The sequence below is a fragment of the Leptothoe spongobia TAU-MAC 1115 genome, assembly GCF_018739885.1.
Lineage (GTDB): Bacteria > Cyanobacteriota > Cyanobacteriia > Phormidesmidales > Phormidesmidaceae > Leptothoe > Leptothoe spongobia.
Genome location: NZ_JADOES010000020.1, coordinates 1 through 57,671, shown reverse-complemented (window position 1 = coordinate 57,671; position 57,671 = coordinate 1). Strand labels below are relative to the sequence as shown.

Sequence of the window (57,671 nt, the reverse complement as noted above, 5' to 3'; positions counted from 1 at the left end):
TCTGTGAGATTCGTTCAGCAGCATTAGCAATATACTTTTCAAATAGGGGAGAAAGCGATGTTAAAAAATGATCAACCTTGACTTCAGACTCTCGCTTCGGATTAGTAACTTCGCAAAAAATCCTCAAGGTTAATGGGTGTTGCAAGAAACCTTCAGGTATAACTGCATCTCCGGAAGTAATTTTGTAGTAGCGAAAATATTTTTTGATCGCCTCTTCAGTATTACTACCAAATCCTTCACTTTCAATTTTCCTAATGCCATGAGGAAGGGCTATGTGTGCAAAAGACTCTCTCGTTTCAGTATATGACTCTTGCTGTCCAATGTTTTTTTCTCTTTTTCGTTCTCCAGTCCTTAATGTACAAACAACTAAGACATTAGGAAATCGCTTTACAAGCTCACTCAGTGAAGCTAGTTCAGGTTTCCAATCTTTCGGATTCTCGGCTTCGTTAAGCCCATCAATCAGGACCGGTAGGCGACAGCATGCACGTTTAGCGACTGCATCTACTGCTGCCAGCAAGCCTTCCATACTAGGCGCAGGAAAACCATTGATTACTATCTTTCTTGCGAGATCATCAAGCGATTGTCCTTTGTGAAGATTGCGACCATGGAGAAAAATACCAGCAGGTCGATTCTCTTGAGGAACTGTTAACTGCGCAGCCATCTGAGTCTTGCCACCCCCTGCATCAGCTAGAATCGCGACCAAACCAACTCCAAGGAATTCCTCAGCCTCGTCAAGAAGCTCTTGCGCTATAAACATGTCATCTAGCGCATTAGTAGCATATAGTGCCGCAGAATGATTTGCAGATCGTAAGTGTCTAGGAGTTGAACGAACTTCTAAATCAATTAAAGCTTTGCGTTCTGTTAGTTTCTGCTGGATGATCTCAAGATCGCCAGATGCAAGAATCTCGCGGAAATGAATGAGGGTATCAGCAAATTCTGCACACGCATTCACAAAGGAGCTAATATAAGGTTTCAATCTGGATACAGCATCCCGTTGCTCGTTTGATATTAGATCGGCTGCATTTTTCAATTGCTTGCCTAGTTCAATTAACTGTTCCCATGAGCCTACTTCCCCCAGCATGCGACGAATCTGACGCTCAGCATCAACAGATTGATGAACAGGTTCTATCCATCGTTCTCTAATGGGTTGGATAGCTATTGTGTGAAGTTCTGTCAGGTTATGTGGCGTTAAAATCAGTTCGCCAAAGTAAGTACTCCTAAGACTTAAGCCATCACCACTTAAGTACGTCTCAAGTTCGCCCTTACTCCACAATTGGAGTTTGAATTTTGTTTTAAGAGTGTAATACCAATCCTGGTCTTTCTTGCTAAGTGTATAAGGTGTCCAGAGAATCCAATCTGTGAGATCTGGTAACACATTCTCGGTAGTTCTGAGAGATTCCTTAATATCTCTTCGACTAGTTGCTGTTAGGTCTCCTTTTTGTGTCAGTTTATGCCATTTACATTGCCATCCAAACCAACTGGATGAAGTACTTAGTGGAGAGCCATTACTAAACTCGATGTGAAATTCAACCCCAGGTTGGTTTTTCAACGCTTTAAAATGGCCAAAACGCCCAAAATGCAACCTCATAAGGTTACGACATAGAATTTCAAAGTTACAACTCTTTGAACCTGTTAGTTTGTTAAATTTTGCCCAATCTAAAGATGGCATTTCAATAGCTTGAAAATTTATTTACCTCGCCCATAATCATTATCTGGGTAATTGTGAGCTGAAAAAATCTCAATTTTTGCTCCTTTATCAATCATGAGCTTCATAAAGGCAGAAACATCTGCTTCTTCAGTAGTTAATATGAGTTTATCCTCTTCTACTCGGGTACTTTTATCGTACAAAAATTGTTCAAGTTCTGAAGGGCTAAGAGTATAGATATTTGCATCATTTAAAAGAGCGCGAACTTCATCTCCAAAACGGTTACGGTTTCTACCAACTTCGATTTTATCAACTAGCTTGTCAGCAAGATTGTCAATTATTTCTTTTGTTTGTATCGCAGCATCAGCACTCTTAAATTTCCCAATCATCACTAAATTCATCGAATGCTCAGAGCCATAGCCATACCAAACTTTCATAAATTCACCTCTTGATTACTTGTAGTTATTAAGTAGGTCGGGCTTGAAATAATTAGCTATGTTTCACTTTGTAAACTTGGGCTGAACCCTCTTTGAACATAAGATTCAGCAGGATTTACATTTTGAGACATACGTGAGCTTTTCTACCCTTGCCTACTTAGTTTATGAAGTGCTGGTATTACTCCATCCTCAAGAATCTCAACACCGCTATTATCATATGACGTTAATTTCAACATCCCTGAAGCATCTATGTGAGCAAAAGCACTCAAGCCCATTTCTGCATCAAGTGGATTACAGGTTGGTAACCCATCAGCATTACCTTCGCTGACTGTCAAAGGAACGCTTCCACAATATTGGGCTACCCATTCCTGTAATAGCCTGTAAGTATCATTGTCAATTCCTCCAGCTCCTGAAACAGCTTCTTCAGGCAACAGTAAGAATTCAGAGCATTCAAGCTCCATTGCAAGTTCAATAGCTTTATCAAGATCAGTAATGGTTTGCGAGTTAACAACAAAGTTGATCCCAAATGGGGCAATTTTACTCAACGCCTTGATGCGCTGAGTTAGCACATCAAAGGATTTTCCCCGAATAGATTCATATGTGGACTTAACTCCATCCATACTGACTCTGATGAAGTGTACATTTCCTTCGATCTTTTCAAGAAGTTGATCACTTAAGTGATGGGCATGAGTCGTCATACTAACTGCCAAGCCTGTTTTTTTAGCAGTATAGGAGCAGAGTTCTGTGAAATGAGGATACAGAGTTGGTTCTCCACCACCAAACCCTACACCAATACAACCATTAAGATCCAATGCAACAAGCCAAGCTTTTAATTGCTCAAAATCTAATACAGCGGGATGCTTGGGAGCATAGCAATGCGCACAGGCTAAATCACAGGCATTAGTTAGGGCAATAGATACCTGACGCGGGGCTACTGACCATTTACTTGAAGGTAGCTGAATTTCATCCACCAACAAATTCATGCCTGTAATTCGATTAAAAAAGTGTATTCCTGCAGATCCAACACGAACTTTTAAGTGAGAATGAGCATTACTGGCAAATTTGTCGACCGTAGTCATATATAACTCTGGCTTTATGGCTCATACTTGATTTCTAAATTTTGTGATGAAATGCTAGCAAGTAATCGTAGCGCTCAATTAAACAATACGCCTGAACTATTCAGAGTTTCTTCATTATTCGGACTTGCAAAAAAATCAGTGCGTATTTCTCGATATGCCGTGGCTCGTAGACTTTCAGGAGGTGAAAAAATATGGCCGACCGATGCTTGCTTGGTCTTTCGTTACGACCAGGAAAGCGATATTTTATAATCGGTCAATGCTCTCCCTACGTAGAGCAGGAGTCAGAGGAAATCAGTGACGCAATAGTCGCTCGACTCAACCCAAATTCTGGCGCAGTCGAAAATCTGGAAATTCTCTTCTTCTCCAAACGACTTACCGCCAATGAAAAGATAGAACTCCCTATCGAGATGGTCCCTATTGTTGACTGATTCGGATAGCTAAGCGAAGATCGAGCTGTAAAAATATAACCTGGCTCCTTTAACTTTGCCGTCTATGCAGCATCCTGAACTTACGGTGATCTTACAAAAGGTAAAGCAGTTTCTAGTATCGCTATACCAGGAGCGACTACAGGATGTGGTTTTATACGGTTCCCAGGCCCGTCAAGATAGTCAGCCTGGTTCTGACATCGATCTATTAGTGGTGCTCGATGCCCTGACCAGCCCCTACCAAGAAATTGATAAAACCAGTCAGTTCATCGCCGATCTTTGTTTGGAGTTTAATGTTGTCATCTCTCGGCATTTTGTCTCTACAGAAAAATATCAGACCGGCAGTACCCCCTTTCTCGCCAATGTCAAAAAAGAAGGCGTCTTGGTATGACCACGAAGTCATCTTTTTACCTCCACAGGCATTACGCGCTTATTATGCTGTAAAAATAAAATTTGCACTTTCTACTTGAAATAGAGTGTCCAAAGTATCGCTTATCATAGAACCTAAGCTGTCTAAATCTTCCCATGGTTCAATCTGACCTCAGAACCTATCTTCCCCCTAGCACTGAGCTACCCGACTCAGACGATATCCCAGTGGATAATGAGGACCAAAACCTAATTCCTAACGTTCTACTGTTCCTCCTCAACTTTATCTGGGCCAAACGCCAGGATTGGTACTTCGGCATAGACATGGGTATTTACCACACTACTGGGGTCCACCCACGAGTGCCTGTCGTTCCCGATGGCTTCCTCAGTCTGAATGTCGAACGTCGTAAAGATGGCCAATCTCGCCGCAGCTATGTTACCTGGGAAGAAAACGACATCGTCCCCACCCTGGCTCTAGAAATCGTCTCCTGGACACCCGGCGGGGAATACACCGAAAAACTAGAAACCTATCGCAAGCTGGGGGTACTCTATTACCTCATCTACAACCCCAACCATTGGCAGCGCGACGGACACCAACCCTTCGAACTCTATAAATTAATAGATAACACCTATCAGCTACAGCTCGGTGAACCCTTCTGGATGCCTGAAGTCAACCTAGCTATTGGTCGCTATCAAGGCGCGGCAGGCGGCATACAACAAGAACTCCTCGGCTGGTTTGATGCCCAGGGCAAACGCTACCTGACCCCCGAAGAAAAGGCCGAGCGCTTGGCTGTTAGACTACGGGAACTTGGAGAAGACCCTGACTTGCTCTAAACCCCGGAGAAATGGCCGAGGTAATACCCATCCCAGTTCTTCAGTCTTCCCCTGCCCCTTCTCCCTCTTTTTTACCAAACTATTTCCCTAGCCAGCGATCAATCACCTGCTGGGCTGGAACCACCATTTTCGCAAACGTGCTTTCAATCATTGCCACTGTCACGGTGTCATAGGCATTGCGATCCACTGTAGTAATGACACCACACATACCCAGCGCTGCAAAGCCATCTCCTGGAAATTCCGAGACAATTTCATGATCGATGTTTCTCACTACCACTAGAATGTGGTCTTTGACCATGATCAGATTGAAGGGGATAGTTTCTCGCTGTAGCCGATCAACACAGGCGAAGATTTCTGTAGCTGGTGTCTGGGTTGAAAAAACAATCGCCTGGATCGGATAGTTGTCCAGTAAACGATATCCTTTGTAATCGATAACGGTGGCTGATTCGATGGGTAAGGGATACCGATGATACAACGCCTGTAGGTGAATGTGATTGACCGATGCACCAGCATGCAGGGTGTTGAAAAAGAGGATAGTCTGGGTGAGTTGATTAAAGATTTGAATAGCGTCGTCTAAACTCTCAAATGAGAGTTGTTGGGGACTGTGGGGCAACAGATTTGGGTGTGGGCCGGTGGGTACCCATAGAAAATGTCCGTCTTGATCTAAGGGGGCAACGTTGTAGTAAGCGTGCCAGTTAGCATGGTTAAATTTAGCAGTTAGCAACGGCTCCCGGCGCAAGAGACTGATGGGATGGGTGGCATCCTGACAGTGAAACCGACAATCTTCTGGAGCGGCGGGAATATCAGGTTGGCGTCCAATGGGACGATTGCTGGCTCCTGGTCTGAGGGCACGGTAGCTATTAAACTGGCAGATGTAGCCTGTATCGCCCAATTGTTTACGTTCAGTGCCGCCCTTGATCTCATGGGATCGGGTTAGATTTTGAGCGTAGTAGGTCAGCTCTTCACCAATGGAGCGAATGCCATAGACGATCTGATCGCCTTTGCTCCAATGACCAGCAACATCATCTTTACTAGCTTCAAACAGGTTGACAATTTTCTCATCTAAAACGGCCTCCTTCCAGGCTGCGTAGAGACGAGATGTGAGGTTGGTCATGGAATGATGGGACTAATTTTCATTGAGTGCCAGTTCAACTAAGTCGGGCACTTGTTGAATCTGGGTATCGGTCACCATCAAATTGGTAACGGCTCTGATCGTATTGGGACCCACTGCCAAAACATAAACGCCTTTGAGCTTGAGACGCTCTGCCAATATTGGGGCTGGTAAGGCTAATGTTTGAAACAATACAATATTGGTCTGCACTGTTTTGAGATCGATGGTGATGCCTCGAATTGATTGTAGGCCTTTGGCCAGGGTTTGGGCATTCAGGTGGTCTTCTTTTAAATAGGGACGGTGGTGTTTAATCGCGTAGATCGCTCCGGCGGCCATCATGCCCGCTTGCCGCATACCGCCGCCAAACATCTTCCGAAACCGACGAGCGCGTTCGATAAATTCGTTGGACCCAGCCAAGGCAGAACCGACGGGAGCACCTAGACCTTTGGAAAAGCAGACGCTGACGGAGTCAAATGCTTCGACATAGTCGGCTTCAGAGGTATTGGTCGCAATGCAGGCATTCCAAAGACGAGCCCCGTCGAGGTGGAGTTTCAGTCCATTTTGCTGACAAACTTGGGCGATGGCTTCGATCTCTGAGAGGGGATAGATACTACCACCGCCACGGTTGTGGGTGTTTTCCAGACAGACCAGTTTGGTTTTGGGAAAGTGGACATCGCTGGGCCGTAGCACCTGGGCGAGATCTGCCGCCGTAAAGATGCCGCGATCGCCTTGGATCAGCCGACACATAACTCCTGACAACGCTGCTGGGCCACCGCCTTCGTAATAGTAGATGTGAGCCTGGGATTCTAGGATGACTTCGTCACCAGGTTCTGTATGGGCGCGGAGGGCAATCTGGTTGGTCATTGTCCCAGACGGCATAAAGACAGCGGCGTCCTTACCAAGTAAACCAGCGACATATCGTTCTAGTTGTTTGACGGTGGGATCATCACCCAGCACGTCGTCTCCCACCTCGGCAGTGGCAATGGCCTCTCTCATGCCCGATGTAGGCTGTGTGATGGTATCGCTTCTTAGGTCGATGGGCATGGGTCGGTGAGCATTGGATGGTGGTGAGTCGTTTATAACCGGCAAGTTTCTTGAGGCTGACAGCGCTGGTGGCGTTGGGCAATGATGGTGGCTAAATCAGGACGACCAGTGAATTGTAAACGCCAGTCAGCCCAGATGTCGTACAGTTTGTCAACTACGGGGCCAAGTATAGGCCATTGCGTTGGTGCATACATCCAGCCAATGCCTAGAATGGTATAGATTTGGCGAAATACTTCAACATTTTGGATGACCGTGCCATCGGGCAAGATGGCATGGATACGGGCCATAGCGGTTGCAAAGGAAACGTTGCCATGGGCAGCCGGATCATAATCATCAGCGGCAATGTCGATAAAAGCGACCAATCCGCGACCGTTGTCTTTGTGCTGTAAAAAATTAACCTCGCGCAGACATAGGGGGCAGTCACCGTCATAGAGGAGTTTAATTTTCCAGTCGGTCATGCGATCGCAGAATTACTGTTTCCTAATGCAGTTTAAAGCGTTTTTTCAAATTCTGCTGGTGCTACCCAACCCCCGACGGAGGGTTGACCCCCGACTGATGGAATTATCTGGATTGGAGAGACCCGTATTGGTGAATGCCTGGGCCAAATACTCGTTAATCGTACGGAGCAAATGCTCACGGTTGAAGGGTTTATAGATACAGGTATTACAGCCGACGGATAAAATCTCTTCTAACTGGGCCTCAAAGGTACTGGCCGTCAGCGCAATGATAGGTAAATGGGGATCCTGTTGTTTGATATAGGCCGTCGCATCGTAGCCATTCATCACCGGCATTTGAATATCCATCAAAATCAAGTCTGGGCGGGATACCTGCCATTGTTCAATGGCCTCTTGACCATTTTCGGCCTCACGCAGCTTAAAGCCTGCATTACCCAGGATATTGTTCAATAGCAAGCGATTGGTCGGGGCATCCTCGACCACTAAAATCTCATACTGTTTTTTGGGTAGGATGGGACACTGGGGTTGAGTATCTAGGGCAACGCCTCGCTGAGGAGACTGCTGAATAACGGTTATGGGCAGATGGATGTAGAACGTGGTCCCCTCATCCAGTTGACTGTTGCAACTAATGCTACCGGCCATGAGTTTAATCAGTCCCTGACAAATGGCTAATCCTAGCCCCACCCCATGCTCACTAGCATCGTGAGCGTTAGACAACGTGTAGGACTGGTAAAAGGGATTAAAGATTCTTCTTTGCTCGCTGGGACTAATGCCCTGACCTGTATCAGAGATTTCTAAACCCAGTCGCACCGTATCGTCTTGGTCTGGATTGCTGGGATAAATGGCATAGGCTTTTAAGCAGACTTGTCCCTTGTCGGTATATTTGATCGCATTTTCAAGCATATTGAGGACAATCTGCCGGAGCTTACTGCCATCAATACAGCTGTGGTGGGGGATATTGCGATCGCACTCCACCTGCAGCTGTAGCCCCTGTTCTTGAGCCCTGAGCTGTACCATACTGCCAGCTTCATAGAGCAACGTTTTAATATCAACGGTGCTAGGTTGCAGGCTGACATGACCATTTTCTAGCTTGGTAAATTCCAAGATATTGTTGATCAAATTCAGTAGGTGAGAGCCACTGGCATCAATAATATCCAAAGCCCGATTGTGGTCTGACGACAGCTCTGAGTCATCGGACATCAGCTGGGTAAAGCCTAAAATAGCATTAAGGGGAGTGCGCAGTTCATGGCTGATTTTGGCCAGAAATGTACTCTTGGCTCGGTTAGCCAATTCGGCAGTTTCCTTAGCCTTTTGCAATTCAACCGTGCGCTGTTTAATGCGCAGTTCCAAATCATCATAGGCATTGAACAACGCCTGCTCTGCTTGATGCCGCTTAAGTTCTGCAGCGGACCGCGCCGCAAACACCTGTACAAATGATTTTGCCAGCTCAGGATCCTCCAACGGCCCCATGTGGAGAAGACTCAGCGTACCGATGACGTTTTCTTCATCATCCAGCAGAGGGGCACTCAGACAGGCAGTCGCCTCTAAGTTCTCTAAAGGATGGCCCGATGGCAGGTCCAGCGCTAGACAATACTGTACCTTGCCAGTTTCTATCGCTTGGGCACAGGGGGTATCCGCAGCAGAGAAGGTAATATTGTCTCGAAAATCGTCACCATGCCACATAGCCAGGGTTTTCATCTCCAGCGAATCTAGATTGAGCCGTTCGGCAACGACAACATTTCGCACATTGAGAATCATCGCCAGACTGACCACCAAGGTGGAAAAATAGTCTGATCCAGTGGCCACCGAGGTGGAGCTAACTAGACCGTAAAAGGCGGTTTGGGCATCGCGACGCCGGTAAATTTCAGTTTTGAGCTTTTTGTTGACAGCAGCAAGTTCTGAGGGGCTTTTGAGGGTCAGCAACTCAGGCAGACGGGCAATCAGCTCAACGGCTGTATAAACAGCAATTAGGGCCGTCAACCCCCGAATCATAACAGCTAGACCATAGGTGGGATACCAAATGGCCCATACATCCAATAAATAACCAGTCCCACAGAGGGCAATAAACGCTCCCAACAGCCAGAACACTCGCTCGGAAGTAAAATCACGATAACGTTTGTAGGTAAAGTAGAGCGCTAGGGGGATTGAAAAATAAGCTAGGGCAATCACCAGACTGCTAATCACATGCAGAATAACCAATGACATCTGCCACTGATCGCAGTACGGGGAGGGGCTATATTCGCTGAGAGAGAGAATCGTTTGCAGAAGATTACCCATTTAACTCAGATTGTTCTACTGCATGAGTGATTGGTTGCCCTGAATTGTCATCGTGTGTGCGGAATTGATCAAAATGGAAGATGCTAAGCAGAAGGAAACCATTCGATAAGCAAGCATTTGACTTATCCCCTTTACTTAAAATACTTTTAAGTTATTTACACTAATAAGTACTTATTACTTAACGTCTAATCCGAAAATTTTATTAGATTTAGTCCTAAGCTATGGACATAGACGTTGATATTTACCCCAGTTGTTCCCCAGAGATAGAACGGTCCAGAAGTTCTATGGGATGCATTAGCGGTACGGTTTGACCTTGTTGGAGTAAGTGTTTTTGAATCTGTAGGGCACAACCTGGATTGGAAGACGCGATCAGCGTTGCTCCAGTGTTGACCAGATTGGTGACTTTCATTTGGCCCAGTTCGTTGGCCACATCAGGCTGCAACATGTTGTATACACCAGCACTGCCGCAGCATAGTTCAGCATCGATAGGTTCGGCGATGGTCACTCCAGGGATTTGTCGCAACAGCTGGCGAGGGGCCTGGGTAATACCTTGGCCGTGGCGTAGGTGACAGGCATCTTGATATACCAGCTTGAGGGGCTGCTCCGTTAGGGCAGAGAGTTCTGAGGTGAGGCCGACTTCGGCAAGAAACTCTTGGACATCACGGACCTGATTGCTAAAGGCAACGGCTTTGTCGCGGTAAGCAGGGTCATCCTGCAAAATATGGCCGTAGTCCTTGAGGGTATGGCCACAGCCAGCGGCATTGATAATAATGTAGTCCACGGCTGTGTCCTCAAAGCTGTCGATCATCTGACGGGCAAGGGCCTGAGCCTGGTCGGTTTCTCCCTGGTGAGCGGGTAGCGCAGAGCAGCATCCCTGGCTTTTGGGAATGACCACTTCACAGCCATTGGCGCTGAGGACACGGGCCGTGGCTTCGTTAACCTGGGAGAAAAACACTCGCTGTACACAGCCAAGGATCATGCCGACTCGATAGCGTTTGGTGCCTTGGGCAGGCACGGTCTCGGCCAGATTATCCTGGAAGCATTGGGGGGTGACCGTAGGCAGAATGGACTCCATAGCCGCCAGTTGGGGTGCCCAGCGATCAAGCAGCCCTGTGCCGCGCACTAGTTTGGAGACGCCGAGCCACTGATAAAGGGCAAGGGGACTGAGCAACAGGCGAATGCGATCGGGATAGGGAAATAGGGAAAAAATCAGCTGCCGTAGCAGGCGGACTGGGAGAGGGCGCTGGTGATTACGATTGACCTGCGATCGCACCGAATCAATCAAGCGGTCATACTGGACCCCCGATGGGCAAGCGGTCGTACAGGCCAAACACCCCAAGCATGACTCAAAGTGACTCACTGCCGCTGGCGTTAAGGGCACCTCCTGCTGATTGATGGCATCCATCAGATAAATGCGCCCCCGAGGCGAGTCATTCTCTTTGCCAATTACCCGATAGCTGGGACAGGTCGTTAGACAAAAACCACAGTGGACACAGGCATTAATCAGCGACTGATCTGGAGGGTCATGGGCATCAAAGCCGCCAGTAAAGTCGCCAGTGTTGGAGTCTAGGCCAGTATCAAGTTTGAGAGTCGTGGCCGTGGAAGAATCTGACGTCTGCATTCAGTGAAAATAAGCACGCTACTGTTAGCTTATCGCTTTCGTTATCTTGCCAAAGCTTAAAACTACGTGGGTGCATTGAATAAGCCAATAGAGCAAATTAAAGATACCCCCTATAAGTTCTGCCCGTACCTGTGTTTTCAACTGGCTACAGCCAGGGTGGAATAAGACGAATATGTTAGTCTGCCTAAAGGGAATAAACCCTCAATAATTCTTATTAGGTACTTTCTTTTGGTAACTACAGCAGCTCTGCCTAGCCCCCGGCTACGCTGGTCGGTGACGGTTTCAACGATCATTCTTCATTTACTTGCCCTCCTAGCGCTGCTGCCAAGCAACTTTAGTTGGACCGCTGTAGGTGTGGCTGTTTCTTTACACGCAATTACCCAAGGTCTCGGTATTTCCCTAGGGTTTCATCGCTTAGCAAGTCATCGTAGTTTACGGGTGCCTCTGTGGTTAGAGCACATTTTTATTCTGCTTGGTACCCTTGCCTTTCAAGGGGGTGTCTATGGTTGGGTCGGCTATCACCGCCTGCACCACATGCATACCGACCAAGAACTTGATCCCCACAGTGCTAGCAAAGGGTTTTGGTGGAGCCACATTAATTGGTTGATGCATACGGTGCCCACCCATTCCCTGCTACCCCGCATGACCAAAGATATTCGGGACGATAAGTTCTACCAGTTTTGCCACAATCAGTACATCGGTCTTCAGGTTGCTTTAGCTTTGGGGCTGTTCCTATTGGGCGGCATGCCATTTCTAGTTTGGGGAGTGTTTGTCCGACTGCTAGTGAGCTTCCACGGGACCTGCTTTGTCAATAGCGCTTGCCATCAGTTTGGCTATCGCCCCACCAATACAGACGATATGTCTACCAACTGCTGGTGGGTGGCTGTTCTGACCTACGGTGAAGGCTGGCACAATAATCACCACGCCTGTCAGTCCTCGGCTTGTTTTCAGAAGAACTGGTGGGAAATTGACCCGGTGTGGGGGGTGATTCGTGTGCTAAAGGCGGTCGGTCTAGCGGAGAAGGTGAAGACAGCGAGCGCGAAGGCTTGAGTGCCATTAGCCCAATTGGGGGAAGTCTAATTGCTATTGAGGGTGAGTTAGCCCCTCGGGCTAGTATCGACTAGCTGAGGGTTGCCCATTGCCCCCTCAATCAGAACATGGTTCTGTCATCTACTAGGTTCAAACCCTATCAGCTCTTCGATGAATCACCTTTAGCGTGGCTGGGCTCTGCAGGTTCAGACCTCCGTCCGGTTACCGTGGTGATTCATCGGGGAGTTTTAAGCTTGCCATGTTTCCCATTCGGCTGACGGTTTTTGAATATGAGCGCGGTCTGAAGTATGTAAAGGGCCGGTTTAAGCAGGTGGTGGGTCCGGGACAGTACTGGCTGTGGGCGTTTGGTCAGACCACCATTCGAAAAATAGATATGCGACCCCAATACCTGAGCGTACCGGGGCAAGCGGTATTGACAGCCGATGGGGTGGGACTAAAGGTCAGTCTGACGGCGGTTTACAACATTAGCGATCCGGCCATGGCGATCAACCAGGTGTCTGACTATCGTCAGGGACTGTACATGACCGTGCAAACTAGCCTGCGGCAGGTTATCAGCACGGTGGCTATGGATGATCTGTTGGGCAATACCGGTCTGAACCAACGGCTGCTAGAGGCCTCGATGGATGGGGTTGCCGCCCTGGGATTGCAGCTGACAAGTGTGAGTATCAAAGACTTAATGCTGCCGGGGGAGCTAAGGAAGCTGTATGCCCAGATTGTACAGGCGCGTCAGGAAGGACTGGCTCAGCTGGAACGGGCACGGGGTGAAACAGCAGCGCTGAGAAGTTTGGCCAATGCGGCCCGGTTGACGACTAAAAATCCGGCGTTGATGACCCTACGAGTCTTGCAGGCCATTGAGCAGTCGACGGGGAATACGTTTCATCTGGATTTGTCGATGACAAATGATGGGGAGGATGGGCCTACAGAGGATGCGGGTGGTAAGTAGGCTAGATGTCATCATCTGCCAATCAGGTAGAGATTTTCTAAGGGAAAATACTAGAGCAGCACAGATGCGATAGGCTGTGGGTGGCATCTGAAATTGGGGGGACATCCCTATGAAACCAATGGTGTCAGCTGGATCTCCGGTCGTTATAAAACGAGCACCTGAGCGGCTGGGGGATTATGCGCATCAGGCTATCCAAAAATGTGTGCGTCATATTCTGAAGCAGGAGAAGGGAGTGCTGGCCCAGAAAGATCCTGAGTTTGTGCATCAGATGCGCATCGGGTTGCGACGTCTGCGGACGGCAAGTGAGGTGTTTGGGTTTGCGATCGCACTACCCAATGCCATGGGCGAGCGAGCACTTAAACGTTTAGGCAAGGTCCTGGGCCGGGTGCGCGATCTAGATGTGCTGCAGGACTGGTTTGCTCGATATGTGGACCAGACCGATCTAAAGAAATCAGAAATGAAGGTCCTACGGACAGTGACCCGACGGCTAAAACAACACCGTCAGAAGTATGGGGTGCAGATGACAAAGTATCTGCATAGTAAGGCCTATAAACGCTTGATCAAAGCCTGCGATCGCTGGTTAAAGCAGCCTAAATATACATCATTGGCTTGTTTGCCGATGACAGTGGCCCTACCTGACATACAGCTCCCCATGATTAGTCAGCTGTTGTTACATCCTGGTTGGCTGGTAGTCCATGATACGAAGAAGACTGAGCTAGAGCAGGTCCATGCACTACGTAAACGGATCAAAGGTGTGCGCTACCAAATGGAGCTCTTACGTACTTTCTACGGAGAAACGTATAAGCAACAGATCAGTGCTTTTAAGGAAATGCAGGATTTACTAGGCGGGCTGCAAGACCAGGCCGTATTGCAATCATTTTTGGTTGAAGTGCTAGGAGCCAAGTGGCCCCAAAAGCTACCGAGTTTGAAAAAATATTTCCGGCAGCAACATAAACAGCTCTGGCAACGATGGCTGGTCGTGCGACAACCTTACCTTTCTTTGACTCGGCGAAATGAATTACATCAACTATTTTTAGAGACTGCCTAGGAAAGTACCCTCATAGGATCCTCAACTTCCTGAGCTATCACTAAAACAGCACTACAGTTTGGAGGGGACTATGAGTTATTGTCTCTGTTGTAATAGTTCACTGCTACGCCATATTCGCCATGGCGAGGTTTATATGTATTGTCCGGATTGTCGTCAGGAGATGCCAGAGACGGATAGTTATGTTGTTAGGCAAGCGTATTCTGTGTTGAATGAGGCGATGATGAAGCCGTTAGTTTTGTCCAAAGCTTAGTAGCGCTTAGAATTTTGGTTGCGTGACAACCAAAATTCTAAGCTGCTTTATCCAAGCGGTATGAGGAATATGGAGGGAGCTCAAGCAACAGCTTAAATGCCCCCCGCCAACATATTGAGCCAACAAGCCCTAATGCGCTCCCCATGTAACCCATCGATGTTCCTCATCACCAGCTCCATTTAGCACCGGAGCCCGAAGATGGCAAAGATTTGCCCCATCATGATCAGTGTCCTCTAAACCAGTCTCATCCAAACAAGCTGCCGTTAGATTGGCATTACAGAAATTCGCTCCGCTAACAATGGCGGCGGTAAGATTAGCCCCTCTCAGATCTGCCCCTTCTAAGTTAGCCATTCTCAGGTCGGCTTGGGTGAGATCAGCCCCTACCAGGCTAGCGTTTGTTAGATCAGCACCAATAAAGTTGACCCCCGTGAGCTTGGTCCCGCTCAGGTCTGCTTTGATCAGCTCAGCATCGGTGAGATTGGCATTATTTAGATTGCTGCGGCTCAGGTCTATACCACTGAGGTCGGCACCGCTAAGATCACACTGACTAAAGTCCACACCGCTGAGGTGAGATCGTTTTAGGTCAACACCATGCAGACTGATGTTAGAGAAATCGCGATAGCCTTGATTGTACTCATGGCGTAACTGTTGAATATTAACCATCGTCTGTCTCCTATAGTGGCTGGTCTGTCTAAGCTAGGAATATGAGATCCCTAGCTAATAAGAAACAGTTTGGCGCTATTGGCAGAATACCTACTACAGAGAATGGATATGGTCTACGTTGCCGCCTATTGTGAACATCTTTTACAACAGGCTACAGTACATCTTTAGAAGATGTGCGTGATTACTATTCGCCGTTCGTCAATACTGTCTCTGACGATGTTCCTATGGTGCCTTATTTTATTTGAAGCGGCACGGGTTGTTAATGGAATGCAATGGGTTTTTGGCAGGTGATGAATCGGTGGCTTTTTACTGGCTCACCAGGAGCAGGGTGTTCGCTTCACAGCTAGTCAAGGGCTTTTGATTTGCGCTTCTATATCTTCTAAGCTGACAATGCCATAGAAAGACGTCAGCTCTGATGTGTTATGGATACAGACAATCTATATGATGTGTTGATTGTCGGTGCGGGGCCCGTGGGTTTAGCAACTGCGATCGCACTTTATCAACGAGGTATCACCAATATACTCGTCATCGATCAAACCCATGGGTTTGGCAAGGTTGGTCAGACTGTTGATATTTTGCCCAATGGATTAAAAGCCCTCCACTGCATAGACAAGCAAGCCTATAACCAGATCAAAGCAATCGGACTTGGCTTTATTCAAGATCGTAGACAAAAGAGTGAGGGCAAAGACCAAACCAAACCCAGGCAGCGATTCTGGTATCAGAAAGATCTGCAGGGCAACGTTATTCGCACAATTCCCCTAGACTTTGATTATTGGCTCAATCATTATGGTGAGGGCAGGGTATCGATTCCTTGGCATAGCTTGCAAACCAACCTGAGGAAACAACTACCGGCAAACATAGTCAAGCCCAATCATCGCTGTGTTGATTTGACCCACAAACCAACATCCGTGGTGGTAGACACGCTGTCTGATGATCAAACGGTAGAAAATCCCTTTGCCCATTGGCAACGGAAAGCATCAACCCCTTTGGCAGAGAATGAGCCTGCTAAACAAGGTTTTTCCCATCAGCAATTTACAGCTAAATTAGTTGTCGCAGCAGACGGTATTAATTCTACTGTTAGAGACGTCATTTACCAGGATGCAGGCCTAAGCCAATGGTCAAAACCCCAGTATTCTGGCTATGCTGCCATTGGCTGCTTACAAATTGATCATATTTCTGATCAGGTTATTCAGGAATTAGACCATCAATTTCTCAAGTCTCAGAGCGTCGTGACTCTACGTAACTCGCCTGTGAACTCTGCTCGTCAACCGATGGACTCACCTCGACTAATGTTATTGAGGCGAGACAAGAACTCCCTTGGTTATTTACTGCATCTTCCTGTAAGTCTGGATTTGCTTAACCATAGCTCACCTGAAGCAGTCGTAGAGTTAGCGGCCAATCGATTGAAAGACAACGGTTTTCCCAACACCCTATCCCAGGTAGTGAGACTGTCAAATCTTAACCAGCTAATTTGCCGTCCCTACTATATTCATCCGGCGAATATCGACCATCCTCAACCGATCTGGAGTCGTGGACGCGTTGTCTTAGTGGGTGATGCGGCCCATGGGATGCCACCCTTTGCAGCACAAGGGGCAAATCAAGGGTTAGAGGATGCAGCCGTTATTGGTATTGCGATCGCAAATATTATCACCAACCATCATTTAGATAATCAAGCCATTATCTCCCGCCAATTTAGAAAGTATGAGCAACTTCGTCGTCCATTTATGGCAAAGATCCAGGACGCTACCCTGCATAACCATAACTGGTCCCAGGAAGAGTGGACCCAATACAGTGACATGGTTTACAGTCGAAATTTGGCAGATGTGATTTAAACCATGTCCATGTCCAGGACGGTCGTTTTACCGTGGGAGAAACGACAGGTTTCACCTTGGACGTGGTTTATGACTTAGGTAACTGTGATTGCTCCATTTCTAAAGGAATTTGCTTCAACCCATAGTTTTCCTCACCTAACCCTCTCAGCTGCTCAATGACAGTCCACCATACGCCAGTGCTAAAGCTCTCCCAACAGGCCTGGCAGTATTGATTACACCACAAATCATCTGTGGAGCTTTGGCATTTAGTGCATTTAACCTGGGTAATCATAATTCGTCCCCCTAGCTTCTTAGTTAGATATTCAGCCATGGTCCCTGCCATCAGATCACATTCTAGACCTGGTACATGGGAGACTACTTTTTCACACAGTCATTCAACCTTGGGCCTGTGCAATGATGTTCGTTATTTCAACGAAGGGGAAAACGAACATCGAGCGAACGTTGAAAAAAATCTCACAGAGATGGGGTTTCAAGGATAGCAACAAAACCATCACGTCATATAAGGAGAACCTTACGAACGCATAGCTGCAACCTAAAAGTACCCTTGGGGGTACTGCTCAAGTTGGGTTACATCATTCATTATGGATACGACATCCAAACTTAGCATGTAGTAGTAGAAACACAATAGTTGCAAAGCTTGAAGTTTCTTCATGAAAAAACGTCCTGGCTTTAAGGATTTAACTGGGATGTTAAATCGTCCCCTTAGCAACTTAGTTTTCTCGAAATTGATGCTAAGTCACGCTAGCGACCTAAAATTAGGCGACCTCCTTGAAACTCTTTGAAGGTTAAATCTTTTGAAGAGTTAATTTTTTGGAGTTTCTTAGTTTTAGCCAGTCGCTTAAACCCCACATCCAGTATGAGAGGATTATTTAATGAGTGGTTGCCCTGTTCAACACCATGGTATGACCAAAGCACGTGGTTGCGGTCACACTGCAGTTTCTAGCTTTAGCAAACTCTTTCCCGATCTACCTGGCGTTGTTGTCAGTGAAGCAGACGCAGCTATATTAGGTGGCCCGGGCGGGCTTATGCATGACTTCGATGGTACTTCGAATGATTGTGATATCCCTGCCGGGTATATTTTCTTTGCCCAGTTTGTCGATCACGATATTACTCTAGATACGACCTCCGGCCTACGGGAAGATCCCAAGTCTCCCGGTGAGATCAGCGAGTTGCCAAATATCCGCTCCGCCAGCTTAGATTTAGATTGTGTCTATGGATTTGGCCCCGAAGGGAGTCCCCATATTTATGATGGGGTGCGCCCTGGACGTCTGGCAATCAATCCCAATGGTTATGACTTGGCACGTTCTCCCAGTGGGACAGCCTTAATCGGAGATCCTCGCAATGACGAGAATATCTTCGTTTCCCAAATGCAGCTACTGTTTCATCGCTTCCATAACAAGATTTATAACGAGCGAGTTTACCAGGAAAATAAGTCCGAATCCTTTAATCGGTTTGAAGAGGCCCAGAAACAGACCCGTTATCACTATCAGTGGCTAGTTCTGTTTGATTTTCTGAAACGCCTTTGTGATCCAGAGGTTTACAAATTTGCTGCCAATTTGCTTCTGAGTAATCAGCCGAACCAGGCACCCAAATATCCTTTATGCTACCGCCCTGATGATCATGGCAAACTGTCGATGCCGGTTGAGTTTTCAGTAGCGGCCTACCGAGTTGGCCACACCCTGGTGCGTTCGACCTACGCCGCCAATGGGAACAACTTGGATATTGAACTGTTTGATGAGCGTTTTGGTACCCTAGGATTTTCAGCTTTTCCTGAAGAGCTAGAGGTAGATTGGCGGTATTTGTTGGAGGTGGACGACTGTATTCATCCTCGTATGAGCAAAGCAGTCGATCCCCTACTAGCAGATGAGATTCAAAACCTACCTGTGGTTGGTAGCAATAATCCCAATAATCGAGCCCTGGCATTTCGTAACCTATTACGGGGAAATGTTATGAGCCTACCCTCAGGGCAAGCTGTAGCAGACAAGTTGCGTGGACTGGGATATCCTATCCCTCATAATGATTTGCAGCTAGGGGACCTCCCTTCAGCACTTCAAGGAAACACACCGCTTTTCTACTATATTCTGCAAGAATCCAAAATAAACAATGCTGGACAGCGCTTAGGCCCAGTCGGTTCGGCTATCCTGATGGAAGTATTTGGGGGAATGTTGACCCATTGTGACAGCTTCCTCAAAGAGGATAACTGGAATCCAGATCCCTGTCTCTCTAGAGAGAAGAGTCGACTAGCACCCGATAAATACAAAGAAGGGTTTCTTCGGAAGCCATTAGTAGAGCGGGAAAATTACTATCCCTTTGATCTGGCAGACGTTGTACGCTTTGTTCAGTCTGATAGTTAATGGGGTTAGACCTTTCACTAAAACATAGCTAAGTTCTAACCAAAATTCTGATCTAACGTCTCTTTTTGAGAACCTAAACTTGATGTAGAGGCAACGACTATGCTGACTCTACATCAAGTTATTGGTTTATTTTAGGGGTTTCGGGTGGTTGCGATCGCAGACGACAGTAGTCTGTTGGCACCGTCATAGAAACATTCACCAAATAGCGTTTTAACCTAAGGGAATGGATCACATCCTCTTTTGAAAGAGACACCACTCCCAAGTACTTTACTCCTTGATTCTGATAATCACAAACGAGTGGGTGGTGGATTATTCAGTCTCGACAGCATTCATCCCACAACAGTTGGCTATGGCCTGGTTGCTGAAGCCATCTTGAGAGTAATGAAACAAACAGCCCCAAAGATGAGTGTCCTTGACGGGTGACAAACACAACATGTTAAAAGTAGTCCCATTTTAAATGAGACAAGCTTTGAGCCAATTTCGTCATTACCTTTTCCTTCTACAAATTGACTGATTCAAGCCACCGTAGGAGTTACTTTACTGCTGGAACGCTCAAAACTTGTCTAGGCTCACTGGTCAAACCAGTAGCCTCCCTCAGTTATGCAGTAGTGCCAAACATTACACCTTAAACGTCCTTCTCCTTAACTTTACAAACGTAGACTATTTCAGAAGCAGCAAGCTCTAATCTCGCTACATTAAGACTCATACTACATAATCAAAAATAATAGCTAAAATAATAGGAATTCTGATCATTGCCACTCCAATAAGAGTGGATTTTTGACACTCCCTCAACAATACTTAATAGACATAGTTTTGAAATGAGAAAGAAATTCAACCATTCTTCATCTGCTAAATATAGCCCTCATGTAGGACATGGTCAGCCAAAGGATAGAGTTGCTTTTTGCTATGCCCATCAAATAGTTTAAGTTTTTCTTTGTTGATAAGTAAAGCCTAATTTCTTGCTCCTAATTACACAATCAATACTTTGATTATGACACAAACAAATCTAGAAGAGGCTGTACGACAGCCAAACAGGCTGCTTAACAAAAATTGTGAAAACTTAATCCAGGGAATTATTGAGGGGAAGATTGTACCCGTTCTTGGTAGAGAACATAATTTATGTGATCGTCCAAAAATAAATCAAAAACCAGAGTTTTGGCAGTGCGATTTCTCATTAAATCCACCATCTTGCCCATCATATCCACCAACGCATCGAGAACTTGCAGCATACCTCATAGAATATTTTACCAATCACGGTGCCGCCCATTTTGATGAAATTCAGTTCTCGTACCCTTTTCAAGGAATAGAAAGCGGTAAATGGAAAGCTGAATGGGCCGATCTTCAACATGTATTTCAATTGCTATGTGACGCTGAATCGAAGGTCTTGGCAACGTCTGAACTTCATAGAATTCTGTGTGATAAAAATTATCGTCCTAACCAATTACATAAGTCTTTTGCTCTACTACCTAAGGTTATACGGTTAACAAAACCGGATGCGCCAATGTTTCCACTAATTGTAACCACGAGCTATGACCGCATGCTAGAACAAGCCTTTGAAGCAGCTGAAGAGCCTTTTGATTTAGTTTATTATAGTGCTACAGGTGAGAAGGATGATTGGTTTTTGCATAAAACCCCTGAGGGTATAATACATGAGATTGATAATCCAAATAACTATAGAAGACTTTCACTTAAGAAACGCCCAGTTATTCTCAAAGTTTACGGCACAGTCGATCAAAGCATAGATGCAGATAGATTAGTGATTAGTGAGGATGATTACATCGACTTTTTGTCCTGGCGTAACACTCCCGATCTGCTACCTACAACTTTGTTGAAGCAATTGCGTAGGAATCAAGTCCTTTTTCTAGGGCCTTGTAGCTTAAGCCATTGGCACCAGCGTGTTATTTTGCATCACATTTGGCCAACTAGACCTTTTTTAAAGAAGTCTAAGTGGTATGCCATTCAATGGGATTCGGAAGAATCTGATGACATTAAAGAGTCCAATGATATAAATAAGAAATTCTGGAAGAAATATAATGTAGATATTCAAGATATCTCTCCAGAGGATTTCATGAATGAATTTGATGAACAGATTCATTCAATAATAGGTGGGCAAGGAAAATAAATGGGGTGGAGGTAAACTGAGATGCTTATGCCATACAAAGGGCTTTTGCCCTACGATCAAGAAGATTCACCTATTTTCTTTGGTCGAGAAACACTGACAGAGGTTATCGCTGATAATTTGATGACCTCTCGGTTAACCATAGTCTATGGTGAAAGTGGTGTAGGTAAAAGCTCTGTGCTAAGAGCAGGCGTCGCTCATCAGATACAGCAAGAAGAACAACAGAATTCATCAAACGGCATACCAGAATTTACGATTGTGGTGTTTCCTCCGTTGGAAGGTCAGTGGAGCTGGCGCGACGATCCCATAATCGGCATACAAAAACAGGTTGAATCTGTGATCCGACAAATTGTCGGCAAAAAAAATATTGAACCAGTCGTTCCAATATCTTCCAGACTAGATCAGAACTTGAAGGCATGGACAAATTACCTCGGCGAAGAAGACGAAAATGGTGAGATTTTTATTGTTCTAGATCAGTTTGAAGATTATTTCCTATATCATGCTCAAAAAACTGGAAAAGGAACCTTTGCCACTGAGTTTCCCCGCGCGGTTAAGTGTCGTGATCTCCCCGTTCATTTCCTGATATCAATTCGAGATGATGCTTTGGCCAAACTGGCTTTCTTCAAAGGACGTATCCCTGGTCTATTTGGCAATCTCTTAAAGGTTGACCCTCTTGATTATGAATCAGCCCAAGATGCTGTTTTAAAGCCAATTGAAGAATTTAATCGTCAACAGAGACAGTCTAAAGTACTAGTCAATGTCGACAAGGAATTAGCTGAGGAGGTTTTGAACCAGGTAAAGATAGGTCGAGTTAGCTTGGGTGAGAGGGGACGGGGCCTAGAGCTTATGTCTGAATCTGAACCTGAACCTTCACCGCCAAACTATGAGGCTCCCTATCTACAACTAGTGATGACACGTTTGTGGGAGAAAATGGAAGCTGATGAGTCGCACAATCTTCAGCTAAGCATGCTAGATGATTTAGGTGGGGCGGAGATTATTGTTAAGGCTCATTTTAATGAGCAAATGAGCCTGTTATCAAGTAAAGAGCAAGATATTGCTGCTGATATCTTTCAGTATCTTGTAACCCCTGCTGGATCTACCATCGCTTACCCTGTTCTTGATTTAGTTGGAACTACAAATTGTGATGAAAAAGATCTAACAGACTTACTCGATAAACTCAGCCGAGGAAATAGACGTATCATCCGTCCTATTGGACCATCACCGGAGCAGCGCGATGTAGAGCTGTATGAGATTTTTCACGATGTCCTGGCTCAGCCAGTTTTAACCTGGCGGACGCAGCATTTAAAGGAGAAAGAATTTAAAGAAGATCTTCAACAGAGGCAAGAAAAATTCGACAAGGAACGCTTTAACCGAATTTCCGTAATCAAACAAGGCCTGCCAGCACAATCACTACGGCAAAATAGACGTAGGAACGATGAATTAAGTGCTCTATTAGCACGTCAGGCATTCCTCTTTAACCAACGAGATCAGTGTCAAGTTCTTGACCAAGTCGATGAAGCACTTCGAGAAATTCTGAGTCTTCCTGATTTTAGTAATATCTTGCGTGGACATAGTGCTGCTGTCCATTGTGTTGCCTTGACCCCTGATAGTAGGTTATTAGCTTCGGGCAGTGAGGATCAAACTGTGCGCCTATGGAATCTAGAGGAGCCCAGTTTTCTCGCTAAAACTCTTAAAAATCATCAAGGCAGTGTCTATGCTGTAGCATTTAGCCATGATGGCAAATTGTTAGCCACGGGGAGTGAGGATTCGACGGTACAACTTTGGAACCTAACACAATTTGACAAACCGCGTAATATTCTTAAAGACCACAACGGTAGTGTGTATGCCGTAGCATTTAGTCCCAATAGTAAATTGTTAGCCACAGGGAGTGAGGATTCGACGGTACGGCTTTGGAATCTAAATCAGCCGAATACACCTATCGCAATTCTTAAGAATCACACGGATGTTGTCCATTCATTAGCATTTAGTCCTGATGGTAAACTATTAGCTTCAGGCAGTTCTGATAAGACCATACAGTTATGGAGCTTAACTAATCTCAGCATCCCCCTTAACGTCCTCAGTAGTCAAGATGGCGTGTATACATTAGCGTTTAGTCCTGACGGTCAATTATTAGCTGCAGGAGGATGGGATGGCACTGTCCAGTTATGGGATTTTAGCCAACTCGATAAAGCTCCTGTAAAGCTAAAAGGCCATAAGGGATATATCAGATCAGTGGCCTTTATGCCCAACAACTCAATTTTGGCGTCAAGTGGGGATGATCAGACTGTACGCTTATGGGATCTGTGTCGGCTAAGTGATAAACCCAAAATCCTCAGGGGACAATACTTTGTTATTAGTTCGGTGGCATTTAGTCGAGATGCTCAACTGTTGGTTTCAGGCAGTTGGGATAGTACAATACGACTTCAGAAGTTACAACAGGCTCCCCTGACTCCAAGAGTCCTGAAAGGCCATCAGCTCCAAATTAGTTCAGTTGCTTTTAATCGGTCAAAACAGCTGCTGGCCTCAGGCAGCTGGGACCATACTGTTCGGTTATGGAACACAGATGATCTCCATGCTGAACCCAAGACTTTGATAGGTCATCAGAGTGAAGTTAATGCAGTTGCATTTAGCCCTAATAGCCAACTATTAGCTTCTGCCAGTAGCGACAAGACTGTAAGACTATGGGAGCTTGAGCAAATTAATTCAGATGCTAGAGTCTTTGAAGGCTTTGACTCAGGAGTTAGTTCAGTAGTCTTTAGTCCCGATAGCCAAATACTGGCCTCAGGTAGTTGGGATCGTAGTATCCGGTTATGGGACTTACGTCAGCCAGATACCTCCTGTAAGATCTTAGGACACCATGATCGCAGTATTACATCAATTGCCTTTAGCCCAGATGGCAAACTATTAGCTTCGGGTAGTGATGACAAAACTGTAAGACTATGGCACCCAGAACAAACTGACTTCCCACTTACCGTTCTTCAGGGGCATGAAGGTAGAATCTTATCAGTTGCTTTTAGTCCTGATGGCAAGCTGCTGGCATCAGGCAGTGATGACAAAACTATAAGACTATGGGATCTGAGCCAGCTTGGTTCAACTAACACAATCCCTTGTAAAGTTCTTAAAGGCCATAGCTATTGGGTAAGTGAAATAGCATTCAGTCCTGATGGGAAAATGCTAGCTTCAGGTGGTTATGATTGGACTATCCGTATTTGGGATCTGAGTGGACATAACCCCCGTCCTATTCTCCTAAAGGGTCATGAGCAGAGTGTCACATCAATAGCCTTTAGCCCCGACGGGAAGACCCTGGCCTCAGGCAGCTATGACGCTACTATTAGATTATGGATAGCTTGTACTCAAGATCTAGCTGATGCCGTTTGTGAGAGAGTACAGCGCAATTTAACTCATGAAGAATGGCAAAAATATATGAGTAGCTATATTCCTTACGAAAGAACTTGCCCTACTCTACCAGACAGTCAAGATTCAACAGGTAGTTAATCCATCAAGATTTAACTATAGAGGTGAGAGCAAGCAAGATAAAGCATCAAATTTAATGTATTAGGGGAATTATTCTTGGAAGCAAAAACGAGTCGTGCTTTTTACCTGAAATATGCATTTTTAAGGAAGAATTTCTTATGATCAAGAAAATCTGGCAAGATTTCTGGAAGTTCTCGATCGATATGTTTTCTGTTGATGCCGCAAAAGGTGGTATAGAGGGAAGCAAAGCTGTGCTGGAATTAGCACAGGAACTTCACGAACATAGGAATATCTCCGAACTCAAGCCTATTGTCAGTAGAATCTCTTCTCTACTAGATGTCCTTAACTCACCAATTGCACAAGTTTTAGGGGCTGGGATACCTTTTATATCCATTGGCGCAGACTTACTGCAATTCTACCTACAGAAAACTCAGAAAGAAGCTTCACTAGAGGAATGTGTGGCTATTATCAGCCAAGCCGCCTATTTAGAGAGCTTTATAAAAGTTCTGCAATGGCCTGAAAATAAACCACTTTTAGAACATATCCAGGATACACCCGCTGATCCAAGCTTGACCAAGCGAATTCGAAACCTTGGTGAAACACTTGAAGTCGATGGTCAAATAGTAGAACTGAGTGAGAGAGAAGCAAAGGAAAGCTTACTCTGCTTCCATGAATCTAAACTAGCAAAAGCTTTTAATCCAGTTTTAAAAGCTCGATTGCATCAAGCAGGATTGGATGAAGAGCAGGCTCACATACTAACTCAACGGATTTCCCATAACACTCATCGTTACATGGTTGAGGCTTTGGCTGCTGCCAAGGATAATGTTCAACGGTTATCAACTCTATATTTGGAAGGGTGGCGATGGGATATCAAAAAGTATCAAAGTATTGATAAATACCTGAGTGAGCAGATCGCTCCAATGCCTTTAGATAAGGTCTTCAACGAAAATTTTGCGTTCAAAGATATCTATGTCTCGCTTCAGGTAAAACCAGTGAAGACTGATGGGCAAGTTGATCATGATGCTAAATCATTCGATCTAGAACACTGGGCTAGAACACAGCTGCAAAGATCAGATCGACAAGATCAGGTAATGTTTGTCCAAGGTGGTCCCGGCAGGGGAAAAAGCGTTTTCTGTCGTATGTTTGCTGATTGGGTGCGTCAAAATCTATATCCCATTTGGATCCCTATCTTGATCCGCCTTCGTGACATTAGAACCCTTGAAAAAGACTTTGAGAAAACACTTAAAACTCTTGTGGGAAGAGATTTTTCTGCCAGTGATAATGGCTGGCTAACGGATTGCAATACTCGTTTTTTATTCCTACTGGATGGCTTTGATGAGCTGTTGATGGAAGGGAGAACCAGTGAGGGTTTAGAACAATTCCTAAAACAAGTTGGTGGTTTTCAAGAGCGTTGCCAACAGAATACAGAGAGAGGACACCGAGTATTAATTACTGGCCGTCCTCTAACTTTGCAAAGTATAGAGCGATATATGCCACCTAACTTAGATCGGGTTGAAATTATTCCAATGAACAGTACTCTTCAAGAACATTGGTTTAGGAACTGGGCTAATCAAGTTGGGATATCGGAGGCTCAAACATTTTGGAGTTTTTTACAGGATGAACAGTGCCCAGAACAAGTGCGAAAATTGGCCCAGGAACCCTTACTACTCTATCTGTTAGGTGCAATGCATCGAGATAAACAATTTGCTATTGATATGTTTAAGGATGTGAGAAGATTTCTCCATAAGAATAGAAATTTTCAATCAGTTTCGGATAGCGCGTGGATAAATACTAAAATACCTGGGAAAGATATTTCTGGAAATGGCCTGAACAGTTCTATCGCTAAAATTTTGATTTATCAGCGGTCATTGGACTGGGTACTAACTAAACAACGCTCTACCAGACTTACTAGAGATTTAACAGAGCTGAGTACAGAGGGATTAAGACACGTCCTTATCGAAGCTGCATTTTGCGCTACTCAGTTTGGTGGAGAGGCTGCGCCTATAAGGATGTTAGAAGAACGTTTAGAAGACGATGACGATGCCATTGAATTAATTAAACAAGCTAGAAAACGACTGGGAGTTGATGCACTACGAAATGCCTTAGCAACTTTTTATGTGCAATCTGCCAGTAAGCAAGGGGGATCTGTCGAGTTTATTCATAAAAGTTTCAGTGAGTATTTGTGTGCAGAGAGAATTCAACAGAGTTTAGAGGAATGGACAAAACCCAGCCCTAGAGGGTATAGATTCGACACAAAACAGAGTCAATTAGATTGGGAGATATATGATCTGTTTGGCTTTGGTAGACTTTCTCCCGAAATTTTGGAATACATAAGAGCACTTTGGGAAGTCAGTGAAAACTTTAATGCAAAAGTGTTATTTAAACGATTAGAATTTTTCTATACTCGCTGGTGCAGTGGAGAGTTTATTAACATTCTTAAGAAAACAACGCTTCCTCAACAAAAAGGTGAACAAATTGAAAGCCAAGGGATTTCGATTGGTCAGCGTCAAGTAGACATCTATACAGGGCTAAATATTCTGATTTTACTTCTAGAATTACACCGCTATGGTCAATCTCAAGACAATTCTGAAGATCTCCATTTTTATCCTTGCAGGCAGCAAAGGAATGAAAGAGAATCACCCTTAAATAAAATATTAGTTAGTGAGGAACAAGCGGGCTATAGGGCTTTTCTAGATAAAATCTTGGTTGATGATTACCAAATCTTTGATAAAAAATGCCTCCTTCGGATCATTAGTTATAGTCAAAGTAGTCCAGACTGCAAGTTTCAGAACATCGTAGGCAGGTTCTTATGTTCTGCTGACCTTCGTTATACTGACTTCCATAATGCTGATCTCCATGATGTCAACCTCCGTGGGGCTGATCTTCGTGGAACCAATCTCACTGGGGTTGATCTTAGTCATGCCTCCTTAATTGATGCTACCCTAATTGGCACTTATCTCAATGGTGCTAACCTCAGTAGCGCTAATTTGAGTAATGCTGATCTCACTCGTACCTATGCTCGTCGTACCTATTTTCGTGGCGCTAATCTCAGCAGCGCCACCCTCAATTTTGCTAACTTCAATGGTACTGACCTGCGTGATGCTTCCCTTCGTGATGCCGATCTCAGTGGCACGTCTCTTCATGGTGCCTACCTCCGTGATGCTAATCTTAGTGGGGCTAATCTTAGTGGGGCTAATCTCACTAGTGCCAACCTACTCAAAATTATTTGGGATAAAAAAACAAACTGGGAAGGAATTAAAGGTATTGAAAACGCAGTGAATGTTCCAAAAGCTTTAAAGCAACAACTATCACTCGTTGATCACTCGCCATCCTAAATAGCTAAGTAATGTGGTGCTAACTAACCAGTTAAAGGCTTTTATGAATAGCCTCTAAAACAGATATAATAATTTAAGCATTCTCATTAGATTCCCAGCCGTTGTCTGGCGCGATCGCAATAATTCAAAACCTGACCCTGCCACTGTTGCGCAGTCTGTTGCCAGAGAGCATATTCACACCAGGCAGAATAGGCAGGTATAGCAACATGATCTAGAAACTGCCGCCATCGTTGGGTGATCACCTCTGGCGTATACTTTAGCCCTTGCCGATAGCCCCGTTTTACCAACGACTGTCGGAGCTTTTTATCCTGGTGTAGCTGGTCAAGACAGGACAACAGCTCTGCCATGGAGTTAGCTTCCAGGTAGTCAATACCGGTGGTCCCTGCCGCTCGATAGGCCCGCTCTCGACCCAGGATTGCAGGGACTCCGGCTAACCAAGCATTATAAAGTTTAGTAGCAGGTTTACTCCGATAGCGCGGACGTCGCCGATGAAATTCTCGGACAGCGACAATGGCATCAATCTGCTGATAATCATTCCAACGAGTGTCAATAGACTGCTGATCATTCCACCCATTGGTATTAATCACCGGCTGCCAGTTTAACCCTCGCCGCTTTAACTGATTTTCCCAGTCTGGGGTCATTAGCTCGGCAGCTAAACTGTTCTGATGCCCTAGAAAAGCAATCGTCTTAAATCGATCTTGTCGTTCGCTCAGGCGAGGTTTCAATCCAGGCTGGGGCCAGTGGGGCATAAAGTAACAACCCAAAACTGACGACGCCTCACAAGGATTTTGGACCACATGGAGTTGAGCCTGAGGGCATAGAGGCGATTCTGCTTTCATGCAAATCAGCAAACGTTTTGGTCCAGGGGTCATATCACACCCCCGCGTCGCATTAGCATGAAATAGGACAATGCCCTGATCAGGTAATTGATCCGTCAGCCGACAAACCACCCCGGCCTCGTGCAGTTTCAGATAGGTCTGTACCGTCCAGGCATAGATACCCAGACCAAAGCCTGACCAGTTATCAGCACTTGAAGCTGGTAACTGGTCAGGCCAGAATGAGGTTGGAATGTAAAAGTAAATGTCTGGAGACAACGACAGATAAGATTAGTTGGACTTAGAGTCTAAACCTTCTTACTCGCCAAAACTTTAATCTTAGTAATTAATGAATTTTTGAGCTTTTCGTAATCCATGGCAGAACCCGATGTTGGTTTTGGGAAAAAGTCTAACGCACCCGCCTGCATCAGGTTAAAGATATTATCCACATCAGCAGGATGCACCGTATTACTCACCACTAGAATAGGGCGGGGAAATTCAGACATTACTTTTTGAGTGAATTCCAAACCATCCATTCTAGGCATTTTCAGGTCAGTACAAATAACATCCGGCATAGTTTGGGCAATCACCTTCAAACCATCAGCACCATCTTGGGCAGTCCCAACAACGTCCACCTCTGGAGATGAATCGATTAACCGATGCAAAATTTGTAGGGCAATGGCAGAGTCTTCGACAAGAACAACTTTGATTGGGTTAGCCATGACTAGATTAAGTTCCTTAGAGTATTGATAAGTAGACTTTGATCGAAATCACCTTTGGTGATGTAGGCATTGGCTCCAGCGTCAGTACCACGCTGCTTATCTTCATCTTGGGCCAATGTAGTAACTAAAATAATGGGCAGTTTTTCGTATTTTGTCTCCTGACGAATACGTGCAGTTAACTCCAGACCATCGAGATTGGGCATTTCTACATTAGATACCACCGCATCAAATGCATCCTCCTCCTGTAGTTTTTCCAACCCATCCAGTCCATCTACAGCTGTCGTAACTTGATAGCCCGCTCCCTCCAAAATCCGTCGCACCTGAGTTCGAATGGGAATGGAGTCCTCAACTAACAAGACTTTAGGCTGGACAAAGACATTTTCCAATGTAGGTACTACCCGATCATTTCTCTTGCCTCGAAGAGACTTAAGTAAATCCTGGGGGCTCAGTACCATACAAACTTCTCCCGTTCCCAGGATAGTGGCTCCAGCAATGTTACGAACATGCTTAAGCAGCTTACTATGGGGATTGAGAACGATGTCTTGTTGGTCCACCAGGGCATCAACGAATACCCCCAGCTGTTCTGACCACAGTAGGTGAGTTCTCCATTCAGAAAGACTAAAATCCTGGGCTGTTTTGAATGAAATGTATTCGCTAGGGTTTCTATATGCGCAACCCCACAAAAATTACTGTGCTGTAAATCTAAGATGGCCTCGCCTAATTGTTCAGCTTTAAATTGAAGCATCAAAACTCTCCTCTGGGAATCTAGGAAATGTGGAAAAACGATAAAACACGTTTGCTATAGTGCCAGCCTCTCTCGCTAGATAGAAAACAAATCAAATACTCAAGTCATGCCTGCAGTGGGTAGCTATTTATTGAGTGCATCCATCGTTATTTTTGCTGATCAATGGGCTTGGTGAGATCGTGAGTTCAACCGACCATTTGTCTTTTAATATTACTGACTACGCCATCCTTTGCAGTCAGCATGATTACTGTCAAACCATGAAAGTAGAGGCCTAGATATTGACGGATAGATGATTTATCCTTAATCTTTTTATTTTCTTAATCTTCCTATTGCTTGATTAGTCATAAAGCCGCATCTATAATCTGTGGTTACAGCATTGTTTTGTTTTAGCGCTTAGAATAGCCCATAGAGATTGACATTAGGCCGACAAATCGCATAAAAGCGTCAGAACAAACAATCAATTAAACTTGTTATTGACCATTACTTGACAACAGAATCAAGGTGAAAATTCTAATTTTTTATTTGATATATGGTTAAAGTGCCCACTCACTAAAAAGACAAACATAGAAAATTGGTGCCCCAATTTAACGCGGGAAAGTTTATGGAAGATAGTAGTTAGTCGTTGATTGTTAAACGCCAGCCAGGGACTAACTACCGACGACTAACCACTAACTCCTTACCTGGTCAGAATTTCCCGGCTTAAATTGATACCCGAAAATTGATAATGGTTTATGCCAGTTATCGTGATATCAATGAAGATTTTTTACTACCGACGTCAAGACGGTCAGCCCAACTTTGGCGATGAACTCAATACCTGGCTATGGCCCCAACTGCTACCGGACTACTTTGACAATGATGGGACTACTCAGTTTATCGGTACGGGCACCCTGCTAAACCACCGTCTACCAGAACGCACAACGGATGCTAAGCGTCTGATTATTTTTAGCAGTGGTGTGGGCTATGAGCAATTTCTATCCCATATTCCTGCCCACTGGCACATTGTCTGTGTGCGGGGGCCACTATCGGCCAGCCGCTTAAAACTCCCCCGCCAGCAGGCCATCACCGATGGCGGCATCCTGGTACGTCGTTGTTTTACCCCGTCGGGGCATAAAACCAACACCTATGCCTTTATGCCCCATATTCACCATGCCAATTTTGCCGATGGGGCCTGGAAGACATTGTGTGAGGAGGTAGGTATGGGCTATATCGATCCCCGTTGGCCCATCGAACAAATTTTACAGGCCATTGGTGAGACGGAGGTGTTGCTCGCCGAAGCGATGCATGGGGCCATTGTGGCTGATGCCCTGAGGACGGCCTGGATTCCTGTGGTAACCAGCCCCAGGATTCTCAGTTTCAAATGGCAAGACTGGTGTGCATCCATCAATGTCTCCTACCACCCCTGGATACTGTCGCCCCTGCCGGATTATCCCAAATATGCCAGGGGGATACGATCCTCACTGCAGGCAGGACGGCTGTGGACCCAAAAAGCGCAACAGACCCTGGTGCATCAGCCAGCTAAGCTGTTGACTGAGTCTACGGTAGACAACGTATCAAGTTTGATTAGACATGGACGACCCATCTTGAGTACGGACAATACCATTGAGCGATTGACTACGCAGTTAGAAGAAGCATTAAGTTCCCTAAGGAATCTGAGATAAATTGGCATTGAGGCGCTGGTATAGCCAACCCGATCAATGGCGACGACGACAGACAGATTCATGATTAAAATCATCAACGGAGAGAATTTAAACCTTGTCCACGTCCAGAACTGGAGTTTTTCCGTAGAAGAAGCTACAGGTTTCAACTTGGACGTGGTTTATGTCTGCATCTAGCAAGAGTCCCAATTATTCAGGGAACTTTAAGGGGTTTGAAAAAAAAAGACATGAATTAATTTTGTTTCGCTAGACTGAGTGGGAAGCAGGATTTTCTTTTTTATGTCCTTTACTGTGTTCCCTCAGACCGCTTGTTGGCAAAGGGGGTTGCCTGTCGCTTTATCACTGGCGCTAGGTCTGTTGGCCACTCCAGCCAAAGCTGCCACTCTAGTTTTAGAAAATTTTGTGTTTAGTGAAGTTTCCGGTGACTTTACTATTACAGGGGGTGAGGCCACTAGCGATGCCTTCAGAGTCTTTCAAGATGTTACCGGACCCAATGTAGACTTGTTCCTTTCGATCCAGGGATTACGTAATTCAGGATTTATTGGCTTTAGGTTTGAATCAATCCTCACCAATCGAACCAACACGCCCTGGATTTTCTTTGATCACGAGCTACAGGAACAGTTTGGAGTGCCTAGCCCTGAGGAGGACGGTCTTTCATTTGCCCAGGGAATTAACTTTTTTAGACCCTTTACTTCAAACGCTTTTGCAGTTGTTGACGAAGTCACTGATGTTCGAGATTTTGTTAATTTCTCTAGAGGGGTAGTTAATCCAAATGAAACGGTTAGCTTTCGCTATGTCATCTCAGATAATGATCCAAATGATTTATTTTTCTTAAGGCAGCGTCCTAATTTTGCTCCCGGTGGTGTAGGGGTTGTAGCCCCAGCTCCCATAGCACCAGCGGCACCGCCGCCGCCTGTACCTACAGTAGTATCACTGCCACCGCCAGTGGCACCACCGCCAGTGGCACCACCGCCAGTGGCACCACCTGCCCCTACACCTCCCGCACCTGCACTGCCACCAGAACCTGATGTTCTGCCTGAGCCTGTTACCCCACCCGTAACTACAATTCCTGAACCGAGTATATCTATCGGCCTATTGGGCTTAATGTGGTTGGGGGCCTTAGTTCGACGCATGCGTTAATACTCGCCACCACAACCACAACCATGATTCAGGGACCAGTATTGTTAGGGCTGGAGAAACATACTGTCGAAAAAGATTACCTGAATTTATGTCTGGCCTCGTTCAGCAACCTCTTCAAACATATGGTGCGTTACGGCTTCGCCTAACAGCACCCTACAGGAGCTGTTCAAGAGATTGGCAGAGAATTGTTAGGCTTGGGGTAGGCTGCATAACGTTGCTGACTCCCTGGCAGCCATTAGTTGTTGATGTAAAGAAAATGGATCTATCATAGCTGCCCTGGTGAAAGTGGAGGATAGGCATTTTCGACCAGCACTCTAAACTGTTCCGCGAACCACCGTCCGGCATGAGGGGCACCAGCCATGGCATTGGTCGAGTATTGCGGGTTGTCTCTATTGGTCGCGTTCGGATCACACATCCCGTCAAATCCTTTGGCCGGATCATCAGGATCAACAATGTCGGCTTCGCTGACACCATCAGATTCCCCCGGAGGTTTAATCCACACAAAGGCATCAAAATGCTCATACGGCTCTACGACCGGGCGTTCACCGATACCCATTCCGATCTGGTTACACCAGCCACCGCGATGAGGTCGTCGGTCAATGCGAGACTCATCTACAAAGGTATTCACCTCTGTAGAGGTACTGGCAACGGTCGGACGATTTGGTCCGCCCCATCCATTACGGCTGGTATCCACTAACATACCAATCCTCGATGGCAGCCCTTCAGCGACAAAAGCATCGTACATCGCGCTCATATAGCTGACTTCATCAACATAGGGGTTCCAATCGTAGAAATCAGCGGATCGGATCGGGCTACCCGTAAATTCTTTAACAAACGGCTCAACTACCGGGGTGCTGCCGGAGGTATTTGAAACAAAACCATCTACTGTGTTCACGCCAGCTTGTGTGCCCTTAATCGTATCAGCGATCAGTGTCACCGTTGGACCAAACGAGCTATCCCAGCCTAACCATCCGGAATGACCGAGATCAACATAGGTATAGACGTTGGAGATTTGATGCAGTTTATTTAAGGCATACTGTACACCTTCAACATATTCACCACTCGATTTTGCCTTAGCACAGGCAGGAGTTGAAAGGTTGGTGACAAGGTTAGGCAATGAATCCGGTTCGATCACAGCGACAATACGGATATCAGCATATTTTGGATCGCTGAAAATCTCTGCCATCGGACCAATGTATTCGGTTTTATAGCGCTCAATTCCGCCATGAGGAATTTCGCCATTTGAGGCTAGCGCATGACAATCCCGGTTCGGCAGGTTGTAGACCACCATCAAAAAGGTGATTGGTTTGCCAGGGAGTTTTTGCGCTAATGCAGTATCCAAATGCTCTCGTAAGCTCATCGCAATTTTGGTTCCATCGGCAGATGTTCCGGTAATCGCGCCAATCCGATCCATCCAGACGGCAGTCGGATAGGTAGTGACTTGGGCCATCTCCTCGCCTAAGCTCCCGGCAGTTTGGGTAGCTTGTTTCTTCACTTGTCCCACATAGTCAGGGTTCAGATAGGACGTTGTCCCGACAAACGGGTTGTCAACACGGGGTTCTGGAAAGACTGCTTGAGCAGTCTTGATCAGGATGCTTAATATCAACATTGTGAACATCAGCAACCGTACAACAGATTTCAACCGTACAACAGATTTCCGTTTCGTAGACGTCACAATGTCCTCCGTATTTTTGAATAAACATGACTTAAGAGCGAGGGAGCACTATTTAGCCTGGATTGGTTCACTATGAGATGGAATCTCCATGCCTAAATAAGCTACTACATCATTCTCATACAATCGCAGCACCTCAACGGCTTTCATGTCTTAGCTTCACATACACCCAACTACCCATAAACACCTGCGTAATTCATCAAGTTTAGTTAGTGCTGCTCATGGCAGCAAAGCTTATGCTGGGTAATGAAGCAAGTGGGAGCTATCAACACGATACTTAGAGTTAAGTCTGATTTTAGTCCTAAGTAGGTTGGCCTAATCATTTATATGATGGAGGATCAGGAGTTTGACCTCCTCGAATATGCCCCCAAACCCCCAATTCTGGGGGCTTTGAGTCCGGTCTCCCCCAGGATTGGGGGACGGAAGGGGGCCTCAGCATCTAAAGCCTAATTTGGATAACCTACTTAGTCTTGATTTTTCACTTCAAGGCCCTTATATATCAATATTTTCAAGCTAATGCTGACATTTGGACGGGAGCTCTGTGGGGATTTGGCTACCGCTGAAACCCGAGAATGGTTAGTCACCAACGGTATTGGTGGCTATGCATCGGGAACTGTTGCCGGGGTGCTTTCTCGGCGATACCACGGTTTGCTAGTGGCAGCACTACAGCCCCCGTTGGGGCGGACCTTGTTGGTTACCAAATTTGATGAGAGCGTATACGCGGGGAAACGCTATGACCTTGCCACCAATCGCTGGACAGATGGCAGTGTCGATCCTGAAGGATATCGATTGATTGAGAGTTTCCGACTGGAGGGAACCACCCCCGTTTGGACCTTTGCCCTGGGCAATGCTCTCCTGGAAAAGCGTATCTGGATGCAGCCCAGGGAAAATATAACGTACGTTCGCTATCACCTGCAGCGCAGTAGTGCACCCGTAGAGCTATCATTACGGGCCCTAGTCAACTACCGGGACTACCATAGCAATACCCAAGGGCAAGGTTGGCAGATGGCAACGGGACAAGTACCCCACGGTGTATATGTCCATGGGTTTGAGCAGGCTGTCCCCTACTATCTGTTGAGCAATCGAGGGGAGTTCCAATTACACCATGATTGGTATCAAGGCTTTGATCTAGCCCTAGAACGATATCGAGGTCTCAGCGATCGAGATGATCATCTATGTGTGGCGAGTTTACTGGTAGAACTGGCACCGGGAGACTCTGTATTGTTGGCAGCCAGCACGATGCCTGAGCCATGCCTGGATGGTGAAGCGGCTCTAGCCGTGCGAGTGGCCTATGAGCAAGAGCTTTTGGATCAGGCGTTTCATTCGTCAAAAGTCTCCCAGGAACAATGTGAGTTTCCGGGGCCAGGATTGACTCGTGAACAATTTCAGCAGTTAGTCCTGGCGGCAGATCAGTTTATTGTGGATCGATCACTGGTGGATGAACCTGAGGGCAAAACGGTGATCGCAGGCTATCCCTGGTTTGGTGACTGGGGTCGGGATACCATGATCAGCTTGCCAGGGCTAACCCTGGCGGCAGGGCGTCCCCCCATTGCCCGTACCCTCATTCGCACCTTTGCCCGCTATTTAGACCAGGGCATGTTACCCAATCTCTTCCCCGATGCTGGAGAAACCCCTGAGTACAACACAGTGGATGCGATTCTCTGGTATTTTGAAGCGATTCGCGCCTACTATGCAGCTACTGGAGATGAACAGCTGTTAAGGGAGATTTGGCCTGAGCTGGCAGCGGTGATCGATTGGCATCAGCGGGGTACCCGTTACAATATTCACCTGGACAGTGATGGTTTGATCTATGCCGGTGAGGCTGGGGTACAGCTAACCTGGATGGATGCCAAGGTAGGCGATTGGGTCGTTACGCCACGGATTGGTAAACCGATTGAGATTAGTGCCCTTTGGTATAATGCGCTGCGCTGTATGGAGCAGTTTGCTGAGATTTTAGGACAACCGGTCCAGGATTATAAAACCTTGGCTCAGCATACACTGACAGGATTTCAGCGGTTTTGGCAGGGGGCCTACTGCTATGACGTTTTGGATGGTCCAGAGGGGGATGATGGGGCCCTGAGGCCTAACCAGATTTTTGCAGTTTCGCTCCCATTTGCTGGGGGGGAGGCGATTGGTTCTCTGTTAACGATGGCACAACAGCGGGCTGTGGTTGAGGTGTGTGGGCGAGAATTGTTGACCTCCCATGGGTTGCGATCGCTAGCGCCATCCCATCCTCAATACATCGGTACCTATGGCGGCGATCCACTGCAGCGGGACGGTGCTTATCACCAGGGCACCACCTGGGGCTGGCTGCTGGGTCCCTACGTGGAGGCTCACTATCGAGTTTATCGAGATGCAACTCAGGCAAGGTCATTACTCAGACCGCTGGTACAGCATCTCCACAGCGGCTGTATCGGTAGCCTGAGCGAAATTTTTGATGGCGATGCCCCGATGGCACCACGGGGCTGTTTCGCCCAGGCATGGACGGTGGCAGAAGTCTTGAGGGTCTGGCGGTTGTTGGAGTCATCAATGACTTAAATCTTTGCCCATCTAAACGCCGCCCCCAGGCCCGCCCCCATTTCCTCGGGGGTGATTTTGCCATCGTGATCAATGTCGAGGGCATCAAAGACAGCGTCCGCCCCCATCCACTCTTCACGGGTGATAAATCCATCGCCGTCAAGATCATAGGCACGAAAGATATCCTCAGCCGCGTGGCTCACCACCTCATTTCCATCTAGCTGAGAAAGACGGTCAGCCAATAACGACTCTAACGATTCCAAAGCTTTAGTGAATCCCTGGATACCTTCAGCTAGTTTTTCAGATGCCATGCGGTCTTCAGCATGCATTTTGTCAAAGGTGGCTTTGTCGACTGAAATTTTCTCAATGTCTAGGCCCTGGGCCGTTTCAGCAGAAAGCTTGCGGGGCAGCTCAGCGGTCACCTGATCCAACTGAGACAATAGCTTAGGTGAAATAGTCAGCAGATCGCAGCCTGCCAGCTCCTGAAGCTCATCCGTGTTACGAAAGCTAGCCCCCATGACTTCAGTGGTATAGCCAAACTTTTTGTAGTAGTTAAAGATTTCGGTCACCGACAAGACACCCGGATCCTCTGCCGGTGGATAAGACTCTCTACCCGTATCTTTTTTATACCAGTCCAGAATCCGCCCCACAAAAGGAGAGATCAGCGTGATACCTGCCTCAGCACAGGCGATGGCCTGATGGAGACCAAACAGCAGCGTCAGGTTACAGTGAATACCCTCTTTTTCTAGAATCTCGGCAGCTTTAATCCCCTCCCAGGTAGAGGCAATCTTGATCAAAATTCTCTCGCGGGAAATACCAGCCGTTTCATACTGGGCGATCAAATCGCGGGCAGTGGCCAAGGTGCCTTCAGTATCGTAAGACAATCGGGCATCCACTTCGGTGGACACACGCCCAGGAATAATTTCCAGAATTTTACGACCAAAGGCAACGGCCAGGCGCTTAAAGGCTAAATTAACGATTGCTTGAGTGCTGGCATCAGGACCCGCATCCGCTTTAGCCGTTTGCAACGTTTCATCCACGATGCCCTGGTATTGAGGCATCTGCGCCGCCGCTGTGATCAAGGATGGGTTGGTTGTGGCGTCACGCGGTTTAAATTTTTCAATCGCTTGGATGTCACCCGTATCGGCAACGACGACGGTCATTTCACGCAATTGATCCAGCAGGGTCTGTGTCATGGGGGCTCCATTTCGTCGGCTGACCACGTTTGCCATTGTAATGACCCCAAACTAAATTGTTTGTAATCTCAAGGTTGATTAGCCAAACTTAACTTGAACACAGCTTTAGATGGTGCCAGCAGTCTCGGGCAATGGCCCAGTCTTCTTGAGTATGAATCACCAACACCCGCATCGTAGAGTCATCAGTGGCAATATCTTGATCAACAGGATTATGGTCGTTCTTACTAGCATCTAGCTTTAGCCCTAAAAAGCCCATGGCCTCACAGGCCGCAGCACGAATCGACGCGGCATGTTCACCAATACCTGCTGTAAACACAACCCCATCCGCCCCCCCCAAGCTCATCAGCATGGCTCCAAAACAGGCCTTAAAGCGATGGAGGTAGATGTCTTGGGCTAATTTAGCCCGTGAGTCCCCAGCGACGATAGCCTGTTCGATCTGACGTAAGTCATGGGAGATACCAGAAATGCCTTTCAGGCCTGATTCTCGATTGAGTAGCTGATCCAACTGGTCAGCGCTGTATCCCTGCCGCATCAGATAGAGCAAGATACCGGGATCAACAGAGCCGGAACGAGTGCCCATCATCAAACCATCCAGCGGGGTAAATCCCATGGTGGTGTCAATACTGCGACCATGGTGCACAGCACAAAGAGACCCCCCATTACCGAGATGACAAATGATCAGGCGTAGATCATCGCGACCTAAAATTTGCGCCGCTCGCTGGCTACAGTACTGATGACTGATACCGTGAAATCCATAACGACGGATACCCTGGTCCAACCAATCGTAGGGACCCGGATAAATCGCCGCGATATCAGGCATCTGACTGTGAAAAGCAGTGTCAAATACGGCGACTTGAGGTACATTCTCCAACAGTTCTTCCAACAGTTCAATCCCTTCAAGATTAACAGGATTATGGTTGGGAGCCAGCTGTGTTAAGCGTGCAATTGCTGCCTTGACCTCAGGGGTGACAACAGTGCTAGCTTGATACGCTTGCCCACCATGGACCACCCGATGTCCAACCCCGTCAATCTCATCTAAACGTTTGAGCACCTGGGTGGTCCCCTGCCATAGGGTACTGAGTACCTGGGAGAGAATTTCTCGTCGAGAGGTGACGTCTAGTTTTTGTGCTAAAGACTCTCCTGCCTGGGTGTTGATCTCGACAACAGCCTGTTGGGGATACCAGTCGATCTGGGCTTCCCAAACAGGCTGAGGGGCCGCTGGTAAGGCCACTTCTGGCAGCGGATCTGCTAACGCATATAAACACAGTTTATGGCTACTAGAACCAGCATTGAGGACCAGGATTTTCATCTTAGCAATCGGTGCTATAGGGCCACTGCCAATGAACAATTTCATCCTGGTCTCTCCCATGTTCATGGGCATAGGCCAGACAATCAATAATTTTGTTCTTCATCCGCTCTTTGACATGGGCCGCCGCTGACCCCAGCTTAGGCACTCGATTAATCACATCAATTACCAGGTTAAAACGGTCCACCTGATTGTTGATCGCTAGCTCTAGGGGTGTATTGATATTCCCCTCTTCCTTATAACCCCGAACATGGATGCGATCTTGGTTAGCGCGACGATAGACCAGCTTGTGTATGAGCCAGGGATAGCCATGGAAATTAAAGAGAACGGGCTTATCGGATGTAAATAGGGAGTTAAAATCCCAATCCGATAGACCATGGGGATGCTCTCCTTCAGACACTAGCCTGAACAGATCCACCACATTCACAAAGCGTACCTTGAGCTCAGGAAACTCTTCCCGTAGGATGGCCGTTGCCGCCAGGGACTCCATGGTCGGGATATCGCCGCAGCAAGCCATCACCACATCGGGTTGATCGGGCTCGGTGCCACAGTCGTCATTGCTGGCCCAGTCCCAAATGCCAATCCCCTTGGTACAGTGGGCAATGGCCTCTTTCATGGGGAGATACTGCAGGTGCTTCTGCTTGTCGGAGATAATGACGTTGATGTAGTCAACGCTACGAAAGCAGTGGTCTGCCACCGACAGCAAACAGTTGGCATCTGGAGGGAAGTAAACCCGCACCACATCAGGACTCTTGTTGGTCACCAGGTCCACATAACCGGGATCTTGATGGCTAAAACCATTGTGGTCCTGTCGCCACACTAAGGATGACAGTAAAATATTTAAAGATGAGACCGATCGTCGCCAGGGCACATGATTACGACAGATATCTAACCACTTGGCATGCTGATTAAACATAGAGTCCACCACATGGGCAAAGGCCTCGTAGGTGTGGAAAAGACCATGGCGACCGGTGAGCAGGTAAGCTTCTAGCCACCCCTGCAGGGTATGCTCACTGAGCATCTCCATCACTCGACCGTCGCGGGATAGTTCAGTCCCATCCTCATCCTCTGGATAGATATCGGCCATCCATACCTTTTTGGTTACCTGGTAGACGTCCTGTAGTCGGTTGGATGCAGTTTCATCCGGCCCCATTAAACGAAAGTTGTTGGGGTTATCCCGCATGATGTCTCGCATTAAGAGGCCCAGCACTTTAGTGTTTTCAAATTCTTCGGTGCCATGCTGTTCCATTTGGATGGCATAGTCACGAAAATCAGGCATCTTTAAGGCCTGACGTAGCAGTCCACCATTCGCGTGTGGATTAGAGCCCATACGACGATTTCCAGTGGGGGCCAAAGCCTTGAGTTCAGGGATTAGGGCACCGGTCTGATCAAATACCTCTTCTGGTCTGTAGCTACGCATCCATGCTTCTAGTCTGCGCAAGTGTTCGGAGTTGTCGTGCATGCCCCCCATGGGCACCTGGTGAGAGCGCCAGAAGTCTTCTACCTTTTTGCCATCGACCTCGCTCGGTCCGGTCCAACCCTTGGGGGTACGCAGGACAATCATGGGCCAGCGAGGTCGCTCAATCTTGCCCGATATTCGTGCTTCTTGTTGAATCTCTTGGATTTTTAGGACACACTCTTCCATGACCGCAGCCATTTTCTGATGCATCTCTGCGGGATCACGACCTTCCACAAAGTAGGGGGTGTAACCATAGCCTCGGAACAGATAGTCCAGCTCTTCTGGGGAGATCCGCGCCAGGATCGTGGGATTGGCAATCTTGTAGCCGTTGAGGTTCAAAATTGGTAACACTGCACCATCACGGGCCGGGTTGATAAACTTGTTGGAATGCCAGGCCGTAGCGAGGGGACCTGTTTCAGCCTCACCATCACCGACAACGCAGGTGACAATCAGGTCTGGATTATCTAACACGGCCCCATAGGCATGGGAAACGCTATAGCCCAGTTCACCGCCTTCATGGATTGACCCCGGTGTTTCTGGGGTAACGTGGCTACCGATAAATCCAGGAAAAGAGAATTGCTTAAAAAATCGCTGCATGCCTTCAGCGTCTTCGCTTTTATCAGTATAGATTTCGGTATAGGTGCCCTCTAAGTAAACGGGACCGAGAACACCGGGGGCACCATGGCCAGGACCGGCTACAAAAATCATGTCTAGATCGTACTTTTTGATCAGACGATTGCAGTGGATATAGCTAAAGCTCAGGGCCGGTGAAGCTCCCCAGTGCCCCAGTAAACGGTACTTTATATGCTCAGCTTTGAGGGGTTCTTTGAGCAGGGGATTATCGCGCAAATAGATCATGCCGACAGCCAGATAGTTGCACGCTCGCCAGTAGGCATCTATCAGGTGTAGCTCATTTTCTGACAGGATCGATGAGGGGGAAATAGTTGGTTGAATGGAGGCTTGCACCATGATTAACCTTCTCTTGGATAGAATAAATCAGCTAGGTCCAGAAGTCAGAGAGTGTTTGATGTTTGTAACTGTTCTATTGCTGTCTGTTATCAGCGCGAGCATACCCATATGCTAACGTCTGAAACAGAAAGTGAAGGTGAGAAAACTATCACATTGTCCATCGATGGCGAGATTCAATGGGCTGATTGAGCTGCATTGATTTATTGTTATCGTTGGCGTACAAAAAAGATCTTTTAAGCTAACGTTGCCCTATGAAAATAGCTTTCTTCAATACCAAACGCTACGATCAACGTTCATTTGTAGAGATCAATGCAGATTATGGTCACGAGCTTACCTTTTTTGAACCTCGTTTAACACCAGACACGGCATCACTGGCATCGGGGTTTCCTGCGGTCTGTGTGTTTATCAATGATGAGGTGGGTGAGGAGACATTGCGTGCGATCGCAGCCACCGGCACCCAACTCATTGCCCTCCGCTGCGCCGGGTTCAACAATGTCAACCTGGATGTAGCTCAAGACTTGGGCATCACCGTAGTCCGGGTCCCCGCCTACTCTCCCTACGCAGTGGCAGAACATGCCGTAGGACTGATTATGACTCTCAATCGCAAGCTTTATCGCGCCTACAACCGCGTCAGAGACGATAACTTCGCGTTAGACGGTCTACTAGGATTTGACCTCCATGGCAAAACCGTGGGTGTGGTAGGGACTGGCAAGATTGGTCAGTGTTTTGCCCAAATTATGAATGGTTTTGGCTGCAAAATCTTAGCCTACGATGTGCGCCCCAATCCAGTCTGCCAGGAAATAGGCGTCGAGTATGTAGAGCTGCCCATGTTGTTGACCCGCTCTGACATTATCTCTCTCCATTGTCCATTATTGCCATCTACACATCATCTCATCAACGAAGAGTCGCTACAGCATCTAAGACCAGGAGCAATGCTGATTAACACCAGCCGAGGAGGGCTGATCGACACCAACGCCGTCATCGAGGCCATTAAATCGGGGCGAGTGGGGTATTTTGGCATTGATGTGTATGAGCGAGAAGGGGGACTATTTTTTGAGGACCTGTCTGACACGGTGATTCAAGACGATACCTTTCAGCTACTGCAGTCTTTTCCCAATGTGGTAATCACAGCTCATCAGGCCTTTTTCACCAAGGAGGCCTTGCATAACATTGCCAAAACGACCCTGTCTAATATCAGCGAGGTGGAAGCAGGACAGGATTGTATTAATCAGGTGAAGTCAATATAGAGGGTTTGGAAAGATTCGTCATCAGCGCCAATGCAATTAACGACGGTAAGGCACCATGGTCATCATCTGCATCTCCACCATCACCTGTCTGTGTCCACGAATCTAGCCCTTACTGTAGGCTTGAATATCGCACAAAGGCCAGGAAATATGACCTAATGAAAGGGTATGGCGTCAGTCCAGATATATTTCTATGAGTTACAGCTTTTCCCAGTTGGCATCCTTACTCGACAAACGAACGTCATCTAATGTGAGTAAGCGAACAGATGCGAAAACGATGGGTAATGACTTGGTAGAGCTATCGGCTCAATATTCCTTATACAGCCTGGTATTTGGTGAAACTGCTGGGGAAAGGTTTCCAAGCGATGACTCCTTGATGCAAATCCATGATGGTATGGTCATGGTGGATGTAGCAGCGGCCAGCGATATGGAGCTACTGCTGACAGAACTTGAAGACCATGGCTTTGTCGCTACAGCAGAATATGGTGTAGTGGTATCAGGATATCTGCCCATCGATGCCCTGACAGCCATGGCTGACTCTGAAGCAACGCAGTTTATTCAGCCCACCTATCAACCCATTATTAGACAAGGCAGCACTGGCAACCAAGGTACCATTGCCCTGAGAGCCGACGTTGCTCAGACAGAGTTTAATGTGACAGGTGCCGGAGTCACCATTGGTGTTCTGTCCGACAGCTTTGACAACCGGGGTGGGGCAACGGCCGATCAACTGAGTGGCGACCTCCCCACGGTCAATGTTTTACAGGATTTACCAGGGGGCGGTTCCGATGAAGGTCGGGCCATGCTGCAGCTGATTGCTGACATTGCTCCCGGTGCGGACCTGGCGTTTCAGACTGCATTTTTGGGCCAGGCCAATTTTGCCCAAGGCATTATCGACCTAGCGGCAGCGGGCGCAGACATTATTGTTGACGATGTTATTTACCTGGCTGAACCGTTTTTCCAAGATGGAATTATTGCCCAGGCTGTCGATCAGGTGGTGGCCGAAGGTGTGGCCTATTTCTCAGCCGCCGGGAATAACGGTGATACGGCCTATGAAAGTGCCTTTCGCAACAGTGGCATTTCCTTAGACTTTGGCAATTTCCAGGTAGAAGCCCACGACTTTGATCCAGGGGCAGGGGTGGATATTTTTCAGTCCATCACGGTGGGTGCAGGAGCAGCAATCAACCTTTCATTTCAGTGGGCATCTCCCTACTTTTCCGCATCCGGTGTTCAAGGAGCCACCAGTGACCTGGATATCTTTTTGCTAGATGAAACGAATCAAGTTGTTGCCGCCAGCTTTGATGACAACATCAATCGTGATCCCATCGAGATTCTGAGTTTCACTAATACGAGTAGTGTTGACACCCAGTACAGCCTGGTTCTGGGGAAATTTGGTGGCGATGATCCAAGCTTACTCAAATATGTTGGTTTTGGCGATCTCTCCATTGACGAATTTGATACCAACAGCGGTACTATTTATGGCCATGCCAACGCCGCAGGTGCCCAAGCTGTCGGTGCCGCTTTCTTTGAAGAATCTCCTGCCTTTGGTGATACCACACCCACTGTAGAAGCCTTTTCTGCTGTGGGTGGTACGCCTATCCTATTTGATACCGCAGGCAATCTCCTGGCTGAACCGGAAAATCGCCTCAAGCCTGAAATTGTTGCTCCCGACGGTGGTAATACCACTTTCTTTGGTCAAGACATTGCCGCTGATGCCGATACTTTTCCCAACTTCTTTGGTACATCTGCTGCCGCACCTAATGCTGCGGCTGTAGCTGCCCTGATGTTAGAAGCAGTCCCCGAAGCATCCCCCACGGACATCTACCAGGCGCTTCAAACCTCGGCCTTAGATCTAGATAACCCCAATACATTGGGCTTTGATGTGGGCTTTGATGATGCGACTGGATTTGGTCTAATTCAAGCGGATGCTGCCCTACAGGCTCTACTCAATAGTCAACCACCTGAACTACCTGCACCGATTTTGGTGGGCACCGATCAGGATGAAACAATGATGGGTACTGCCAGTCAAGACATGATCCAGAGTCTGGCCGGTAATGACCAGATTTTTGGTAAGGCGGGCAATGATGAGATTGATGGAGGACCAGGTAACGATACTCTCAATGGTGGTGCTGATGATGATCTGATTTTGGGGGGTGATGGTGATGACATTCTCCGGGGCGATGACAATAATGATGATGCAGGGGGGCGCGATCGCATCTTCGGCGGAGCTGGCAACGACCGCATCGGTGGCAAAGCAGGCAACGATGAAGTCTTTGGCGACGAAGGCAATGACCGAATTTGGGGAGGCCTGGGGGACGACATCCTCACCGGAGGCCTGGGGGACGACACCCTCACCGGAGGTAATGGCAGCACAAGCCTAGCTGAAATAGACACCTTTGTTCTCAGCGCCGGAACAGGCACCGACACCATCACCGACTTTGAACTCGGCATCGACCGCATCGGCCTCTCCGGTATCACCACCAATGACCTTAGCTTTACCGACAACACCATCCAACTAGGCAATGAAACCCTAGCCATACTCAGCGGCATTACCAATGCCGCCGCTGTAGATTTTGTGATTGTGTAAACCATTCAAGCTAGCTTACGCTGATGGAATGGTCAGCCGCTACCGAGACACTTTGACCCCAAAAGGCTAGCAATTCCACACTTTAGGGCTGTAATCACTGCTTGTGTTCGCTCCCTTCCTCAGGGTGCAACAATACCTGGGGTAACTGCTGTATGGTTCGCTGAAAGAGGGAAGCGTTATCTAGATTTTGAGCGACTATCAGTGCCCCCTGAATGGAAATCAGTGCATCTTGGCCTCGTTTTATTGCCAGATCTTTATCAAAACCCGACTCAACCAAGACATTGGCAATGGCTCCAATCCAGGATTCTAATAGGCCCTTAACTTTATCGTGAAACAGATCACGGCCTGTGCCCATCGCCAAAATCGCCGTCAAACATGGCTGAGTACCACCTGCATAAAGCTCATGGATATGCTCACACATCTTCTGCAATCGCGCTTGGGGACTGCCCTCACCAGCCAGAAGGTGCAACACGTTTGCTTGCAACCAGCAGTCGGAATGATCCAGCACCGATGCCACCATGTCCTCTTTACCACCAGGGAAGTGATGGTAAAGGCTGGCCTTGCCTAGTCCGGTAGCCGCTGAAATTTTAGAGAGTGTGGTTCCGTCATAACCGTACTGGCGAAACAGTGAAAATAAGGTCGGAACGTAATCCTCTTTGGGCATTTCAGCATTTTTGAGTTTAACTAGTTGACATTCTACCAAGCCATCGATATAGTTACATCGCAGCAAACCGATCGTTTGGTACAATGTCGGTCACTGCTACTGAAATATCTTGGTGCCCACCAGGGTGTCCACCCTTTCAATCTCTTCCCAAGTTTAGTTTTTTCTCTCTAAAGGATTTGTTCCATGGCGATTACCCAAGGCGCTCACCACATTGGCCTTACTGTGCCTAACATCGACGCCACCCGCGATTTTTTCGTGAACGTGCTGGAATTCAAGCAGGTGGCTGAAAGGCCCGAATATCCCGCCTGAGCTTTCGAGTGGTGGACCTGCACAACATTTGATGGCTTATATCCCCGGTGGTATCCGTCTGGAACTGATGGCCCCAGGTAGCTAGCCTCAATGTATGCGCAAACATCAGGCACACATATCCAAGCGTGATGTTTGCTATATCTCTCCTATTTTCTTTAAAGGAGCTTATCCCTATGCCCATTCCCGGTTGGCAAAAAGACGGTTCTCCCTTCCACCCAGGAGAACAAACTGTTCAGACAAGGTTGGGTGCGCGCGATCGCATGGAAGTTGTAGGGCGAAAAGTAATTCGCGAGTTCTTGCCTGAGCAACATCGCCAATTTTATGCTCAACTTCCCCACTTCCTGGTCGGCACGGTCGATGCCGAGGGCAATCCTTGGGCGTCGATTGTGGTGGGCGAACCTGGATTTGTCTCCACGCCGGACGATCGGACACTGCACATCGCCGCCCAGCCCCTGTTTAGTGATCCCCTAGCCCAAAATCTCGCCATTGGTAGCAAGGTTGGCTGCCTCGGCATCGAGCTGCACACCCGTCGTCGCAATCGGGTCAATGGTGTGGTGAGTGAAATTACCCCAGATGGGTTTTCAGTGACGGTGGAGCAAAGCTTTGGCAACTGCCCCAAATATATTCAGGCGCGACAGTTTAACCTCCAAAACTTCGATAGCAATACGGCTAAGCCTGTCTATGCCTTCACCATGCTAGATAGTGTCAAACGTGATGTGATCGCGGCAGCGGATACTCTTTTCATTGCTACGGCTTACCTGGATAACGAGGCGGATGTTACCAACGGTGTGGATGTTTCCCATCGAGGGGGATCCCTCGGTTTTGTTCGAGTCGATGGCAATACCCTAACAATACCGGACTTTGCAGGCAACTGCATCTTTAATACATTTGGCAATATTGAAGTCAATCCTCGTGCCGGGTTACTGTTCATCGATTTTGAAAAGGGCAACCTGTTGTATCTAACTGGACGGGCCGAGGTGATCTGGGATGACGATCCTGATATTGCTTGCTACCCCGGTGCCGAACGCCTGCTGAAGTTTTATCTCCATCGAGGGGTATACGTTGAAGGTAGTCTGCCATTGAGTTGGTCCGTTCCAGAACAATCCCCTTTTCTCAAAAAAACAGGTCCTTGGGCTAGCTGACGTTGAAGAGACTCGTCGCAACGTCTCATAAGGCCAATTGGATGAACCGCTGGCTTAATCAGCAGCTATCATCAGCAAATTAGCGTTGAAATATTTACACTATAGGACCGTTTGGTCCAGGAGATTAACCATGTCCCATCCTATTAATCTAACCGAACAAAACGTTGCCATCAATGGCTATGATCCAGTTTCCTACTTTGTGGATCAACCACTACCTGGCAATCCCGACATTGCAGCTACCTATGGCGAGGCCACCTATTACTTCGCCAATGCTGAAAACAAGGCCAAATTTGAAGCTGATCCTGAAGCCTATGTGCCCCAATACGGTGGTTTCTGTGCTGTTGCCGTTTCTGAAGGTAAGCTTGTTCCCGTCAATCCGGAGACCTACAAAGTTACTGACAACAAGCTATACCTCTTTTACAACGGAGAAGGTGGTAACACCAAACCTCAATGGGAAGCTGACGAAACCACAATGAAAAACAATGCCGATGCTGCCTGGGCAAAAGGCGATTTTGTATGAACAAGGCAGGGACTAACTACCGACGACTAACCACTAACTCCTTTCCTGCTTTTCTAACACTCCCATGGCGGCACAGGCTGGAACCGTTCGAGTAAAAAATCAATCATGGCATGAACTTTCGGTGCAATGATCCGGCGACTTGGATAAAGCAGCCATATGGAGACATCTATAGCCAGTGGGAAATCCGGCATTACCTCAACAAGTAAACCGGATTTCAAACTTTCGCTGGCATTCCAGATTGACTTGATGCCAATGCCCATTCCCTGTTCGAGCATTGTGCGCAGTGCTTCACCATCGTTGACCACAAACGAGTGTGGAACACTAATAGTCTGACCGTTTTCAAACTTCCACTTAGTATATTCGGCCAGGCTGACACATTGATGCTCTGCGAGATCATCAGGCGTTGAAGGAGAACCATAGCGTTTAAGATAGGCAGGAGAGGCCACGAGAAGCCGCCGATCCGAGGCTAACTTTCGCATAATCAGACCGCTATCGGCCAACGGGGCATTGCGAATAATCAGATCATAGGCCCCTTCAACAACATCCAGGACAGCGTCCGATAGTCGTAAATCAAGGCTAACGCGCGGATGGCGAGCGTGAAAGTCGGCCAATGTAGGCATGATATACATCCGTCCAAAGGAGCCAGGCATGGTTATTCTTAGTAAACCTTCAGCATCTGCCCCCTGCCCCCTGACTGCACTGAGACCGGTTTCTAGCGTTTCTATCATCTGTTGCACGTAGGGCAAAAACGCGTCGCCATCGGTTGTCAAGGAGACGGCTCGGGTGGTTCTGTTGAATAAACGAAAGCCAACCGTTTCTTCGAGTTTGACCAGACGGGCACTAGCACTTGCCGGTGAAAGGGAGAGATCCTGCGCTGCCGCCGCAATCCCGCCGAGCGCTGCAATTCTCAGAAATAAACGGAGCGACAGAATATCCGGCATTGCTGATCCTCGGGATGACTTTAGCGCTGAGATATCGATAGATGGCCAAGGCTCTAGACCGGTTTATTGTTCCATAAATCAGCAATCGCTACTATCCATTTATCAAAAATATCCGAATTATCATTTCGCAGCAAGCCTGATTATCTTTTTTACACAAATGATTATCATGCTAGTAACGCTCCCACAAATCGAAAGGAGGCATCAATGATGAAAGCGATTGGTTATCGGGATGCAGGTCCAATATCAGCAGAAAACGCCCTGATCGAATTTGAAACGGATATACCGAAGCCTGGTCCAAACGACCTGTTGGTGGAAGTGCGCGGCATCTCGGTCAATCCGGTCGACGTCAAAGTGCGCGCCAGTATGCAGCCAGAAGGTGGGCCTCGCATTCTTGGTTTTGATGCCGCTGGCATTGTAAAAGCAGTCGGTTCGGAAACTACACGGTTCCGACCTGGCGACGAGGTGTTCTACGCGGGCGATATTACTCGTCCTGGCACCAATGCCGAGTTTCAGGTTGTCGATGAGCGCATTGTCGGTCGCAAACCATCATCCCTTGATTTCGCTGAAGCTGCGGGCATGCCTTTGACGACGATTACGGCTTGGGAAATCCTGTTCGATAGCTTTGGTCTGAAAGAGGGTGAAGGGACAGGCGAAGCCCTGCTGGTGATCGGCGGCGCTGGTGGTGTGGGGTCAATTTTGATTCAGTTGGCGAAGAAGTTGACTGGTCTGAACGTTATTGCGACGGCGTCGCGTGATGATACACGCACCTGGGTTGAAAAGATGGGTGCAGATCAGGTTGTCAACCACCGCAATCCACTTGACGAGGAGATGAAGGCGCTGGGTATTGCCCCACGATATGTTGCCTCACTCACACATACTGACAGTCACTTTGAGTCGATTCGAACATTAATTAAACCGCGTGGTCACATTGCCCTGATTGACGATCCCAAGTCTCTCGATGTTGTTCCACTCAAAAGCAAAGCACTCTCATTGAGTTGGGAGTTTATGTTCGCCCGTTCCATGTTCCAGATGGAGGATATGGATGAGCAGCATAGGCTGTTGAACCAGGTTGCTGACCTGCTCGATAGTGGCACGCTGATCTCGACTGTTAACAAACATGGCGGTGCCTTGAACGTGGAAAATCTGCGCTCTGCCCATGAATTTCAAGAGAGTGGAGTCGCTATCGGCAAGACTGTTTTGGACGGTTTTAGCCGGTGAGCTTGCCATCCATAACCTCAACCCGTCACCGCAGGTGCTATGTAAAGCACCACACCTTAATCATTCAACAAACCCAGGAGATACCCCATGAACTATGACAACTTCACTACTTTCAACGTTAAGATCGAAAACGCAGTGGCATGGGTCACCTTTGACTATCCACCGGTCAATATTCAAGGACTGCCAATGCTGGCCGACCTAACCATGTTGGCCCAAAAGCTGGAAACGGATCGCGACGTCAAGGTGGTTGTGTTTCAATCCGCCAATCCTGAAATTTTTGTGGCCCATGCCGACACGAATTTTCTCAAGAATATGTCCGCGATCGCAGTCTCCCGTAACGAAGTCAAACTACTCGACTTGCAAGTAGTCCTGGAGCGCATCAGTAAACTACCCCAGGCCACCATTGCTAAGATTGAAGGCTTTGCCCGTGGCGGTGGTCACGAATTTGCCCTAGCCTGCGATATGCGCTTTGCCGCCCGTGGCAAGGCAAAATTCATGCAGATGGAAGTGGCCATGGGTATCCTGCCCTGCGGTGGTGGGGCATCGCGGATGGCACGTCAGATCGGTCTGGGACGGGCCCTGGAAATTGTTCTGGGTGCCAGAGACTATGATGCCGACCAGGCCGAGGCCTATGGCACCATCAACCAGGCCCTCGACCCGGAAGAGATTGGTCCGTATGTCGAAGCGTTGGCCAACCGCATCGCCCTGTGGCCCGCCGAGTCGATCAATGCCTGCAAACAGACCGTCTACGCCTCCATCGACAAACCCATTGACGAAGCATTGCAGGAAGAGGCCTATTGGCTCTACCAGGCAACCAGTCAAACCCCCGCATTGAAACGCTTTACCTGGGCCGATGAAAATGGTGCACAGTTCGACATGAACAACCAACGCGGTTGGGAAGAGATGGTCATTGGTGTTCAGGAGATTAACTAATGAAAACCTTAGAAGGTATCGGATTTCAGCCCATTAATCGAGGCTACAACTCCGTGTTTCGTCCAAACCGGTTAAGCCTTGGCCTGGTGGTCCCGATCGAGTCCTATCCCAGGGGACCGGTGCCCACCCTGGAGCGCCACATTGAACGGGTTCAGCTGGCCGAAACACTTGGTTTTTCAGCGGTCTGGTTACGGGACGTACCCTTCAACGTGCCCTCATTTGGGGATGCGGGTCAGACCTACGATCCCTTTGTTTATCTGGGACTGTTGGCGGGCCAAACTAAGCAGATCGCCCTCGGTGTGGCCAGTATCATTCTGCCAATACGGCATCCAGCCCATGTGGCCAAAGCCGCCGCGACCGCTGATGTGCTCTCAGGTGGACGGCTGATTCTGGGGGTGGCGTCGGGGGACCGGCCAGAGGAGTATCCGGCCCTTAATCTCCCCTTTCCAGAACGCGGAGCTGCATTTCGAGAGAGTTTTGATTACATCAGACATATGGGTGAGCGTTCGCCCTCGTTTGAAAATGCGTTTGGTCGCCCTAATGGCGGGATAGACATGCTGCCCAAACCTACATCTGGCAAGCTACCGCTGCTGATTACGGGCGGTAGCCAGCAAGACCCTGATTGGATCGCGCGGAACGGGGACGGCTGGATGACCTATCCCCGCAATACAGCTGTGCAAGCACGCGTCATTAGTGAGTGGCGGGCACGGGTTGAGGTCGTAGACGGTGCTGATAAGCCGATGATGCAACCGCTTTATGTGGATCTGACAGAAGACCCCGATACCCCACCCCAACCTATCCATTTGGGATTTCGGTTGGGGGTAAACCATTTACGGGCCTATTTGCGATCGCTAGAACAAATCGGCATGAATCATGTGGCCCTAAACTTGCGCTTTAACCAGACAGATATTGAGACCACCCTGAAACGTCTGGGCGATGACATCCTGCCAGATTTTACGTGACCCGACTTCACTTATTTCCTGCTGAGCGATCAAAGCATCGGATACACTTTTGCCTTAAATTATTTCAGTTGGGGCGAAATCGGAGATGCCACTATGGTTCAGTCTGTCTATCAAGTGGGAGGAAGTTTATCCGTTGATGCGGCAACCTACGTGGTGCGACAAGCTGACCAGACGCTGTATGAGGCGCTACTGACCGGTGAGTTTTGCTATGTCTTCAATGCTCGCCAGATGGGTAAATCGAGCCTTAGGACCCGCACACAGCAGACCTTAGAAGACCTGGGCCATCGCTGTGTCTATTTAGATATGACCCAGCTGGGTAGCGAAGAGGTGACCCACCAGCAGTGGTATCGCGGCGTCATGCTGGAACTCCTGCGGGATTTGGACTTGCTGGGCAAGGTGGATATTCGAGCCCGCTGGAATACCTGGGATACACTGCCTGCGGTACAGCAGTTGCGGTTACTGATCGATGAAATTCTGGCACTATTGCCCGACACTCGGCTATTTATTTTTGTAGACGAGATTGATAGTGTGCTCAATCTGGAGTTTCCGGTGAATGACTTTTTTATCTTTATTCGCGCCTGCTACGAACAGCGACAAAATCAGGCTGACTATCATCGGTTGACTTGGGCGTTGTTTGGGGTGGCCACACCGTCGGATTTGATTCGCGATCGCAAACGCACCCCCTTCAACATTGGCCGTGCCATCGACCTACAAGATTTTCAACTGGATGAAGCCTATCCCCTCATGGCTGGCTTCAAAGACCAGGTATCTCGACCCGAAGCCATCCTCAAAGCCGTTTTAGATTGGTCAGGCGGTCAGCCCCTGCTCACCCAAAAGCTTTGCCAGCTAGTAGCACACACCGCCCAGACTGAGGACTTAAACTTTCCCCCAGGGGAAGAAATCCTCTGGATTAAGGAACTGGTACACACACACATCATCAAATACTGGGAGGCCCAGGATAATCCCGAACATCTTCGCACTATCCGCAACCGTCTGTTTATGGACGAACAGCGTACGCCTCGCTTGCTAGGACTGTACCAGCGCATTTTAGAACAGGACAGTATTTCCCTAGACGGTAGCCCAGAACAAACAGAATTACTGCTGTCTGGCCTGGTGAATCAGCAGCGCCGACAGCTGCAAGTCAAAAATCGCATTTACCACACCATCTTCTCCAGCGATTGGATTCAGGGTCAGCTCGATCGCCTGCGGCCCTATTACCAGAGTTTCAACACCTGGGTAACGTCAGAGTTTACCGATGAGTCCGCTCTGCTGCGGGGCCAGACCTTACAGAATGCCCTGACCTGGTCCAAACAACAAACCCTGAGCGATCTGGACTATCGCTATTTAGCCGCCAGTCAAGATCTCAATCTTAAGGAGTCCCTCACCCAGGCCGAAGCTAATCGTCTACAGGAAGTAGAAGCCCGACTTGCCATCGAACAACGACGCAGCAAAGAACAGCGGTGGTTGCTAGGGGGTGTTAGCCTGGCCCTGTTAGTGACCACCAGTTTAGGTATCTTTGCCTGGCAGCAATACCGGCGCTCAGCCGTCAGCGAAGCCCAGGCCATTGTACGTTCTGCCCAGGCGCTGTTTGCCTCAGATCAGTCCTTTGCCGCGTTGATTGAAGCCATTCGTGGACAGCGGCGGGTCCAAAAGCTCTGGAACACCGACCCAACGCTCCAAACCCAGGCCAGCAAGATAACAGAGCAATTACTCCTCGATATTCGGCAACAAAATCGACTGGATGGCCATCAGGCTACTGTAACGACGACCAGCTTTAGCCCTAACGGCCAGCGGTTGGCAACGGCTGGGGTAGACAAAAAAATTCATCTGTGGAATCCAGCGGGAGTGATGCTAGCCAGTCTAGAGGGACACACATCGACTATTAGTCAAGTTAAATTTAGTCCTACCGGTTCCCTACTGGCCTCTGCAGGCGATGATGGCACAATTCGGCTCTGGACGACCGATGGCACCCCAAAGCAGGTGATCAACAGTCAGATTGAGAATATCTGGGGGCTGGATTTTAGCCCTGACGGTCAAACTCTGGCAGCCTGTGGCCAAGCTGGAGAGGCAGAATTGTGGCAGCGTGATGGCACCTTTATTCGTAACCTTGACTCTGGCGGCACTTTGCCGGGTATATGTAGTCTGGCTTACAGCCCACAGGGGAACCAAATTGCCATTGGTAGCAACAACGGCATGGTGACTCTGTGGCACCCCAATGGTCAACTGCTCCATACCCTGGAACACCAGGATCCTATCCGATCAGTCGCCTACAGCCCCGATGGTGAACTATTGGCAACGGGCAATCAGAATGGCCAAATCAACCTCTGGCAGACAGATGGCAGCCTGCTCCATACCCTCAATTACCATGAAGCTCCCATTCGAACATTAGCCTTTAGCCCCGATGGGCAGCAGCTTGTCAGTGCCAGTTTAGACAAAACCCTCTCTATCTGGAGCAATAATGGCATCCTTCTGGATATCCTCAAGGGACATCAGGCAGGTGTATGGGGCGTAACCGTTAGTCCCGATGGCCAAACCATTGCGTCTAGTGGAGCAGATAAGGTCGTGAGACTTTGGCAGACTAATAATCCCTTCCGGCAGTCTTTTTATGATGTCAGCGGCGTGGTGCTCAAAGCTCTCTATAGCCACGATGGTAAGACCTTAGTCATGGGCGATATCAACAATCAAATTATTCTATTTAATCTAGATAGCTTTACTCGGCGTGTGATTCAGGCCCATCAATCTGTTGTGATGAACCTGGCCCGTCATCCCCAAGCAGAACAATTTTTATCTGTTTCTGAAGATACCACGCTCAAACGCTGGAGCATGGACGGAACATTACTGCAGACCTACAGCGGTCACGATAAAGCTGTGTTGGCCACTGATTGGCATCCCAATGGTCAGGAGATTGTGACGGGGACTGCCACGGGGCACCTCTATCACTGGAACGTTGATGGCACCCTGGTCAGGCGCTGGTCAGGGCATTCAGCCCCCATTCGAGATATTGCCTATAGTCCCGATGGCACCCAGTTTGCGTCTGCAAGCAACGATAGTACTGTACGGCTTTGGAGTACCGATGGGACGCTGCTACAGACCCTAGAACATGATGCTACCGTTTGGCGAGTTGCCTTTAGCCATGACGGCACTCTGCTGATCACTGGCAACGGCGATTCGAAGGCAAAAATTTGGCAGACGGATGGCACCTTGTTAAGTACCCTAGAAGGACATCAGGCCGCCGTTTGGGGAGTTGCTTTCAGCCCTGACGATACCTTTGTGACGACTGCCAGTGTGGATGAGACCGCTAAACTGTGGAAGCTGGACGGCACGTTGCTAACCACACTAGAAGGTCAAGGCTCCGGCATCCGCAGTGTGGTTTTTAGTCCTGATGGGCAATCTCTCGCCTCCGTAGGCGATAATCGGTCTCTTTTTGTGTGGAATATTTCTACCTGTGCAATTCAAATAGCTTAAGGCTAAAACCACTGCCCTGCTTGAGATAGAGTTCTCGCCAGTCGATTTTTGGCAGTGGAACACCTATCGTAGAAACTGATGGAAACGAGTAAAAAATGATACATGTGTTCTGTATCTACCATCAATGGAAACTCGTCCCAGAAAGCTCCTGGATCAAGTTCGGGATCATATTCGCCTGAAGCATTATTCTTATCGGACTGAGCAAACCTATGTTTATTGGATTCGTCGATACATTTTGTTTCACAATAAACGCCACCCGGCAGAGATGCGAGCTAAAGAGCTAGAAGTATTTCTGACTCATCTGGCGACTGTGAATAATGTTGCAGCCTCTACCCAGAACCAGGCTCTTAATGCCATTATTTTTCTCTATCGGTATGTCCTTAAGCAAGATCTGGGTATGGACATCGACGCCGTGCGTGCAAAACGTCCAAAACACTTGCCTACTGTACTCACTCCAGCAGAGGCAATAGCTATTCTTCAGAATCTGTCAGGAGAATATCAACTCGTGGCTAAGCTTCTTTATGGCAGTGGTTTACGTTTAAACGAGGCTTTAAGACTGAGGATAAAAGATCTTGACTTTAACCAAAAACAAATCGTGGTGCGGGATACCAAAGGTGGCAATAATCGCATCACGATGCTGCCTGTAATTTTAACTGACGATCTCAAATTACATCTGCAATATGTCAAACGCCTGCATCAGCATGATTTAGATCATGGCTATGGTTCCGTACACCTACCATTTGCTTTAGCACGCAAGTATGCAGGAGCTGACCGTCAATGGATTTGGCAATATGTATTTCCATCTCGTCGATTATCAAAAGATCCCCGTAGTGGTATTGCCCGTCGTCATCATTTACATGAAAGTGGTTTGCAACGAGCCATTAAGCGAGCTGTTCAGATGACTAAAATTCAGAAGCGTGTAGGCTGTCATACCTTTCGCCATAGCTTTGCTACCCATCTATTGCAAAATGGCTACGACATCCGCACTATTCAAGAATTATTGGGCCATAAAGATGTAAAAACAACAATGATTTACACCCATGTGCTAAATCAACAGCAATTCTCAGTATGACAAATAAGGCATGAACGCCTGATATGGCAGGGATTGTACTACTATCATAGTGATTTCAA

At 47.6% G+C, this 57,671-nt stretch carries 43 protein-coding genes and 2 pseudogenes (1 of these 45 running past the window's edge); 25 read left to right on the top strand and 20 right to left on the bottom strand.

Annotated elements, in window-relative coordinates; genetic code table 11:
* The 3 genes from IXB50_RS11740 to IXB50_RS11730 all read right to left on the bottom strand — a co-directional run.
* Positions 1–1,669 carry the beginning of an NACHT domain-containing protein gene (locus IXB50_RS11740; RefSeq protein WP_215609154.1) on the bottom strand. 2,402 nt of this gene lie to the left of the window's left edge, so only the first 1,669 of its 4,071 coding nucleotides appear in the window; it begins with the start codon at positions 1,667–1,669; its stop codon lies beyond the left edge, outside the window.
* A 17-nt stretch (positions 1,670–1,686) separates the two neighbouring features.
* Positions 1,687–2,082 (bottom strand): DUF6375 family protein, encoded by a 396-nt coding sequence (locus IXB50_RS11735; RefSeq protein ID WP_215609153.1) that lies wholly within the window; start codon positions 2,080–2,082, stop codon positions 1,687–1,689.
* A 143-nt stretch (positions 2,083–2,225) separates the two neighbouring features.
* A complete protein-coding gene (locus tag IXB50_RS11730; RefSeq protein ID WP_215609152.1) occupies positions 2,226–3,161 on the bottom strand; it encodes a radical SAM protein in 936 nt (311 codons plus the stop codon).
* Between the two features lie 189 nt (positions 3,162–3,350).
* Between IXB50_RS11730 and IXB50_RS11725 the strand changes: the two are divergent.
* The 3 genes and pseudogenes from IXB50_RS11725 to IXB50_RS11715 all read left to right on the top strand — a co-directional run bounded on the left by IXB50_RS11725 (position 3,351) and on the right by IXB50_RS11715 (position 4,786).
* A pseudogene (locus IXB50_RS11725) lies at positions 3,351–3,589 on the top strand (DUF2283 domain-containing protein).
* Positions 3,590–3,653: 64 nt separating this feature from the next.
* On the top strand, positions 3,654–3,977 hold the full coding sequence (locus IXB50_RS11720) for a nucleotidyltransferase domain-containing protein (protein ID WP_215609151.1): 324 nt from the start codon (positions 3,654–3,656) through the stop codon (positions 3,975–3,977).
* Between the two features lie 134 nt (positions 3,978–4,111).
* A complete protein-coding gene (locus IXB50_RS11715) occupies positions 4,112–4,786 on the top strand; it encodes a Uma2 family endonuclease (protein WP_215609150.1) in 675 nt (224 codons plus the stop codon).
* A 79-nt stretch (positions 4,787–4,865) separates the two neighbouring features.
* Here IXB50_RS11715 and IXB50_RS11710 read toward each other — a convergent pair whose 3' ends face one another.
* The 5 genes from IXB50_RS11710 to IXB50_RS11690 form a co-directional block, all read right to left on the bottom strand.
* Positions 4,866–5,900 (bottom strand): GDP-D-glucose phosphorylase 1 family protein, encoded by a 1,035-nt coding sequence (locus IXB50_RS11710; protein WP_215609149.1) that lies wholly within the window; start codon positions 5,898–5,900, stop codon positions 4,866–4,868.
* A gap of 12 nt (positions 5,901–5,912) precedes the next feature.
* Positions 5,913–6,941 (bottom strand): threonine aldolase family protein, encoded by a 1,029-nt coding sequence (locus IXB50_RS11705; protein ID WP_215609148.1) that lies wholly within the window; start codon positions 6,939–6,941, stop codon positions 5,913–5,915.
* Positions 6,942–6,973: 32 nt separating this feature from the next.
* On the bottom strand, positions 6,974–7,399 hold the full coding sequence (locus IXB50_RS11700) for a thiol-disulfide oxidoreductase DCC family protein (RefSeq protein WP_215609147.1): 426 nt from the start codon (positions 7,397–7,399) through the stop codon (positions 6,974–6,976).
* Positions 7,400–7,444: 45 nt separating this feature from the next.
* Positions 7,445–9,673, bottom strand: coding sequence for a GAF domain-containing hybrid sensor histidine kinase/response regulator (locus tag IXB50_RS11695; RefSeq protein ID WP_215609146.1), 2,229 nt, complete (start codon positions 9,671–9,673; stop codon positions 7,445–7,447).
* A 241-nt stretch (positions 9,674–9,914) separates the two neighbouring features.
* Complete coding sequence (locus IXB50_RS11690; RefSeq protein ID WP_215609145.1) at positions 9,915–11,294, bottom strand: (Fe-S)-binding protein; 1,380 nt, start codon at positions 11,292–11,294, stop codon at positions 9,915–9,917.
* 228 nt (positions 11,295–11,522) lie between these two features.
* On the opposite strand from IXB50_RS11690, the gene IXB50_RS11685 reads away from it, so the two are divergent.
* The 4 genes from IXB50_RS11685 to IXB50_RS11670 all read left to right on the top strand — a co-directional run bounded on the left by IXB50_RS11685 (position 11,523) and on the right by IXB50_RS11670 (position 14,585).
* Positions 11,523–12,344, top strand: coding sequence for an acyl-CoA desaturase (locus tag IXB50_RS11685; protein ID WP_215609144.1), 822 nt, complete (start codon positions 11,523–11,525; stop codon positions 12,342–12,344).
* Between the two features lie 238 nt (positions 12,345–12,582).
* Positions 12,583–13,287, top strand: coding sequence for a slipin family protein (locus IXB50_RS11680; RefSeq protein WP_215609143.1), 705 nt, complete (start codon positions 12,583–12,585; stop codon positions 13,285–13,287).
* A 118-nt stretch (positions 13,288–13,405) separates the two neighbouring features.
* A complete protein-coding gene (locus IXB50_RS11675) occupies positions 13,406–14,335 on the top strand; it encodes a CHAD domain-containing protein (protein ID WP_215609142.1) in 930 nt (309 codons plus the stop codon).
* Between the two features lie 70 nt (positions 14,336–14,405).
* Positions 14,406–14,585 carry a hypothetical protein gene (locus tag IXB50_RS11670; RefSeq protein ID WP_215609141.1) on the top strand — a complete coding sequence of 60 codons (180 nt, stop codon included), beginning with the start codon at positions 14,406–14,408 and terminating at the stop codon, positions 14,583–14,585.
* A 129-nt stretch (positions 14,586–14,714) separates the two neighbouring features.
* On the opposite strand, the gene IXB50_RS11665 is transcribed toward IXB50_RS11670, so the two are convergent.
* On the bottom strand, positions 14,715–15,248 hold the full coding sequence (locus IXB50_RS11665) for a pentapeptide repeat-containing protein (protein ID WP_215609140.1): 534 nt from the start codon (positions 15,246–15,248) through the stop codon (positions 14,715–14,717).
* 422 nt (positions 15,249–15,670) lie between these two features.
* Here IXB50_RS11665 and IXB50_RS22480 point away from each other — a divergent pair, with 422 nt between their 5' ends.
* Complete coding sequence (locus IXB50_RS22480; RefSeq protein WP_215609139.1) at positions 15,671–17,080, top strand: FAD-dependent oxidoreductase; 1,410 nt, start codon at positions 15,671–15,673, stop codon at positions 17,078–17,080.
* A gap of 67 nt (positions 17,081–17,147) precedes the next feature.
* On the opposite strand, the gene IXB50_RS11655 is transcribed toward IXB50_RS22480, so the two are convergent.
* The gene (locus IXB50_RS11655) at positions 17,148–17,390 is read right to left on the bottom strand and encodes a hypothetical protein (RefSeq protein WP_215609138.1); all 243 of its coding nucleotides are present in this window, start codon (positions 17,388–17,390) and stop codon (positions 17,148–17,150) included.
* A 562-nt stretch (positions 17,391–17,952) separates the two neighbouring features.
* Between IXB50_RS11655 and IXB50_RS11650 the strand changes: the two genes are divergently transcribed.
* The gene (locus IXB50_RS11650) at positions 17,953–19,434 is read left to right on the top strand and encodes a peroxidase family protein (protein ID WP_215609137.1); all 1,482 of its coding nucleotides are present in this window, start codon (positions 17,953–17,955) and stop codon (positions 19,432–19,434) included.
* A 118-nt stretch (positions 19,435–19,552) separates the two neighbouring features.
* Here IXB50_RS11650 and IXB50_RS11645 read toward each other — a convergent pair whose 3' ends face one another.
* Positions 19,553–19,690 (bottom strand): hypothetical protein, encoded by a 138-nt coding sequence (locus tag IXB50_RS11645; protein WP_215609136.1) that lies wholly within the window; start codon positions 19,688–19,690, stop codon positions 19,553–19,555.
* Positions 19,691–20,425: 735 nt separating this feature from the next.
* On the opposite strand from IXB50_RS11645, the gene IXB50_RS11640 reads away from it, so the two are divergent.
* The 3 genes from IXB50_RS11640 (at position 20,426) to IXB50_RS11630 (ending at position 28,362) form a co-directional block, all read left to right on the top strand.
* Entirely contained in the window at positions 20,426–21,556 is a 1,131-nt protein-coding gene (locus IXB50_RS11640; RefSeq protein WP_215609135.1) for an SIR2 family NAD-dependent protein deacylase, read from the top strand.
* Positions 21,557–21,577: 21 nt separating this feature from the next.
* Complete coding sequence (locus IXB50_RS11635; protein ID WP_215609134.1) at positions 21,578–25,048, top strand: WD40 repeat domain-containing protein; 3,471 nt, start codon at positions 21,578–21,580, stop codon at positions 25,046–25,048.
* Positions 25,049–25,185: 137 nt separating this feature from the next.
* Positions 25,186–28,362, top strand: a complete 3,177-nt coding sequence (locus IXB50_RS11630; protein WP_215609133.1) for a pentapeptide repeat-containing protein — start codon at positions 25,186–25,188, stop codon at positions 28,360–28,362.
* An 86-nt stretch (positions 28,363–28,448) separates the two neighbouring features.
* On the opposite strand, the gene IXB50_RS11625 is transcribed toward IXB50_RS11630, so the two are convergent.
* The 3 genes and pseudogenes from IXB50_RS11625 to IXB50_RS11615 all read right to left on the bottom strand — a co-directional run.
* The gene (locus tag IXB50_RS11625; RefSeq protein ID WP_215609132.1) at positions 28,449–29,456 is read right to left on the bottom strand and encodes a glycosyltransferase; all 1,008 of its coding nucleotides are present in this window, start codon (positions 29,454–29,456) and stop codon (positions 28,449–28,451) included.
* A 29-nt stretch (positions 29,457–29,485) separates the two neighbouring features.
* Positions 29,486–29,899, bottom strand: a complete 414-nt coding sequence (locus tag IXB50_RS11620; protein ID WP_215609131.1) for a response regulator — start codon at positions 29,897–29,899, stop codon at positions 29,486–29,488.
* 2 nt (positions 29,900–29,901) lie between these two features.
* Positions 29,902–30,483: pseudogene (locus tag IXB50_RS11615) on the bottom strand (response regulator); the annotation flags it as partial.
* Positions 30,484–31,396: 913 nt separating this feature from the next.
* On the opposite strand from IXB50_RS11615, the gene IXB50_RS11610 reads away from it, so the two are divergent.
* Together IXB50_RS11610 and IXB50_RS11605 are read left to right on the top strand one after the other, a co-directional pair.
* Complete coding sequence (locus IXB50_RS11610) at positions 31,397–32,302, top strand: glycosyltransferase family protein (RefSeq protein ID WP_215609129.1); 906 nt, start codon at positions 31,397–31,399, stop codon at positions 32,300–32,302.
* 276 nt (positions 32,303–32,578) lie between these two features.
* Positions 32,579–33,439: a hypothetical protein gene (locus IXB50_RS11605; protein ID WP_215609128.1), complete on the top strand. Its 861-nt coding sequence runs from the start codon at positions 32,579–32,581 to the stop codon at positions 33,437–33,439.
* A gap of 265 nt (positions 33,440–33,704) precedes the next feature.
* Here IXB50_RS11605 and IXB50_RS11600 read toward each other — a convergent pair whose 3' ends face one another.
* On the bottom strand, positions 33,705–35,048 hold the full coding sequence (locus IXB50_RS11600; RefSeq protein WP_246564432.1) for a glycoside hydrolase family 6 protein: 1,344 nt from the start codon (positions 35,046–35,048) through the stop codon (positions 33,705–33,707).
* A gap of 579 nt (positions 35,049–35,627) precedes the next feature.
* On the opposite strand from IXB50_RS11600, the gene IXB50_RS11595 reads away from it, so the two are divergent.
* The gene (locus IXB50_RS11595) at positions 35,628–37,649 is read left to right on the top strand and encodes an amylo-alpha-1,6-glucosidase (RefSeq protein ID WP_215609127.1); all 2,022 of its coding nucleotides are present in this window, start codon (positions 35,628–35,630) and stop codon (positions 37,647–37,649) included.
* Here IXB50_RS11595 and IXB50_RS11590 read toward each other — a convergent pair.
* The 3 genes from IXB50_RS11590 to IXB50_RS11580 all read right to left on the bottom strand — a co-directional run bounded on the left by IXB50_RS11590 (position 37,646) and on the right by IXB50_RS11580 (position 42,558).
* Positions 37,646–38,824: a transaldolase gene (locus tag IXB50_RS11590; RefSeq protein WP_215609126.1), complete on the bottom strand. Its 1,179-nt coding sequence runs from the start codon at positions 38,822–38,824 to the stop codon at positions 37,646–37,648. The two genes, IXB50_RS11595 and IXB50_RS11590, sit on opposite strands and share 4 nt — an antisense overlap.
* A gap of 88 nt (positions 38,825–38,912) precedes the next feature.
* Positions 38,913–40,133, bottom strand: a complete 1,221-nt coding sequence (locus tag IXB50_RS11585; protein ID WP_215609172.1) for an acetate kinase — start codon at positions 40,131–40,133, stop codon at positions 38,913–38,915.
* A gap of 1 nt (position 40,134) precedes the next feature.
* Positions 40,135–42,558: a phosphoketolase family protein gene (locus IXB50_RS11580; RefSeq protein WP_215609125.1), complete on the bottom strand. Its 2,424-nt coding sequence runs from the start codon at positions 42,556–42,558 to the stop codon at positions 40,135–40,137.
* Positions 42,559–42,809: 251 nt separating this feature from the next.
* Between IXB50_RS11580 and IXB50_RS11575 the strand changes: the two genes are divergently transcribed.
* Positions 42,810–43,805 carry a 2-hydroxyacid dehydrogenase gene (locus tag IXB50_RS11575; protein WP_215609124.1) on the top strand — a complete coding sequence of 332 codons (996 nt, stop codon included), beginning with the start codon at positions 42,810–42,812 and terminating at the stop codon, positions 43,803–43,805.
* A gap of 190 nt (positions 43,806–43,995) precedes the next feature.
* Entirely contained in the window at positions 43,996–46,386 is a 2,391-nt protein-coding gene (locus IXB50_RS11570) for a S8 family serine peptidase (protein ID WP_215609123.1), read from the top strand.
* Positions 46,387–46,480: 94 nt separating this feature from the next.
* Here the strand turns inward: IXB50_RS11570 and IXB50_RS11565 are convergent, their stop codons facing one another.
* Positions 46,481–47,134 (bottom strand): TetR/AcrR family transcriptional regulator, encoded by a 654-nt coding sequence (locus tag IXB50_RS11565; protein ID WP_246564430.1) that lies wholly within the window; start codon positions 47,132–47,134, stop codon positions 46,481–46,483.
* A gap of 99 nt (positions 47,135–47,233) precedes the next feature.
* Between IXB50_RS11565 and IXB50_RS22475 the strand changes: the two genes are divergently transcribed.
* The 3 genes from IXB50_RS22475 to IXB50_RS11550 all read left to right on the top strand — a co-directional run bounded on the left by IXB50_RS22475 (position 47,234) and on the right by IXB50_RS11550 (position 49,021).
* Positions 47,234–47,359 carry a VOC family protein gene (locus IXB50_RS22475; protein ID WP_281413273.1) on the top strand — a complete coding sequence of 42 codons (126 nt, stop codon included), beginning with the start codon at positions 47,234–47,236 and terminating at the stop codon, positions 47,357–47,359.
* Positions 47,360–47,532: 173 nt separating this feature from the next.
* A complete protein-coding gene (locus IXB50_RS11555; RefSeq protein WP_215609122.1) occupies positions 47,533–48,501 on the top strand; it encodes a pyridoxamine 5'-phosphate oxidase family protein in 969 nt (322 codons plus the stop codon).
* Positions 48,502–48,631: 130 nt separating this feature from the next.
* Positions 48,632–49,021 carry a YHS domain-containing (seleno)protein gene (locus tag IXB50_RS11550; RefSeq protein ID WP_215609121.1) on the top strand — a complete coding sequence of 130 codons (390 nt, stop codon included), beginning with the start codon at positions 48,632–48,634 and terminating at the stop codon, positions 49,019–49,021.
* Between the two features lie 53 nt (positions 49,022–49,074).
* Here IXB50_RS11550 and IXB50_RS11545 read toward each other — a convergent pair whose 3' ends face one another.
* On the bottom strand, positions 49,075–49,962 hold the full coding sequence (locus IXB50_RS11545) for a LysR family transcriptional regulator (RefSeq protein WP_215609120.1): 888 nt from the start codon (positions 49,960–49,962) through the stop codon (positions 49,075–49,077).
* 207 nt (positions 49,963–50,169) lie between these two features.
* Between IXB50_RS11545 and IXB50_RS11540 the strand changes: the two genes are divergently transcribed.
* The 5 genes from IXB50_RS11540 (at position 50,170) to IXB50_RS11520 (ending at position 57,612) form a co-directional block, all read left to right on the top strand.
* Positions 50,170–51,180 carry a zinc-binding alcohol dehydrogenase family protein gene (locus tag IXB50_RS11540; protein WP_215609170.1) on the top strand — a complete coding sequence of 337 codons (1,011 nt, stop codon included), beginning with the start codon at positions 50,170–50,172 and terminating at the stop codon, positions 51,178–51,180.
* Positions 51,181–51,267: 87 nt separating this feature from the next.
* Complete coding sequence (locus tag IXB50_RS11535) at positions 51,268–52,113, top strand: enoyl-CoA hydratase/isomerase family protein (protein ID WP_215609119.1); 846 nt, start codon at positions 51,268–51,270, stop codon at positions 52,111–52,113.
* Positions 52,113–53,075, top strand: coding sequence for an LLM class oxidoreductase (locus tag IXB50_RS11530; protein ID WP_215609118.1), 963 nt, complete (start codon positions 52,113–52,115; stop codon positions 53,073–53,075). The genes IXB50_RS11535 and IXB50_RS11530 overlap by 1 nt, the downstream gene beginning before the upstream one ends.
* Positions 53,076–53,168: 93 nt before the next feature.
* Complete coding sequence (locus IXB50_RS11525) at positions 53,169–56,540, top strand: WD40 domain-containing protein (protein ID WP_215609117.1); 3,372 nt, start codon at positions 53,169–53,171, stop codon at positions 56,538–56,540.
* Positions 56,541–56,664: 124 nt separating this feature from the next.
* Entirely contained in the window at positions 56,665–57,612 is a 948-nt protein-coding gene (locus tag IXB50_RS11520) for an integron integrase (protein WP_215609116.1), read from the top strand.
* The last annotated feature ends 59 nt before the right edge of the window (positions 57,613–57,671 follow it).

Excerpts from the sequence above, each read along its gene's own strand:
- IXB50_RS11735 (WP_215609153.1), bottom strand. The coding sequence starts at position 2,082 with ATGAAAGTTTGGTATGGCTATGGCTCTGAGCATTCGATGAATTTAGTG.
- IXB50_RS11730 (WP_215609152.1), bottom strand. The coding sequence starts at position 3,161 with ATGACTACGGTCGACAAATTTGCCAGTAATGCTCATTCTCACTTAAAA.
- IXB50_RS11720 (WP_215609151.1), top strand. The coding sequence starts at position 3,654 with ATGCAGCATCCTGAACTTACGGTGATCTTACAAAAGGTAAAGCAGTTT.
- IXB50_RS11715 (WP_215609150.1), top strand. The coding sequence starts at position 4,112 with ATGGTTCAATCTGACCTCAGAACCTATCTTCCCCCTAGCACTGAGCTA.
- IXB50_RS11710 (WP_215609149.1), bottom strand. The coding sequence starts at position 5,900 with ATGACCAACCTCACATCTCGTCTCTACGCAGCCTGGAAGGAGGCCGTT.
- IXB50_RS11705 (WP_215609148.1), bottom strand. The coding sequence starts at position 6,941 with ATGCCCATCGACCTAAGAAGCGATACCATCACACAGCCTACATCGGGC.
- IXB50_RS11700 (WP_215609147.1), bottom strand. The coding sequence starts at position 7,399 with ATGACCGACTGGAAAATTAAACTCCTCTATGACGGTGACTGCCCCCTA.
- IXB50_RS11695 (WP_215609146.1), bottom strand. The coding sequence starts at position 9,673 with ATGGGTAATCTTCTGCAAACGATTCTCTCTCTCAGCGAATATAGCCCC.
- IXB50_RS11690 (WP_215609145.1), bottom strand. The coding sequence starts at position 11,294 with ATGCAGACGTCAGATTCTTCCACGGCCACGACTCTCAAACTTGATACT.
- IXB50_RS11680 (WP_215609143.1), top strand. The coding sequence starts at position 12,583 with ATGTTTCCCATTCGGCTGACGGTTTTTGAATATGAGCGCGGTCTGAAG.
- IXB50_RS11675 (WP_215609142.1), top strand. The coding sequence starts at position 13,406 with ATGGTGTCAGCTGGATCTCCGGTCGTTATAAAACGAGCACCTGAGCGG.
- IXB50_RS11670 (WP_215609141.1), top strand. The coding sequence starts at position 14,406 with ATGAGTTATTGTCTCTGTTGTAATAGTTCACTGCTACGCCATATTCGC.
- IXB50_RS11665 (WP_215609140.1), bottom strand. The coding sequence starts at position 15,248 with ATGGTTAATATTCAACAGTTACGCCATGAGTACAATCAAGGCTATCGC.
- IXB50_RS22480 (WP_215609139.1), top strand. The coding sequence starts at position 15,671 with ATGGATACAGACAATCTATATGATGTGTTGATTGTCGGTGCGGGGCCC.
- IXB50_RS11655 (WP_215609138.1), bottom strand. The coding sequence starts at position 17,390 with ATGGCTGAATATCTAACTAAGAAGCTAGGGGGACGAATTATGATTACC.
- IXB50_RS11650 (WP_215609137.1), top strand. The coding sequence starts at position 17,953 with ATGAGTGGTTGCCCTGTTCAACACCATGGTATGACCAAAGCACGTGGT.
- IXB50_RS11640 (WP_215609135.1), top strand. The coding sequence starts at position 20,426 with ATGACACAAACAAATCTAGAAGAGGCTGTACGACAGCCAAACAGGCTG.
- IXB50_RS11635 (WP_215609134.1), top strand. The coding sequence starts at position 21,578 with ATGCTTATGCCATACAAAGGGCTTTTGCCCTACGATCAAGAAGATTCA.
- IXB50_RS11630 (WP_215609133.1), top strand. The coding sequence starts at position 25,186 with ATGATCAAGAAAATCTGGCAAGATTTCTGGAAGTTCTCGATCGATATG.
- IXB50_RS11620 (WP_215609131.1), bottom strand. The coding sequence starts at position 29,899 with ATGGCTAACCCAATCAAAGTTGTTCTTGTCGAAGACTCTGCCATTGCC.
- IXB50_RS11610 (WP_215609129.1), top strand. The coding sequence starts at position 31,397 with ATGAAGATTTTTTACTACCGACGTCAAGACGGTCAGCCCAACTTTGGC.
- IXB50_RS11605 (WP_215609128.1), top strand. The coding sequence starts at position 32,579 with ATGTCCTTTACTGTGTTCCCTCAGACCGCTTGTTGGCAAAGGGGGTTG.
- IXB50_RS11600 (WP_246564432.1), bottom strand. The coding sequence starts at position 35,048 with ATGTTGATATTAAGCATCCTGATCAAGACTGCTCAAGCAGTCTTTCCA.
- IXB50_RS11595 (WP_215609127.1), top strand. The coding sequence starts at position 35,628 with ATGCTGACATTTGGACGGGAGCTCTGTGGGGATTTGGCTACCGCTGAA.
- IXB50_RS11590 (WP_215609126.1), bottom strand. The coding sequence starts at position 38,824 with ATGACACAGACCCTGCTGGATCAATTGCGTGAAATGACCGTCGTCGTT.
- IXB50_RS11585 (WP_215609172.1), bottom strand. The coding sequence starts at position 40,133 with ATGAAAATCCTGGTCCTCAATGCTGGTTCTAGTAGCCATAAACTGTGT.
- IXB50_RS11580 (WP_215609125.1), bottom strand. The coding sequence starts at position 42,558 with ATGGTGCAAGCCTCCATTCAACCAACTATTTCCCCCTCATCGATCCTG.
- IXB50_RS11575 (WP_215609124.1), top strand. The coding sequence starts at position 42,810 with ATGAAAATAGCTTTCTTCAATACCAAACGCTACGATCAACGTTCATTT.
- IXB50_RS11570 (WP_215609123.1), top strand. The coding sequence starts at position 43,996 with ATGAGTTACAGCTTTTCCCAGTTGGCATCCTTACTCGACAAACGAACG.
- IXB50_RS22475 (WP_281413273.1), top strand. The coding sequence starts at position 47,234 with ATGGCGATTACCCAAGGCGCTCACCACATTGGCCTTACTGTGCCTAAC.
- IXB50_RS11555 (WP_215609122.1), top strand. The coding sequence starts at position 47,533 with ATGCCCATTCCCGGTTGGCAAAAAGACGGTTCTCCCTTCCACCCAGGA.
- IXB50_RS11550 (WP_215609121.1), top strand. The coding sequence starts at position 48,632 with ATGTCCCATCCTATTAATCTAACCGAACAAAACGTTGCCATCAATGGC.
- IXB50_RS11545 (WP_215609120.1), bottom strand. The coding sequence starts at position 49,962 with ATGCCGGATATTCTGTCGCTCCGTTTATTTCTGAGAATTGCAGCGCTC.
- IXB50_RS11540 (WP_215609170.1), top strand. The coding sequence starts at position 50,170 with ATGAAAGCGATTGGTTATCGGGATGCAGGTCCAATATCAGCAGAAAAC.
- IXB50_RS11535 (WP_215609119.1), top strand. The coding sequence starts at position 51,268 with ATGAACTATGACAACTTCACTACTTTCAACGTTAAGATCGAAAACGCA.
- IXB50_RS11530 (WP_215609118.1), top strand. The coding sequence starts at position 52,113 with ATGAAAACCTTAGAAGGTATCGGATTTCAGCCCATTAATCGAGGCTAC.
- IXB50_RS11525 (WP_215609117.1), top strand. The coding sequence starts at position 53,169 with ATGGTTCAGTCTGTCTATCAAGTGGGAGGAAGTTTATCCGTTGATGCG.
- IXB50_RS11520 (WP_215609116.1), top strand. The coding sequence starts at position 56,665 with ATGGAAACTCGTCCCAGAAAGCTCCTGGATCAAGTTCGGGATCATATT.